This is a genomic window from Paraburkholderia sp. GAS333, from assembly GCF_050435665.1.
Classification (GTDB): domain Bacteria; phylum Pseudomonadota; class Gammaproteobacteria; order Burkholderiales; family Burkholderiaceae; genus Paraburkholderia; species Paraburkholderia fungorum_A.
In genome coordinates, this window is the sequence record NZ_JBNDKS010000008.1 from 57,672 (window position 1) to 115,342 (window position 57,671).

Here is a 57,671-nt window from a genome sequence, read left to right on the forward strand (position 1 = left end):
TGCTGTTCGCATCCGGCAGCGCGGCGTTGATCTATCAGGTGCTGTGGGTGCGGCTGCTGACGCTCGTGGTGGGCATCGAAGTACAAGCGGTCACCACCGGCATCAGCGCGTTCTTTGCGGGCCTCGCACTCGGCGGGTGGATCTTCGGCAGGCTCGCGGACCGGAGCGCGCGTCCACTGCTGCTTTACGCGGCGCTCGAATTCGGCGTGCTGGTGCTCGGAATCGGCGCGACTCACGCGCTGGGGCATTCGGCATGGGTGTTCGCCAGATTGCAGAACAGTGTCGGCGCATTCGCGTGGCTGTTGCCCTTCGCGCTGGTCGGCGTGCCCGCGATTGCGATGGGCGGAACCCTGCCTGTGCTGTTGCGCGCCCTCGGACCATCGCAGCGGGAACTCGGCGGCGCAGGTGGACGACTCTACGCGGCCAACACGGCTGGCGCGATCATCGGCGCGCTGCTTCCCGCGTTCCTGCTGATCCCGCTCGTCGGCGTTAAGGCCAGCGCATATACCGCAGCGGGTCTCAACGCGCTTGCGGCGCTCGGCGCGATATGGCTGGCGCGTCGCGCTTATGCATCGTCGACGGCATCGGTGCCGTCCGTCGCGCGTGATGAACCCGCTGCGCGCACCCTCGCCGACATTGGACGCGCGCGCGTCGCCATCGCGCTGTATGCCGTCGCGGGCGGCATCGCGCTCGGCTATGAAGTGATCTGGTCGCAGGCGATCGGGCAGTTCATCAGCACGCGCAGCTTCGCATTTTCCATCGTGCTCGCGACTTACCTGCTGGGGCTGGCGCTCGGCAGTGCTGTCGCGGCGCGTTATGTGAGTCGTGTGCGCGATCCGTCCAGCGTGTTCGGCGTGCTGATCGCACTCGCCGGACTCACGGCGTTCGCGGGCCTCGCGTGCGCAGGCGACTCGCTGATGCTCGCGCAGCGCCACACCGCCGACTTCGTTCTGAGCCTGACCGGCAACCTGCTCGCTTCGATGTGCGCGGGCTTCGCGGTCGCCGCGTGCGCGATCGTGCTCGTGCCGACGCTTCTGCTCGGCGCGGCGTTTCCGTTGGCGCTCGCAATGATGACCGGCGGCGACCGGCAAAAACCGGCGCCCGCATTGGCAACCCATGTGGGACGGCTCGTCGCGATGAATACCGTAGGCGGTATCGCCGGAACATTGTTCGCGGGCTTCGTGCTGATACCGTCGCTCGGGCTGATCCGGTCGATCGGCGTGCTGGCGATCGCGGCGAGTCTGATCGGTTTGTCGGCGACATTGAGCGCGCAGATCGTGCAGAAAGCCGCCGTGGCCGCAGGCGTCTGCATTGCCGCGCTGGCGGTCGTGGCCGTCGTCGCCGTGCCGTCGAACCGGCTCGGCCTCCTGCTCGCCGATGCGCATCGCGGCGATCTCGTCTATTACGAGGAAAGCACGGGCGGAACGGTCGCGGTACTCGAACAGGGTCCCGCAGCGCAACGCTTCCGGCGCCTCTATATTCAAGGCGTTTCGAATTCCGGCGACGCGATGACTTCGCTGCGATACATGCGTCTGCAGGCACTGCTGCCGCTGATCGTCCACGACGGCACGCCGCACTCCGCGCTCGTCATCGGACTGGGCACCGGAATTACCGGCGGCGCGCTGCTCGCGTGGCCGGATCTCCAGAAGCGCGTGATCGCGGAACTGCTGCCTGCGGTCGTGCGTGCTTCGCCGGCTTTCGCAGGCAATCTGAATGTGAGCGCCGATCCGCGTGCCGACATCCGTATCGCAGACGGGCGGCGTGAGTTGCTTTCGCGCACCGATCGCTACGATCTCGTGACGCTGGAGCCGCCGCCGCCATCGGCAGCGGGCGTCGTGAATCTGTACTCGACCGACTTCTACCGGCTCGCTGCAACGCGCTTGGATCAGCGCGGAATCGTCGCGCAATGGCTGCCACTCGCGACGCAAAATGAACAGGAGACGCGCTCGCTGATTCAGAGCTTCCTGCAGGTGTTTCCGTATGCGGCGCTATGGACCACGGAGTTCCACGAAATGATGCTGGTCGGCTCGCTACAACCGTTGACGCTCGACGTGCCGCGCATCCGCGCGCGGTTTGCGCAACCCGAGGTGGCCCGCGCGCTGAACGAAGTCGGCATTGCTTCGCCTGAAGCACTTTTGTCGACGTGGATCGCGGACCGTCCGGCGCTCGCCTACTACGCCGCCGACGCCCGCCCCGTCACCGACGATGATCCGCGAATCGAATACGCGCCGTGGGTGAATCCCGCCGAGTTTCCTTCGACCCTCGCGCGACTTCTCGCCTTGCAGATGGAGCCGCCGCTCTTGAACGCGGACACCGCGTTCACGTCCGCGTTGCGCCATGAACGGGACACGTTGCATGCGTTCTACCGCGCGGGGCTTGACGCGTATCGCGGCGACCGTAATGCGTGGGCGCAGGAAATCCGCACGGTGTTAGGTGCCGATGATTCGAACCCGTATTACCGGTCGGTTTTCGGTTCGGCAAACTGATCGATCCGGTTTCTAAGGCCGGATCTGAAGAACGCCGCTTACCTCAATGGACTTTGGGAAATCCGTGCCGCTCTGCGAGTAGTGCAAGAATGCGCGCACTGTCGGTGACAAAATACTTGTCCCCCAGTTTTTGCGCATCGTCCGGTGCAGGATGCTCGTCGCCGAGAATCAGAACCGGCAGTCCCTGATGCGCGTCGTCGAGTGCTTCGATAACGTCGGCACGCGGACGCAAAAACGCTACCCGGTGAATGTCGAGTCTGTCGTTACGCGCGGGATCGCTCGCGAGCAATCCTTCAATCGGCGCGCCGTGCGGGCAGATAAATCGCTCACCGGGATGAGCGGGATCGGTAAAGCCTGGTTCCAGCAGAAAGAGAATATCGCGGCTCATAAATGGCACTCGCAGGTTGATGTCGACCGGCCGATGGCCGATCCGAAAAAATCATACGGGCAAAACGAAACTCGATGCATGCAGCTTCTAGCGCCTATCGGCAGACGGCTTCGAATTCACACGTCGCAGCAATCAGAATGTCGGCAGTCCGGGTGGATTCGTTTCCGACTGACTGACGGCTTCTCTTTGCAGACCCCAACGTGCCAGCGCCTGTGCATACTTACCGTCTTTAATGAGGTCGTTGGTGGCAATGGTCAATGCGTCGGCGAGGCCGCTGTCCTTTCTCGTCGCGATGGCGACATCCGCTTTGAGCGGCCATCCCGCATTGACGGTCCCCACCAAACGGATTTGCCCGGTCCGCGCCGCTTCGAATGCGAGCGGCGCGTTGGGATCGAAGTGAACATCGGCATGGCCGGACAATAGCGCAATGCGCGCAGCAGCGTCGTCGTCGAAGTACTGGATTTGCACGGGCTTCAATCCATGCGCGACGTCTTCCTTGCTCCACTCCAGAACGATCTTCTCCTGAATCGTTCCCGATCCCGTAATCACGCGCAGGCCCGCAATATCTTTGGGCTCTTTGATTTCCTTGATCGGACTGGATGTTTTCACGTAGAACCCGTGAAGACCCAGCCGGTAAGTCGTAAAATCGAACCTCTGCTTGCGCTGTTCAGTGACGCCGACATTGGAGATAACCGCGTCGTATTTCCCCGACGTCAACCCCAACGGCCAATCCGCCCAGGCTATCGGCACGATGTTCAGTTTGAGACCGAGTTCGTCGGCAATCAATTGAGCGTAGTCGGCGTCGGAGCCCACCACGGTTTTCGCGTCGGTGGCATAGCTGGCAATGGGCGGCCCATAGGGTGCGATCGCCACTGTCAGAAAGCCCTCTTTCGCAAACCTGAAATTCTTCCTGATGGCGTTGACAGCGAGCGGGTCTTTTTCCGCGCGAATGCGGCCGGTTTGCTGGGGACCGAAGTCGAATTTCTCGACGGGCTCGGCTGCAACGGACGATAACCCGATCGCGCTCAGCGAAAATACGGTGAGCGCAAGCAACTTGCGGTGAAGGTTCATCATCGGCTTTAGCTCCGCGTCACAACACTTTTGACAAAAACTCACGCGTACGCGAATGGTCCGGCGCATTGAACACTTTGTCAGGGCTGCCGGTCTCCAGAATGCGTCCCTGCTCCATAAAAACAATGGTGTCGGCGACTTCGCGCGCGAACCCGATTTCATGCGTGACGACGATCAGCGTGGTTCCTGATTGCGCCAACTCCTTGATCACATCGAGCACCTCATTGACAAGCTCGGGGTCGAGCGCCGAAGTCGGCTCATCGAACAGGAGAACTTTGGGCTTCAACGCAAGCGCGCGCGCAATCGCCACGCGTTGTTGCTGGCCACCAGATAACTGCCGCGGATAGACGTCTTCCTTGCCGGCGAGCCCAACGCGCGCCAACAACTCGCGCGCCAGTTTTTCAGCCTCCGGCCTGCCGATTTCACTCAGCGCCAGCGGCGCTTCGATAATGTTCTCCAGCACGGTCAGATGCGCGAACAGGTTGAAGTTCTGGAACACCATCCCGACATCGATCCGACGCCGCAAGATCTCGCGTTCCTTCAATTCGTAGAGCGTGTTGCCGTCGCGCCGGTAGCCAATCAGTTCGCCGTCGATATCGATGAATCCGTCGTCGACACGCTCAAGATGATTGATCGTCCGCAGCAGTGTCGATTTACCCGATCCCGAGCGCCCGAGAATGACCGTGACGCTGCCGGCGCGCACGGTGAGCGATACGTTGTCGAGAACCTTCAACGTTCCAAAACTCTTCGAGACGCCGTGAATCGCTACTTCGCCGCCCCGGCTCTCACTACGCTTCCATCCGCAGATCGTTGCCGCACCCGTAGCAGCATTAGCGACGCTGGAAACATTTTCCGCCGCGCCAGATTGCTCACGCCGACGCCAGCGCGTCAGCAACGACATAACGAACGACGGCTTCGGATTACGCAAAGCACCGCGCGAGTAGTAGCGTTCGATATGCACCTGGATGGCGGACAGAACGGTCAGGATAATCAGATACCAGACCGTCGCGACCATCAGCAGCGGAATGACTTCGAGATTGCGCCGGTAGATCACCTGGATCGTATAGAACAGTTCCGGCATGGCCAGGACATATACGACCGAGGTTCCCTGAGCAAGACCGATCAGGTTGTTGAACGCGGTCGGCAGGATGGAACGCATGGCTTGCGGCAACACGATTCGCCACGCCTGATGGATTCGTGGCAATCCGAGCGCAGCAGCGGCCTCGAGTTGCCCCTGATCGACCGACAGAATGCCGCCGCGGATTGCCTCGGATGCATACGCGGCATGATTGAGCGTGAGCCCCAGTACTGCCGCAAAGAACGGGCTGATCAGTTCGGTAGTTTGAAGATTGGCAAAAGTGATGCTGGTAAAGGGCACGCCAATCCAGATCGTTTCGTACAGGTAGCCGAGGTTGTTCAGCAGCAATAGCAGAACCAGCAACGGGACAGAGCGAAAAACCCACACGAAAGCCCAGGCGCTGGCGGCGAGCAACGGGGAGCGCGACACTCTCGCGAGTGCGATCGGCGTTCCGAGCATAAATCCGAATAACGCACCCAATGCGGTCAGCAGCAGGGTCTTCCCCAAGCCCGCGAGAACCGGCCCGGAAAAGAACCACTCGGCGAATACGCTCCATTCCCAATGCTGATTGCCCAGAACCGAGTTCAGCAACAAAACGATCAGCACGACAGCGAGAATGGTCCCTGCTGTCCGGGCCCGGTAGCGAGCCGGAACGATGCGCAAGCGCGAATAGTCGGTCGGCGTCGTGGCGAGACCAGGAGAAAGTGCCTGGCTCATGAGCTCGGTGGACTTGTTCATGATTCTCTGTCCTTTATTGCATGGGGGATGCCATGGCGGCCCGGACGCACCCGCGCATCTGACGCGGCTGGCGAATCCGCGACCGCCTATTTTTTAGACTGCTTCGGCCAGCGCGTAGCGACTTTCCTTACGCGGCAAACCGAGATGGTCACGCAAGGTTTTGCCTTGCAGCGTGCGTTGATAACGACCGCGTGCTTCGAGAACCGGAATCACGTACTGGATAAAATCGTCGAGGCCTTGCGCCTGAACCGCGAAACCAAGAATAAAGCCGTCGGCCGCGCCTGCATCGATCCAGCGAATGATCTCGTCCGCGACCTGTTCGCCGGTGCCGATGAATTGCGGCTTTGGCGTAGCGGTTTCCAGCGCGACCTGGCGCAACGTGAGACCCTTCCGGCGAGCCTCCGACTTGATGCGGTCGGTGGTCGAACGAAAACTGTTCCTGCCGATATCGCCGAGTTCGGGAAACGGTTCGTCGAGCGGATAAGCGCTGAAGTCATGGTGATCGAAGTAGCGGCCGAGATAGGCGAGCGCTTCGTCGATACTCAGCAGGTCTCGTATCGCGCGATACTTCGCTTCCGCCTCTTCGGCCGTCGCGCCCACAACCGGACCGATGCCGGGGTAGATCTTCACATCGTCGCGACTGCGCCCATGTTCTACCGCACTATTCTTGACCTGCTCCGAAAAGACCCGCGTTTCTTCGAGCGAAGGCGAATGGGTGAACACGGCATCGGCGTATTTACCGGCGAGCGCAACGCCCGGCTCAGACGACCCCGCCTGAAAAATGACCGGCTGCCCTTGCGGAGATCGGCCAATATTCAGAGGTCCTGCGACCTGAAAGAACTTGCCTTTGTGGTCCAGCGTATGCAGCTTGTCCTTGTCGAAAAAGACGCCTGTTTCGCGGTCGCGGATAACTGCATCGTCATCCCAACTATCCCACAACCCTTGCGTTACGCTCAGGTACTCATCGGCAATCTGATAGCGTAAAGCGTGCTCGGGATGAGTCGCGCTGTAGTTCTTCGCGGTGCCTTCGAGCGGTGTGGTCACGACATTCCATCCGGCACGCCCGCCACTGATCAGATCGAGCGATGCAAACTGCCTCGCCACCGTGAACGGCTCGCTATACGAAGTCGAAATCGTTCCGGCGAGTCCAATCTTCGAAGTCACCGAGGCCAGCGCGGAAAGAATCGAAATCGGCTCAAAGCGGTTGAGAAAATGAGGAATCGATTTCTCGTTGATATACAACCCGTCCGCGACAAAAGCGAAGGCAATGCCGTTGTCTTCAGCCTTTTTTGTCGTGCGAATAATGAAGTCGAGATTGACACTGGCATCGGCTGGCCCCGCCGGATGTTTCCATGAATTCATGTGGCCGCCGGCTCCGTGCAACATGATGCCGAAATTGATGTTTCGCGTTGTCATGGTGATTGTCGCTATTCAGAATGTTGGGAACAGGATCAAACGCTGGCGACTTCGCAAGCTGCGGCGAGAAGCTCGACCGATGCAAGGCGCTCGGCGTAACTGGAGACCGGCGAATCGATCACGAACTCCTCGATACCGAAGCGCTCGCTGAGCCGGTCGAGTTCGCGATGAACGTCTTCGGGGGTGCCCGCGATGACGTAAGGACGCTGTTCGTCGATGCGATAACCGGATGCGCCGGTCTGACGCGCAAACACTTCTGCGGCTTGTGCGCTGCCCAGATTGAAGCTCTGTCCATTCGACAGTTGCAGCTTGAAGATGCGCAGCGGACCTACCAGTTGCGCGGCCTGCTCTTTCGTCTCTGCAGCGAATGCAAACAGGGCGAGTAGCGGCGCGCGCTGGCTTGCGTCGCGATAGGTTTGAATGGAGCGTTCGATGTTCGCATCGTCGCCATTGAAATGCCCAGCGTAGCAGAACGACCACCCATAACGCGCCGCCAGCGCAGCGCTCTCGGCGCTTCCACCCAGCAGAATCCGTTCTGGCGATTCTGGCGGCACAGGCATAGCCTGCGCGCCGGCTAACGGATGATCGTCCGCAACACCAGCACCGAGGAATGCATCGAGTTCCGCGAGTTGACCCGCAAAATCGGGTTTCTTCGATTTGTCGTGAAACCACTGCAATGCACGCGTAGTCGACGGCAATCCGCCGGGCGCTTTACCGACGCCGAGATCGACGCGCCCGGGCGCAAGCGAAGCGAGCAGCCGGAAGTTCTCCGCCACTTTGAACGGGCTGTAATGCTGAAGCATCACGCCACCCGAACCAATGCGAATCTTCGAGGTATGAGCCAGCAGATGTGAAACGACAATCTCCGGCGCGGAGCTGGCGAGACCCGGCGCGCCGTGATGCTCCGCGACCCAGAAGCGATGGTAACCGAGCCGCTCCGCCGCCTGCGCCAATGCGATGGTGAATTTGAGCGCATCGGCTGCGGTTGCACCGTCGGCAATGGGACTTTTGTCGAGCAGGGAAATTGAATAGGACATGATTTGTGACGACTCGTCTCGGGCAATTGTCGTTAGCACTTGCTGGGTGCGCGTACTTTGACGTAAAGGCAAACTGCTCTGATTAATTATCACCGAACCCCACTCCAGTACTTTCACTAAATAGAGCTATCCATATGAAGGTTTCAGGGTGGAGATTCGGCTGCTAAAACAGATATTTCTCTCAGTGGTAATAGGACTCGCCGTTCACGCCGGTCTGAGATGAAGCCGTTTCATATTGAATACCGGGCAACCGGTTATCGGCGGGCAAAGTCTTCGGGTAAACGTTGAACAGATTGTTGGCGCGAACCGCCAACATGAGGGTGAGTTTCGGCAGCGGATTGAGCGCCAGTCCGAGATCGAAATTCGTGGATTTTTCAGGCTTCAGCGAAGCCGCGCCGGTCGGTTCCAGCCTGTGAATATTTTGTTCATCGATGCCCTGAATATGAATCGCTTTTTCTGGTGTTCACGCAATCTCGCGGACGTGCGCAATCACCCTGCGGTTGTGCAGGTGAGAACACCTTTGGCTAAAGAGAAGTTCTTAAACACCGAGGAGCGGTCTACATGTGCGCGGTCGCAAGCGGGCGGATAGCAATGGCCGCTTCTTGATGTTTTGCATGGCAGAAAGATCATCGCCGCCGTCATCCCGGCGTTGGCATCGACCGGGATGACGGCTTTGCTTTATCAGAGTTTTGGCAAGCCCGGCGGATTGGTCGCGGCCTTGTTGATAGCCTCGGAATCCAGATTCCATTTATCCAGAATCTGATGGTACTTCCCGTCCGCGATCAGATCGTTCAGCGACGTGGTGAGCGGATCGGCGAGACCGCTGCCCCGGCGGGTCGTGATCGCCACTTCGGCGGTACGCGGCCAGCCGCCGCTGACAGTGCCGACCTGATGCAGTTTCCCTTGCCGCGCCGCGACATAAGCCAGCATCGCATTGACACTAAAAATCGCGTCGGCGCGTCCGGCCTGCAGCGCGACTTCCCGCACCGCCTCGTCATCGTAGTATTGAATGCTGAGTGGCTTCAGACCGTGCGCCACGTTTTCCTTGTCCCATTCCAGCAGAATCTTTTCCTGATTCGTGCCGGCATCGGTGATGATTCGCAAACCCGCGACATCCTTCGGTTCCTTGATCGACGTAATCTTGCTATCCACCTTCGTATAGAAACCGAGTTGGTCCCTTCGATACGTCGAGAAATCGAATTTCTCCTTGCGCTCCTCGGTCACGGTCACGTTCGAAATCACCGCGTCGACCTTGCCCGACGCGAGCGCCAGCGGCCAGTCCGCCCATGCAACCGGAACCAGCTTCAGCTTCTTTCCAATGCTGTCGGCGACGAGTTGCGCGAGGTCCGGGTCGAAGCCGACCACCGTCTTCTCGTCGGTCGCGTAGGTGCTAAGCGGCGGCAACGCCACCGCAATGCCCACTGTCAACGAGTCGTTCTGCACAAACCTGAAGCTCGTGGGCAGGGACTTGATCGCGTCCTTGTCCTGATCCGCGCGAATGTGGATACGTTGCTCGGGCGTCAAATCCAGCGTATTGGCCGCGAAGGCTGTTGAACCGAGGCCGAACACCACAACTGCAATCGCGCTCAGCACGAGCGACTTGCGAATGTTTCCACTCGTCATGATTGGGGTTTCCTTAGGTTATCTACGAAGCGGTTTGCCAGCGCGGATTTACTTGCGCCACTCGGCGGGTACCGCGAGTTCGGCTTTTCTCAGATCGTCGAGGCTGCTGGTTCGCGCGGGCTCCAGCAGATCTTTGCCGAAGGGCAAATGAAGAATCACCTGAGGATCGAGCGAGGTATCGAATAACGGCGCGTAGCCGGAATCGACATATAAACCCCACGCTTCCGGCTGCCGGAAACCTGTCGTGAGATAAACACGGCTGTAGCCTTGCCGGATAGCGCGCGCTTCGAGTTGCTGAAGCACCTGCCTCGCCAGTCCCTGCCGGCGGAAATCACCGTGCGTCCATACGCGCTTCAATTCGGCGGTATGTTCGTCGTAACGTTTGAATGCGCCGCCGCCTATCGTCTGTCCATCGCGGAGCAGCAACACGAATGCACCATGCGGTGGCGCGAATAATTCAGCGGGATAGCGGGCAAGTTCCTGTGCAGCGGTCACGCCCTTGGCCCTGAAGTCCTGGTATCGGGTGTCGTACTCGATGGTCAGAGCGTCGATGAGGGGTTTGGCGCGCGGATCTAGCGGCGTTGTATCGAGGAAGCTGTCGCTCATTGTTGTGAAGGGCTGAGGTTATGCGTGCGCTTTGGTACGCACTGCACGGGCTATCGCCATCTTTATGACGCTGTAGCGGCTTTCAATGAAAGCCAGTACTGCATCGCTTCTTGATTGAGATGGCTACGATAGCGCTCAGACAACTTCCACCAAACCAACTAATTGGTATAAACAAATCAACGGTCGATACTTGATGAATTGCTATTTAAGAGCAATTATTCATTTCGAATTTAATTCCAATCGAGCGTATTTAATTCTGTTGAACTGGATTGAGATCGGTATGACGGAATTAATTGCGATGGCTTGCAGCCTGAGTTTTTATAGGCCGGGCCATCGCAACGGGTGCAACAGGTTCTTCGTTAGAGCAAGCGCGTTTTCAGAGCACCGCCAGCCATCCGCCGTCGACGTAAATAATCTGGCCGTTCGCATAGCTCGAAGCCTGGGTCATGCGGTTTCCTTTTGAAGTTGGCGAGACTCGCCCGCAATCGCGCCGCCATTCAAACGGATTGCGAGCGTGCCGACGCGGTCTTCGAATCTTAGCTTGAACCGCAATCAGGCAGCCGTCACCTCGGATAGAGGAGCGAGCGCACTTCAGTCAGGTCGTTCTGCAGCGTTTGCGCGAGGTCCGTCATACCGAAGAACTTCAGGTATTCGGGAATCTGTTGCACCAGCATTTCGAATCCGGCATGAGCCGCAATGCCGCGTTGTGCGCACGCCTTCAGCAACGGCGTGGGTTCGCGGGTCATGATGATGTCCACCACCGACGCGCCCTCGTCCACCCGAGGCACGTCGACCGGCAGTGGATCGTCCGCCTTCAGTCCTTGCGACGTGCAATTGACGATCAGGTCATAGCCCGCCGGATCGGCGCTTTCAGCGACCGACACGATGTTGCCGAACACCGGCGCCAAACGCGCGACCAGTTCGGCAGCACGCGCCGCCGTGCGGTTGTAGATAGCCAGATGGCCCACGCCTCGCTGTGCCAGCGCGGCGGCCACGGCCTGGCCGCCTCCGCCCGCACCGACCACGAGCACACGTCGGCCGGCAAGCGGAATGCCGAAATAATCCAGCCCGTTGACGAAGCCAAGACCGTCGAACAGCGCGCCTTCAATCGCGCCGTCGTCGCCGCGTCGCACGGCATTCACCGCGCCCGCGATCTGTGCAAGCGGATCGCATCGATCCATCAGGTTCTGCATCGCGGCCTTGTGCGGAATCGTCACCCACATGCCGCCGACATTCCCCGCTGCCATCGTATGACGCACGAAACCGGCGAGGCTCGCGGGGGGCACTTTCATGGGCACCAGCACGGCGTCCACGTTGTGCCGCTGGAAAAGATGGTTGTAGATCTCGGGGGCGCGCACTTGAGCGACAGGGTCGCCGACGATCATGAATACTTGGGTATTGCCGGTAATGGTCATCAAAATCGAGGTCTGAGGTGGTAACCGAAACATGCCTGCAAGAGGGTCAGCTTCAAAAGCCGAACAGGCTGCGCGGAGTGTCCCACAAGACGCGCCGGCGTGCGTTGGAGTCGGGAATCAGGCGCTGGATCAGCGTCAACAGCGGCGCGTAATCCATCCGTACCGGCGAGCGCAGGAACGGCCAGTCCGAACCCCACACACAACGATCCGGCCCGAACGTGCGAAGCAGTTGCAACGCGAACGGCTGCGCATCTTCGTACGGGTAATCGAGTTGCGAAATCTTTTGCAGCCCCGACAGCTTGACCACGGTTCGGCCTGCGTCGGCGAGACGAAGCAGTGCCTGAAAGCCCGGCTGGTTCAAACCCGCAGCCGCTTCGGGACGGCCGCAATGGTCGATCAGCACTCGCGTCGACGTGCGCGCGATCAACGGTTCCAATGCAATCAGCTGATCGCCGGTGACCTGTATTTGCGCGAACATATCGAGGTCGGCAAGCGTGTCGAAGAGAGAGTCGGCATCGCTCATCGCTTCGACACCTTCCATCGCTGGGTTGAACGCGACGCCCACGACGCCCGCACGCTTCATCTCCACGAGCGTCGCGCGGCTCACGTCGTTGTCCACCACGGCGATACCCTTGAAGCGATTGCCGCCCTGCTCGATCGCGTCAAGCATGCAGTGGTTGTCGGTGCGATAGCCGCTCGTTGGGCCGACCAGCAGCGCGTGCTGTACGCCGCACGCGTCCATTACGCGAGCGAATTGCGCAGCGGTGCCGATCTCCTGCATCGACGGACGATACGCGGTGTCGTCGCGATACGGAAAGCGCACCGGATCGAAAATATGGTTATGACAGTCGATTTTTTCTTCGTCGAAAATGGTCATTGACGAGATGCTCCAGACAGTTCGTAACGGTAGTGCGAAGACGCCAGCATATCGCGCGTGCTGCGATAGGCGAGTTCGAGCCGCTCATCGGCGGGTAGTGAAGGCAATGGCATTTCGACGCCGAGCGTCGTTCCCGCAGGCAAAGCGTTCAGCAATTCGCCCAAAGGCAACGCACCTTGCCCTGGTGGCAAGCGGCCGGCGCGAGCTTCGAGAATCGTCGCGTCGTCGCCGACCGGGTCGATGGACGATGCATCGCAAAGCTGCACCGCACGCACCATGTGCTCGGGCAGCGCGCGGACATCGGCGGGAGATCCGCCCGAGCGCGTGAGATGCAATGCATCGACGAGAATCGCGAGGTTGGCGCTGCCCGCGCGTTCGACCATCGCGCGCGCCTCGCGCAGCGTGCCGACATGACGCCAGCGCATGAATTCCAGATCGACGCGTAAGCCGGACCGCGCCGCGAGTTCGCACAGCGCGGCAAGGCTGGCCGCGAGTCGCGCGGCATCCGGGTCGTCGCCGGAAACCGTCACGCAACGCGCGCCGAGATCGGCGGCGGCATCGAACATCGGCGCAAACGAGGCGACGTCGATGTCGGGCATGACCGGAATGAACTCGACGTCATGCACCGAGACGCCTTCGTCTGCGAGAACACGCCGCAATTCGCGATGCGCGCTGCTTCCCACGAGAGAGGGATACGCAACCGCGCCAGCGGCGGTCGGGTTCAGCCTCAGCCCGACCGCGCCGAAGCCCGCGCGCGCGGCGTGCCGCACCAGTTCGCATGGCGTCAGTTCCAGCGCGGTGAGATGCGCGACCGCCAGCTTCGGCGCTACGCTCAGCGGGTTCAATAGGTGGCCCTCCCGCCGGTCAGATCGAACGTGAAGCCGCTGGTAAAGCTGCATTCGGGACTTGCGATCCAGCTCACCATCGCGCCGACTTCGTCGATCTGAAGGAAGCGGCCCATCGGGATTTTCGCCTTGCTCGCTTCGATGTGCGCGTCGGACATCTCGCTGAACAGTTCGGTCTCGACCATCGCGGGCGCGACGCAGTTGATCAGCACGTTGTCTTTCGCCAACTCTTTCGCGGCCGCTTTCGTGAACGCGATCACACCCGCCTTCGCCGCCGAGTACCCTGAAATGAACTGCACGCCCTCCTTGCCCGCAATCGACGCCACATTGACGATGCGGCCGCCGCCCCGCGCGCGCATGTGCGGAATCGCAACGCGGCAGCAGTAAAACACGCTGTTCAGATCGACGGCGATCACGCGTTGCCATGCATCGACCGGATACTCCCAGCACGGCGCGACCGGCCCGTTGATGCCCGCGTTATTGACGAGGATATCGACATGCCGCACTTTATCGAGCGTGACCGCAAAAGCCTGTTCAACCGATTCGATCGATGCAACGTCCACCTGCTGCACATGATCCGGCTCGAAGCCCAACTGCTCCGCGCCGCACTCGCCGACATTCAGATCCCACACCACGACACGTGCGCCGTCTGCTTTCAGTTTCTTCGCGATGCCCAGACCGATGCCGCGCGCGGCGCCCGTGACGATGGCCACTTTTCCTTCGTGATAGCGAGTCATATCCAGCTTGTTCCTTTAAATGAGGTTGTTCGGTAGTTCGATGCGCTTGATATCGCCGACCACGAAAATGTACGAAAGCGCGCCAACCAGCGTGACCGCCGAGATAAAAGCCAGCGCATAGACGAACGATCCGGTCGCATTGACGATCAGGCCGATGACCAGCGGCGTGACGATTCCCGCCGCGTTGGCGAACAGATTGAAGAGACCGCCGCTCAAGCCGAGCAAACCCTTCGGCGCGATGTCGGAGACGATCATCCATGCAAGCGCCGACATGCCTTGCGCAAAGTACGCGACGCACAGAATCGCGATCACCATCGGCGTGGATTCGACATAGTTGGCGAGAACGATGCTCGACGCGGCCAGCAGTCCCGCGATCACCGGCAGCTTGCGCGACCAGTTCAGCGAGATGCCCCGGCGCAGCATCGCGTCGGAAATCCAGCCACCGGCGAGCGTGCCGACCGACGCAGCGATAAACGGCAGCACCGCGATCAGCCCGACTCTCAGCCACGGCATATGACGCTCGGTTACGAGGTAAGTCGGGAACCACGTCAGGAAAAACACGTTGGTCGAATTGCACGCGAACTGGCCGATGCAGATGCCGAGCATGCTGCGGCGTTTCAACAGTGCGCCGATATCGGACCAGCGGAAGTGCGTCGCCTTCTGGCTTCCGTCGACCACACCGCCGCCGTTCGCGATGTAGTCGAGTTCCGCGCGATTCGCGCTTTTCGATTGATGCGGCTCGTGAAAACGCATCAGCCAGATACCGCCGAACACGACACCGACCGTACCGACAATGCCGAACAGCGTGCGCCATCCATAGCGCTGTTCGAGCCAGAACAGCAGCGGACTCAGAAAGGCGAGCCCGACGTATTCGGCGAAGGTATAGATGCCGGTTGCGCGAGCGCGCTCGCTCTGCGGAAACCAGATCGCCACCACGCGGCTATTGGTCGGAAAACACGGCGCCTCGGCGATGCCGATCAGCAGACGCATGATCAGCAGCGACACGAAGCCGGTTGCGAGTCCTTGTAATCCGGTGAAGAGCGACCACAGCGTGAGCGCGAAGAAATAGGTCCAGCGGGTGCCGACGCGGTCCAGCATCACGCCGCCGGGAATCTGCGAGGCGGTGTAGGTCCACGAGAACGCGGAGAAGATCACGCCCATCAGCGCGGGATTGAGGCCGAGTTCGTGGCTCATGCTCGGCGCGGCAATGCCGGCGACGCTGCGATCGAGATAGTTGATCATCGTGCCGACCGCCAGCAGCGCGAGGATGCCGAAGCGGGCGCGGGTGCGCCGCGCGGTTGTCGCCATGTCGAGTGACGCGACGCCGGACTGGGTTGCGTGATTCATCGTGTCTCCTTCCTGTCTGCTTTTTTAGCGCGTCCCGCGAGCCGGTCCGCGGATCGTTCGGGCCGCCGCTTTCACCGGTGCAGCGCCACTTTCGCGGTGCCGGGGACGCCATGCGGAAGCCGGGGCTTCCGTTGAGCAGATACTAGATAGTTGTCGTCAGCTTGTCGTATGCCGAGATTCAGCTACCCTATAACTTTTGGTTAAGATCCCCGGATTACATGTTCTGGAGGACGCATGCGGTTCAAGCTCAGGCAGATGGAAGTGTTTCGCGCGGTCATGCTGACGGGGTCGATCAACGCGGCGGCGAAGATGCTGTACGTGTCGCAACCCGCCGTCAGCAAGCTCGTTTCGCATACGGAGACCACCCTGGGCCTGCGGCTGTTCGAACGCACAAAGGGTCGGCTGATTCCTACGGCGGAAGCGCAGGCGCTATTCCGTGAGGTCGAGCAGGTCTATCAGGCGGCGTTGAGTGTCGATGAATTTGCGCGCGCGCTGTCGCTGGGACCGGCTAGTTTGCTGCGGGTGTCGTGCAGCCCGTCACTGGCGACGTCGATCGTCGCGCCCGCGATTGTCGAGTTGAAACGGCAATTGCCCGGCTTGAGCGTCGACTGGCATACCACGCTGATGGCCGATATGCCGATGGAAGTGCTGAGCAAAGCCGTCGATGTCGCCATCACGTCGATGCCGATCGAACACGAGCATCTCGACGTCGTGCCGTTCATGCGCGGCAGGATGGTGTGTGTCGTGCCGTCCGGCCATCGCCTCGCGGCGACCGGGCCGATTGCGCTCGCCGATCTGATCGGCGAGCCGATGATCCTGTTCCGGCGCGACATTCCGTTCGGCACGATGATCGCGCGCGCGTGCCAGCAGGCTAATGTCGATCTGCAATCGGTGGTGGACGTCACGCGCGCGGACCAGGCGCTGGCGCTGGTCAAGGGCGGCCTCGGGCTCGCTATCGTCGACGAATTCGCTGCGGACGGCCAGGGCTTCCTCATCCGTCCGCTGGTGGAAGAACTCGAACTCGTGTCGACCTTCGTCTATTCGAAGTTCTCGCCGCCATCGCGCAATACGGCTCTGTTGATGCACGAGGTCTACAGGCAGGCGCAGCGGATCAACCGGCAGATTCCCGGCGCGTCGCTGCCGGTTTGATTGTACGGCTGGAAAGGCAAACCGTAAGGCTCGATGGAAATGGAAATAATCGAACAGACACGCTAAAGTCTGAACAGGCTAACCGGCTGACCCGGCGCAGTCCATACCGTGACTGCACAGCCCAGCCCACGCAATGCGCAAAACCGGTTGATGAGCTTCAGCGACATTCACCCTGGCACGGTCCAGTCGTCGCGTTAGAAACGAATTCAATAACACCGCATTCCCAAGGGGCTCACGATGACGCCGTCTGACTCGCTCGAGGAACGCCGCGCAATCGGCCGGAGCGCACGCAAGAACACGCCGCGCAGCGCACACACGAAGATCGGCAACACCGACCGCGATCCGGTCCAGCTACTGCGCGAAAACAGCCAGGGCCGCGTCGAAGCTCTCATCCCGTTGCGCTATGGACGCATGCTTGCGTCGCCGTTCACGTTCTATCGCGGCAGCGCGATCATCCAGGCGCACGATCTCGCGACCACGGCCAATAGCGGCTTCCACTTCCAGATTTGCGGCGATTGCCATTTGATGAACTTCGGTGGCTTCGCAACGCCGGAGCGCGCACTGGCATTCGACATCAACGATTTCGACGAAACCGCCGTCGGTCCGTGGGAGTGGGATCTAAAACGGCTCGCGGCAAGTCTTTACATTGCAGTGCGGCATCTCGGCCACGGCGACAAACTGGCCGACGAAGTCGTCTCGATCGTCGCACAAAGCTATCAGCGGTGGACCTCGACCTATTCGGCGCTGAGCCCGCTCGAACTCTGGTACGAACTCATCACGTTCGATCGCCTCGAACAGACTTCGACTTCGGAAGATGCGCGCGTTCATATCCGCAGCGGCATCGAAAGAGCGTCGCGCCGCACGCACGAGACGATGCTGCCGAAGCTTGCCAGTCACCGGAACGGGGTTTGGCAGATTCGCGATACGCCACCAGGCGTGTTTCACGTCCACGGAAAAAACACCCTCTTCACGCACGACGACGACTGGCTGGGTCTCGGCGAATGGCCCAAGCTGATGGCGCCAATCTACCGTCATTATCTGAAGTCACTCGGACCGGTGCGCGGCAATCTGCTCGCGCATTTCTCGATGCAGGACGTTGCGTTCAAGGTTGTCGGCGTCGGCAGCGTGGGAACGCGTTGCCTGATCCTGTTGATGGTCGATCCTCATGAGAAGCCATTGTTCATCCAGTTCAAGGAAGCGTCGACCTCAGTCGTATCACGGTATTTCGAAGCGCCTGTGTCGAAACATCAGGGCCAGCGTGTGGTGCATGGCCAGCGTCTGATGCAGGGCGCGAGCGATCCGTTCCTCGGCTGGACTACCGGTCCGTTCGGACGGCACATTTACGGGCGTCAACTGCGCGACATGAAAGTCTCGGCCACGCTCGAACTCTTTTCAAAAGAGACGTTCCGCGAATATGCGGGCCTGTGCGGCTGGGTACTCGCGCGGGCGCACGCCAAAGCAGGCGGACAGGCCACCGAGGTGGCCGCCTATCTCGGCAACGGCGACCAGATGACGGAAGCGCTGGTCGGCTATTCGCGCGCGTACGCCGACCAGGTGGAGCGGGACTACGAGGTATTCCGCGACGCCTGCCGTAGCGGACGACTCGAAGCGCGCACCGACGCCGACATGGCCGCCGATTTCGTCGCATAACCGCGTGTAGTACGGAGTGTTGCCATGACAAAGTTTCGCGCCGCGTTCGCGGTCCTGCTGGTGGCCCTGTTGTCGGCTTGCGCGAGCCTGCCGCCGCAGGCAGGGCGAACCGAAACCCACGCCGTCGCGCCGTCGGAAAGCACGCGTCTCGGTGCGGCCTTCACGCCGCAGGAGCGCAAGCATCCGGATCAGACCGCGTTTTACCTGCTGCCCGATGGCGTCGACGCCTTGCTCGGCCGAATCGCACTCACCGACGCCGCGGATCGCACGCTCGATCTCCAGTACTACATCTGGCATGACGACCTGACGGGCCGGCACCTGGCGAACGCGGTGCTGCGCGCGGCGGATCGCGGCGTGAGAGTACGCGTGCTGCTCGACGACCTCGGCACCAACGGAGACGACCAGGTGCTGCTGGCACTCGCGTCGCATCCAAACATTCAGTTGCGGCTGTTCAATCCGGTCGCGAGCCGAAGCTTCAAGAAAGTGGGCGCGGCATTGGAGTTCAGCCGCGTGAACCGGCGCATGCACAACAAGTCGATCATCGCCGACAACGAAGCGGCCATCGTCGGCGGCCGCAATATCGGCGACGAGTATTTCGGCGCGTCCAACGACGTGTCGTTCGGCGATCTCGACGTGCTGACGCATGGCGCCGTGGTCAGCAAAATCTCCGTCGCGTTTGACGAGTTCTGGAATTCCGACGCGGCGTATCCGATCGAAAACCTGACGGGTCATCCGGCGGAACCTGGCGCGCTCGACGCTTATCGCAAGCGTCTGGATGCGTTCGTTGCATCACAACGCGATACACCCTACGTCGCCCGGGCCACGCAGCGCTATGCGGATCTGATGCAGATGCGCGACATCGATTTTGCGTGGGGCAAAGCGACCCTGCTCTATGACGACCCCGCAAAAATCACGCGTTCCCCGGATGATTCCACCGGCCATCTGCTGACGCAGTTCAATTCGTTGAGCGTCGAACCCAGTCAGCAGATGCTGATCGTTTCGCCCTACTTCGTGCCCGGCAAAAAGGGCGTCGAATGGCTGAGCAAAGAAACCGCGCGCGGTGTTCGCGTCACCATTCTCACCAACTCGCTCGCAGCCACCGACGTGGCGGCCGTGCATGCCGGATATCAGCGCTATCGCAAGGATCTGCTCGATGCGGGCGTTCATCTGTACGAGTTGAAACCGGCGGCTTCTTCCGGCGATTCGAAGGAGAAGAAGTCGCTGCTGGGTTCGTCGAAGGCGTCGCTGCATGCGAAGACTTACGTGTTCGACAAGTCCAGCATCTTCATCGGCTCGATGAATCTCGATCCTCGTTCGATCACGCTGAATACGGAAATCGGCGTGTATTGCGAAAGCGGTGCGCTCGCGGCACAGGTCGTCGACGGCCTGGAGCCGAAACTGGATCAGATAGCGTGGCGACTCGAAGAACGGACCGACGCGAACGGTACAAAGCGGATCGTCTGGATCGACACCGACGCCAATGGAAAAGAAACGGAACTCGACGAGCCGGACGTGTCGGGACTCAAGCGCGTCGGAATCTGGTTCCTCAGCCTGCTGCCGATCGAATCGGAGCTATGACCGCGCGTCGCTTCCCAATCGCAGCGGAAAAATGAACCGTGAAGCCGCGAGGCCGAGCGCGCCGCCGAGCAGCGTCTCCCAGGCGCGCGCGGCGAGCAGCGGCACCGAATGGACGCCGCCGATCGCCAGCGTCACGATCAGCGTGAAGGCGAACGCTCCGCAGGCGATGTCGTAGCGGTTGGGCAAGGCCATCGCGTAGACGATCATCGCCATCGCCGCCGCGGCCCAGGCCAGCAGCGGCGCGTGAACGACCAGCGGCAGGCACACAAGACCCAGCGGCACGCCCACCAGCGTGCCGATAATCCGCCGCCGTACACGCTCCGCCGTGCCGCTCGCGGACCCCGCGACGACATACGTGCACGCCGTGATCGCCCACGCCGATTCCTTGAGCCCGACCGCCTCGTTCAACGCGACGACGACGAGTGCGCCGCTGGCCGCCTGCAAGCCCATGATGAGTTCGGGAGAAAGCGTCCACCTGTCGGGTATATCGACCGGAGAAAGCAGCGTCGTGGCGGGATGTTCGGCGGGGCCGCTGAGCATGCGCGGCACGATCGACGCAAGCATCGCGATCAGGCTGGCGACGGCGACCGCAGGCAACTCCACCATCGTGAGATGAGCGCCGTATGCGAGCCAACTGCCCGATATAGATTTGCGAGCCCGTGCCACCGCCGAGAATGCCGAAGCGCTTCAGATAGCCGACCAGAAATGCGCCGGTCACGAGCGTCAGTTCCGGGCCTGCCGTGGCGATTGCCCGCAATGGCAGCGAGAGAACGATGAAGATCGCCGCGCCGAAAGCGGCGGCGGCGCACAGCACCACCAGGTCCCGGCTGGATTCCGTCCGTTCGATACGCGCTTCCGACACGCTTGCCCAAAGCGCGAAGCTCGCGGCCAGCGAACCGACCGAGGTCGCGCCGGGCAGGTTGTGCATGATGTCCTGCAACGTGCCCAACGCGGCGGCGATGCCATAGGCGGTGACGAGCCGCAGTCCCTTGATTCGCCGATGCGTGCCGGGATCGACCCGCTCCAGCCATGCAACCGCCGACCCGATGACGCCACGTGCGCCATCGCCATTGGGTTCAGGTCGAATGAGAACCTGGGCAGCCGGCTTTTGTCCGCCGGCGCCGAAGTTCTCGTTGCTGTCCTTGGGGATCATCTTTCGCAGCACGGCTCGCGGCGCGTGCAGGAAACGGGGTACATCCCAGTCTAGGCGATAACGAAGCTTGCCTGGAAATGCAGTCTTTGCAAGCCGCTATCGGGCCATGAGAAGACTGCGCCTACCGACGCGTCGACGCCGCCTGCGCGCGTTGCAGCCACTCCCGGTTATGTTCCTTCGCGTGACGCGGCCAGTGTCTCGCATCCTGAACGATTTCCGCGTACAGGCTGTCGGCGCGACGGCGGTCGGCATCGTCCGGTTGCTTTGCCAGCCAGTCGGCGAACAGGCAGCGCGGCGCGACATCGCCGGCGCACGTCAACGCCTGCTCGAACGCCGCACGCGTGCCGGGCGCTCCGAGCGCGGCGAGGACGCGCGCGTATAGCAGCGCCGGCTCGCCCTGATTACGGGCTTGCGGATTCGCGTCGAACAGACGCAACAGGGTTGCGTCGGCGGCTGTGGGGTTGTTCACGGCAAACTGCGCTTTGGCGAGGCCGAGCAGCAACGCGGGATCATTCGCAAAGGGGCCGTTTGCGGCCGCCTGAAAATGCTCCAGTGCTTCGCCTGCGTTACCGGCAGCCAACAATGCATCACCGAGACGAAGCCGATGCTGAACCGTCGGCGAGCGGTCGAAATCGGCGCGTGCCTCGCGCACCGCGCGATTCGGATCGACGAATTGCGTGATTGCCTGGGTGGCCGCGCGCGCGCCGCGCGATTGACGCAGGCTCGGCAGGTAGACGGCGAACAGATAGACCACGCTTCCCAGCATCGGGAATACGAAGAGAATGAAAAGCCAGTAGATGCTCTGCTGATTCCGCACGGCATGCACCGCAAAATAAATCGCGATGATGACGTGAAGACCGATTCCGAAAAAATATGGCATGTGCGTTTAACTCTCGACCTAGGGAAGCGCCCGCCGGTGACGGTCGCGCTGACTTGAAGCTAACAATTTTATTACAGCAGGTGCCTTGCGCCGAGGTTCTGCACGCCCCGCACGGTGTTTTAACCTGACTACACGCTGCCGTTTTCAACCACCCGCCCTTCGGCTCGCCAGCGCAGCATGCCGCCCGCGAGATTGGCCACCGCGTCAAATCCAGCCTGCCGGAGTATGACCGTGGCGTGCGCCGAACGTCCTCCCGCGCGGCAAACTGTCACGATTGGCTGCGCTTTCTCAAGCTCGCCGGTGCGGTTAGCGAGATCGCCGAGTGAAACCAGTTGTGCGTTGGGGATACGCCCGAGCGGTCCGTCGAATTCGTCGGGTTCGCGCACGTCGACGATCTGCACCGAATGCAGATTTTCCTCCAGCCATTCAGGATTGATTTCCCAGATGCCCGCAAACGTGTAGGTCAATGGCGCCCAAACAGGTTGACCCAGTTGCGTCGGGTCGTTTGCCGCGACGCCGCATTTCAGATTCGCGGGCACGGCCACGTCGATCTGTTTGGGATGCGGCAAGCGCAGATTCGACATATACCCCGCGAAATCGTCTTCGCACAACTCTCCGCCGAGCCGTGGATTGAATCGCCGCTCCTCGCCGACGCTCGTCACCGTCAATCCACGGTAATCGTGAGCGGGATATAGCAGGCACGTGGCAGGCAGAGAAAAGATCTTGCCGTGGACTGCCTCGAACATCGCGCGCGCGTCGCCATTCTGGAAATCCGTGCGACCTGTACCCCGGATCAGCAGACAGTCGCCGGTAAAAGCCATGCTCCGGTCGTCGAGTACCAGGCTGATGCAGCCGCTCGTATGACCCGGCGTAGCGCGAACCAGCAGATGCCGTGAACCGAATTCGACCCGCTCGCCCTCACTCAGATAGCGGTCGCCGCCTTCGGCCCCGCTCGCGGCGGAGATCGCAATCTGGCTACCTGTACCGCGTTTTAGCAACCACGCACCTGTGACGTGATCGGCATGGACGTGCGTGTCGATCGTATAAAGAAGACGCAAGCCAAGTTCTTCGATCAATGCCGTATCGCGGCGTGCCTGCTCGAATACCGGATCGATCAACACAGCTTCTGCCGTCGAGCTATCGGCAAGCAGATACGTGTAGGTCGACGATTGCTGATCGAAGAGTTGCCGGAAGATCAACACAATTTGGCTCCTTACAAAGTACCTTAAAAAAAGCGCCGAAAAGCATCCCGCTCGAACGGCGACCGCTCTAAAAACGAAATATCGTCTACCGCAAGTTCTTCCTTTCGCGGTATGCGCGCAAGCGCACAGAGCCGTTCCGGTTGGGGCCATACTCTGCTGGACGGCGCAAGGACATCCTGGTCCGATGTCCAGAGGCGGCAATTCTGCATATCCTTCATTTGCTCCGCTTCGCGAGCAGTCTCACGAACTTCAATTACAACACGACGCCGACCTCGGGGATGTCCCGCTACCGCAAAGCGTAGCGTAGCGTTTACACCATCAGGTGCCAGCGATGCGTCTCCCGCCCTTCGAATGCGTACTGATCCTGATCTGCGGATGCGTGGCCAGCGTCAATGCCGTCGCCGATGACGCGGCCGGCGTCGTTAAAACCGTCAAGGGCAACGTGCAGATCGAGCATGCCGGAGCGAGCCTGGGCGCCGCCATCGGCAGCGATGTTTATAGCAGCGATCGCGTCGTGACCGGCCCCGAGTCGTCGGTCGGCATCACGTTGCGCGATACGACCCAACTCTCTGCTGGTGCCAATACGATTCTCGAACTCAACAAGTTCGCGTTCGATGCCACGACTCACGACGGCGTGCTCGACGCCACCGTCAAACATGGCTCGCTAGCGGTGATTTCCGGAAAACTGGCCAAGGCGAGACCCGACGCCGTTCGTTTCAGTACGCCGACCACCACCCTCGGCGTACGCGGCACCGAGTTCATTATCGAAGTCGGTGATAGCAAGGAGAGTGCGCGATGAGAGGCAAGCTTCGACGTGTCCCGCCGATCACCGCTGCGGCATTCGCCGCGCTCGCGTTACTGGGCGGATGCAGCACGCCGCCGGACAGAATCATCCTGCTGCCCGACCCGGAAGGCAAGGTCGGCGCCGTCGTTGTCCACAGCGCCAACGGCGAGCAAACAATCGACAAGGCGTACGCGGGCGTCGATGTCGCCAGCAACGGCTCGATGGAAAAGACCATGGATAGCTCGTCGAACGTGCAGGCCCGATACAGCGCGCTACTCGCTGCACGCCCGCCTCGCCCGATGACCTTCACGTTATTTTTCCTGTTCGACTCCGCGACGGAACTCGCGCCCGAGTCGCCTGCCACGGTCGAAAAAATGAAGGCGGTTCTGGCGCACTGGCCCGCGCCTCAGGTTGTCGTGATCGGCCACACCGATCTGGCCGGCTCGCAGGAATTCAACGACAGGCTGTCGATGCGGCGAGCCCAGAGCGCTGCATCGTTTCTGGTGAAGGAAGGCATTCCTGTTCAGCAGATCGAGACTGCGGGACGGGGCAAGCGTGAGCCGCTGGTTCCAACGGCGGACGGCGTTCCGAACAAGATGAATCGACGGGTTGTCATCACGATTCAATGATCCGCGCCGACAAAATCTCCCGTTGATGAAACGCGTCTACGACCCATGGTTTCCGCGGATCAGGCGTTGGCTGAAGATGATCCAGGGGCGTCCCGTCGCGCTCATCATGCTGCTCGCGCTGAGCCTGCTCAACCTGTCGAGCGAATGGCCGAGCAACCTTCCGCGTCCCGCTTTTGTGAACACGCTCGACGAAACTTTGCCGGACTCGTTCAAAACCGCGCGGCAATTGCTATTCGACCAGTTTCAACGTCACTATCCGCGAATTCCGACGACTCAGCCGGTTACCATCGTCGAGATCGATGAAGAGACACTCGCGAGTGTCGGCCAGTGGCCGTGGCCGCGCAACCGGCTCGCCGGGCTGATCGACGCGATTGCGGCACAAAAACCGCTGGCTATCGGGCTCGATATTTACATGCCGGAGCCGGACCAGACCTCGCCCGACAAGGTGGCCGACAATCTGCCGAAATCGGCGGCATCGCTCGCCGCCGAATTGCGCGCGCTTCCGAGCCACGACGCGATCCTCGCGCGATCGCTGCGGGCCGCGCCAACCATTCTCGGTGCAGCCGCACTCGATCACGCCGCCTTCACGACACGCACCGATTTGCGCAGCGCGCCGATTCTCGTGCACGGCACCGACCCGCTGAACAGCGTGCCGCGCTACGAATTCGTGCTCGCCAGTTTGCCGGAGTTGCAGGCTGCCGCTCACGGCCAGGCCATGTTAAGCGTCGCGCTCGAACAAGGCGTGGTCCGTCATATTCCGCTCGTCATGGGCCTCGGCGAAAAGTTGGTCCCCAGTCTGCCGATGGAAATGCTCCGCGTTGCCACTGACTCGCCAGCAGTAGAAGTGTTTGCAAACTCATCGGGCGTGCAGGTAATGGGCGTCGCGGATGTGCTGGTGCCCACGCAACCCGGCGGCGACATCTGGCTGCACTTCGCATCAATTCGCTCGACGCTGAGCCGGTACGTCTCAGCGCGCGACGTCTTGCAAGGAAAGGTCGATCCCGAGCGCATCCGCAACAAGCTGGTGCTGATCGGACTCACCGGTGCCGGTGTGACGGACATGCGCACTACACCGCTCGGAGAACTGGTGCCTGGCATCGAGATTCAGGCGCAGGTCATCGAGACGATTTTCGAGGGACGCTTTTTGCGTCGCCCCACATGGCTGAAGTGGGCCGAAAGCGCATTTATCATGATCTTCGGCTTGTTGATCGTCTGGTACGTGCCGCGCAAGGATTCACGATTTGCTGCGTTCATCAGGGCGGTGCCGAAGGGAACCGCTTTTGTCGGCCTACTGCTGCATTTTGCGAATCTTCTTTGTTGCTACTACATCTTCATTCGATTCGGTTTGCTGGTCGATGCCGCTGCTATTTTTATTATTCTGTCTGCGGTTATGGGATGTTTCTTTTCATCTTCGCTGCTTCACGCGCAGGAACAGGTGAAGGCCGAAGCAGCGCAAGCAGCGGAACGTGAAGCTGATTCGGACAGGAAGCATGGCAGAGGTAACGCACCGCTGCCATGACGGATCGACATCGATAAAGTGGCTTTAATAAAGGCTTATTTTGTTTGCGCCGCCCTGTTCATGTGCACGATTTATTGCACCTGATAGGTGCCTTATCCCTACGCCGTGCACTGCAATTCGCGTTGCCTGGTCTTTCCTCATTCGAGTTCATTGACTCACGCCGAGCAACAACGTTCATTAACGTTCAATACGAATTAACAGCTGTTTTTCCCACTTGAACGCTACTGCGTCTCATCACATTCAGCGCTCGACTCGCTTATGTGTGCTATCGCACACATGCCTTCCGGTTAAGGCTTTTTACATCTTCCCGACAGCCTATTGTCGTCTAGGAAGATCAACGTCAAACCGATTGATTGTCGAGGAGCCTCCGATGCGATTCCATCTCATCACTCTCGTCGCAGCGGCTTTTGTTGCTGTGTCCATTGCACCGGCTCATGCACAAAGTACGACCACGTTGCGATCCTTCTCCGATTTGAGCGATACAGCCGCTGCGGTTTCCGATAACTCATCGACCGCTACGACTAGCGGACTCGCATCGATTCTTGCGCGTCTGCAATGTCTTGCCGGACTCAATCCACTGGGCAATTCAGCATCGGTGACATTGACGGCGAAGATGGGTCAGTACAGCATCTACAACCCTGACACGAATTCGTTTGATAACGTGTTGATGCGCTCGTATAACGGCTGCCCGACAGGACCGACCATCACGATCAAACCGGGTGCGACGCTCAACCTGACCTTGAATAACAATCTGCCGACCACTGATCCGCTGGACGTGTGTCCGGGCGCTCCGAACGACCATACGACGCCGCACTGTTTCAACTACACCAATATTCACACGCACGGGCTGCATGTGTCGCCGTCAGGCACATCTGACAACGTGCTGCTGTCAGTATTGCCGACCAAGTCACAACGCTACACGTACAACATTCCCGCGAATCACCCTTCCGGCACATTCTGGTATCACGCGCATCTACATGGATCGACTGCTATCGACGTGGCGAGCGGAATGGCAGGCGTACTGATCGTGCGGGGTTCGCGCGCGGCTCGCGCGGGTGTCTCGGACGGCACTGCCGATATCGACACGATCCTGCATTACAAGTTGTTCAACCTGCCGCTGCGCGAACACGTGATGCTGTTCCAGCAGATCGAATACGGCTGCTTCAGTAGCGACACATCCGACGTACCGCTCGCCGACCCCACCACGTTCGAATGGATCTGCCCAAAGGGCAGCAGTGCTGGGGCAATACGCGGCTACACGAATCAGCTTTCGTTTGTGACCGACCCGCGTCCGGGTCATGCCGGTCAATTGAATTCGACATGGGAAATCTCGGGCCGCTATACGCAGATCAACGGCGTCGTGCAACCCGTATTTCCAAACGCACTTTCGCTCGTTCCTGCCGGCGATATCCGCCGCCTGCGCATGGTTCACGGCGGCAATCGCGACACGATCAACGTGAAGATCGTGCGTGCGAATCTGTCGGCGCTGGGTCTCGCGGATTCGCAATCGCTAAGCGCCGCGCAGGTCAGTACGGCGACAACCACAGCGGCAACGAAACTGGCTAACGCGACCTCGAAAGCAACACAAGCGACCACACTCGATGCGCTGTGCAGCGGCGAAACCGTCAATCAACTGGAGTTCGCCGAAGACGGCATTACGATGCCCGCGATGGTCGAGAAAACCGTCAATTCGATGAACCCCGGTTATCGCAGCGACGTGCTGGTTGCATTTCCATCACCGGGTCTTTATTGCATTCTCGACGAAGCCGCCGACAGTTCCGCGACGATCAATTTCCGGCCCAACGCCGAGAAGGTCAAAGACCGTCGGTTGCTCTCCCTTGCCCGCGTCGGTCCTGGCGTGAACATTCCCAATACCACCGTCGGCTCGCATTCGAAGTACTGGCAGTACATTCGCGATCAACTGGTAGCCGCCAATCCCTCGCTCGCGACGCCTGCAAAGAACGATCTTGCTTCGCTGACTCTCACCGCGTTCGCGCCCGTCGCGCCGGTGGATGGTCAGATCGACAAGGTCGTGCCGGGCGCCTTCAGCATCAACGTAACGACGACGCCGGCGCAGTTCCTCATCAATGGGGATTTCTATCATCCGGACCAGATCGCCTACACGGGCACGCTCGGCCACATCGACGAGTGGGATGTGTCGGCCACTCCGCTAGCCACGCACGTCTTTCACATTCACACCAACAAGTTCAAGATCATGGACATCAAGAACGCGGCGAATGTATCGATATTCGATCCCGTCAATGGTGGATGCACCGCAGCGGAAATCGCGACGGGCGATCAGGAGTATTGCAATCTGCGTGGCGTAGTGCGCGATACGTTGTTCATCAAGGCGGGTTATACGCTTGTCATGCGCACCAAGTATGAAGACTTCACCGGCGAATTCGTCATGCACTGCCATATTCTCGATCACGAAGATCGCGGCATGATGGAGAACGTCAGCATCGTGTCGCCGACCACGGCCATGTTGCAACGGATTGCAAAGCCGGTCAGGCTCGCATCGGATAAAGCCGGAGAGTGGTACAACAGAATTACAGGCAGAACGCCCGACCCGACGCAACTGGCGCTGACAGCGTCGATGTGTTCGGCGAAATATTTCGCAGAGAAATGACATAAAGCGCGGTACGGGTTCTCGCGCCATCATCCAAGTTCAAACTGCGGCCGCACTCTTCTTCGTGAGAGTGCGGCCGTTTCATTTGCGCGCCGTCTACAGATGCGAATCGCCGCATTGCGATCCATCACGTTCAGTTAGAGAGAAGCCTCAGCGCCCCCATGCAGCCTCATCACGACCGTGTCATATGACATTGGGATGATCGCGGCACCAACGGGCCCACAGCGTCATGCGGCCTCTCAGGGTAGAAAAAATACGACATCAGCAAGATCACCCACACGACTGAGCCACCACAAACATGAGAATACGTGCATCGAGACTCGCCTGCCTGGGCGCCATACTTTCGCTCGCCGCCTGCGGCCACGACGACATCACCTCGCCGAACGCCAGCATCGACGCAACCGGGGTTGTGGCGGCAGGCGCGCCGATTGTCGGCGTGAGCATCACAGTGACCGACAGCAACGGCAAGAGCACGCAATCGGGCGTCACCGATTCGACCGGCAAATTCACCGTGTCGATGACCGGCCAGCCGCCATTCATCCTCACCGCGCCGTTCAACGATATCGACGGCACGCCCGCCACGCTCTCGGCCGTGATCGATCCCGCGCCCACATCGCCGAACAATCCCGCGGCTGTGACAGCCAATCTGAATCCGTTCACGTCGCTGATCACGCAACGCGTACTCGGCATCGTGCCGGGCGGCGCACCGACCAGCGCGCAAATCACGTCCGCGAAAATTTCGACGAAGACCATCGCGCAAGCGGACGCCGATGTCGCCGCCGCATTGCAGCCGTTGTTCTCAGCGTTCAACGTGCCGGCCGCCACGGTTGCCGATCCGATCGGCTCGACGTATCAGGCGAATTCGGCCAACGCGCTCGATAACCTGTTCGACATCGCGCACTTCAACGTGCATGCCGGCACGGTTGCCGCCGGTACCGACACGAGCCGCGCACAGGTTTCGATTCCGGCGACCGGCGCGGTTTCCGGCGTAATGCCGGCCACCGCCGCGACCTCCGCACTGGCACTGAGCAACGGCCCGACCACGACGCCGATCCAGCACGTGATCGTGATCGTCGGCGAGAACCAGACGTTCGACGGACTGTTCGGCGGCTACGTTGCGCCGACTGGTCAGACGGTGAAGAACCTGCTCTCCGAAGGAATCATCAACGCGGATGGCACGCCCGGTCCGAACTTCTCGCAAGCCGCGCAGAACCAGGGCGCGACGCAGACGGCCTATACGATCGACCCGGCGCGCTCGTCCGCATTTGCGACGCTGCCGCAGCCGGAACAGATCGGCATCGAGAACCTGCAGACGTTCACGACCGGCGGCGGCACGCCTGATACGCGCTTCCCGGCCACGTTGCCGAACGGCCCGTTCCAGATCACCAAGTACGTGCCGTACGCGCAGCAGGTCACCGCCGTCGCGCCGTTGCTGACGCTGTACGCGATGACCGGCGACCCGGTTCACCGCTTCTTCCAGATGTGGCAGCAAACCGGCGGCGACAACAGCAAGCACGACATGTTCACGTGGGTCGCGACCACGGTCGGCCAGGGCGGCGACACGACCGGCATCACGCCGGCGAATCCGTCGCAGGGCGGCGAGTTGATGGGCTTCATGAACATGTCCACGGGTGACGCGCCGTACTTCCAGTCGCTCGCGCAAACCTACGCGGTGAGCGACAACTACCACCAGTCGGTCATGGGCGGCACGGGCGCGAACTTCTTCTCGATCGCCACCGCCGACTCGCCGTACTTCAACACGGCGGGCGCAGTCGCCACGCCGCCGGCCAACCAGGTCGAGAACCCGAATCCGATGACGGGTACGCCGAACTTCTACACGCAGGACGGCTATGAAGGCGGTTCGTACGTGAACTGTTCGGACACGAGCCAGCCGGGTGTCAGCGCGATTCTCAACTTCCTCGCGACGAAGAAAGTCGCGAGCAATTGCGATGCGGGCAAGTACTACCTCGTCAACAACTACAACCCCGGCTATGACCTGAACGGCAACGTGCAGCCGATCGGCGCGAACAATTACAACTATCCGCCGCAGACGGTGCCGACTATCGCGGAAGCGCTGGCGGCCAAGGGCGTGTCGTGGAAGTGGTATACGGGCGGACGCACCACCGCCGACCTCACCGCCGAGACCCAGCTTCTGGAACTCGCGGACAGCCTGCCCGCTGTGCAGGCGGCAGCACTCGCGCAGTCGGCGCAGTACAACAACATCGGCGATCCGCTGGTGGCGTCGAGCAACGTGATGGGCACGCCTGCGCTCAAAGCTGGCCTGACCGATCTCACGACCTTCACCAACGACATCAAGAACGGCACGCTGCCGTCGGTATCGTTCGTGGTTCCGAAGAACCTGGACAGCGGTCACCCGGGCTACTCGGCACCGGCCACTTATGAGGCGTTCCTGAAGACCGTAGTGGCGAACGTGCAGGCCAATCCGACGCTGTGGGCGCACACGGCGATCCTGATCACGACCGACGAAGGCGGCGGTCACTTCGACACCGGCGCGATCCAGAACCTCGATTTCTTTGGCGATGGTCCGCGGATTCCGATGCTGGTGGTGTCGCCATACGCTCGCACGGGCATGGTCGATCACACGTATTACGACCACGCATCGGTGCTCAAATTCATCGAGCGCAACTGGCGCATGCAGCCTCTGTCGACGCGTAGCCGCGACCGCTTGCCGAATCCGGTGACGTCGACGCAGAGCCCGTATTTGCCGGTCAATACGACGTCGATTGGCGATCTGATGTCGATGTTCAACTTCTGATCGGGCGATGTCGGGCCGTAGATGAATGCAACGGTGGAGCGCGTAGCTTCACCGTTTTCCGTTGAAAAGATGCAGGCATGCAGATGATTCGAATTGGCTTCAAACCGGCGACTCGATTGAGCGTCGCGGTAATCGCCGCTGTCATATTGATCGCGGGTGCGGGCGTCGGGCTGGCGGCGGCGCAGTCGGCAGGTACGGGTGCTGCTGCGGCTGCGAAGAATGCACCTGCTGCCGCGAAAGCCGCGCCGGCCAGCGGCAATAAAGTGTCGGTGCAAAGATGGGTGCGTTATCCGGCGAGCCCCGCCACGTTGAGTCCGCAAGCGCAGCTCGGCAAGCAGCTCTTCTTCGATGCGTCGCTGTCGGCGTCGGGAAAAATGTCGTGCGCGAGCTGCCATAGTCCCGAGCATGCCTACGGGCCGCCGAACGGTCTCGCCGTCCAACTCGGCGGACCAGACATGCGCCGGCCCGGCACGCGCTCGGTGCCGTCGCTGCGCTACCTGAATTTCACGCCGCTATTCAGCCGGCACTTCTATACACCGGCCTCCGAAGACACCGAGGACGAAGGCCCAACAGGTGGTTTCATGCGCGACGGCTCCGCCGCTTCGCTGCATGAGCAGGCGTCGATGCCGCTGCTCAATCCGAACGAGATGGCCAACCTCAATGCTGCCGATGTCGTGGCAAAACTTCAGCACGGCGCATCGGCGGAGAACTTCAGGAAGGTGTTCGGCGCGCAGATTTTTTCGCAGACAGACCAGGCATTCGTGCGCCTCGGCGAAGCGCTCGAAGCGTTCCAGACCGAGGACGCGAGCTTTCATCCGTACACCAGCAAGTTCGACGCGGCGATGTCCGGTCACGCGGATTTCACCGCGGCGGAATTGCGCGGCTATGCGCTGTTCAACAATCCCGACAAGGGCAACTGCGCGAAGTGCCATCTCGATACGCCGGGACCGGGCGGACGTCCTGCGCAATTCGCGGATTTTTCGTTTATTGCGCTTGGTGTACCGCGTAATCCTGAGATTCCGGTCAATCGCGACCCGAAGTATTTCGACCTCGGTTTGTGCGGTCCTTATCGCCGCGATCTGGCGAAGGAAACGGATTTTTGCGGCATGTTCAAGTCGCCGACGCTACGCAATAGCGCGACGCGTTCGGTGTTCTTCCACAATGGCCGCTTTCATAATCTCGAGGACGTGATGCACTTTTACGTCGAACGGGATACGAATCCGGGCAAGTGGTATCCGAAGCGCGCCAACGGCAAGGTCGACAAATTCGACGATCTTCCGCCGCGCGATCGCGACAACGTCGACTTTGCAGACGCACCAATGGATCGCAAACTCGGCGGCAAACCCGCGTTGAACGAGACCGAGATTCGCGACGTGATCGCGTTCCTGCAGACGTTGAACGACGGTTACTCGGCAACGGCAGGTGGATCGAAAGTGCAAGCTCGATAACAGCAGAGGGGGTGAGTCCGCGTAGCCTTCGGCGGACTCACCGATCCAAAGCACTCTAACGCGCGATGCTGCTCGGAATCGCCCGCTTCACGTGCGCGCCGCGATCCCGGCATTCCGCGCACAGACCGAACACGACGAGTTGTCGTCCCGACACGGAGAAGTCGAGGTCTTCCGCCACCGCTTGCTGTCGCGCCTCGATCTCAGGATCGAAAAATTCGCGGATGCTGCCGCACACCGTGCACACGATATGGTCGTGCCGGGCACCGTCATTCAACTCATAAGCCATGTGGCCGCCTCCGAACACGAGGCCGGACAGCAGCTTCGCATCGGTGAGTTCATTGAGCACACGGTAGACGGTGGACAAACTCACATTACGGATTTCTTCGTTCAGAAGGCTGTAAACCCGATCGGCGCTAAGGTGGTCATGAGCATGCTGTTGAAAGAATTCCAGCACCAGCACGCGCGCGCGCGTGGAGCGCAAACCGGCGCGCTTAAGGGTTCGGTGAATGTTCATGAACTTGGTGGAGGGAGCGTCAGAAAGCCGACGTCCTGCGTCAGTCGGGCGAATTGCAAGTTGCCGAACTATGTAGGGAGGCTGCTTAAGGCAACCTTAAGGACGGCCGGATCACCGGCTGCGGTCAGCCGGGAATAGATAGTGCGGGCTCTGCGGCACAGCATTGCGCGATGCCGATCAGGCCTTGAACGTTTGCTCGGTGTTGCCCTGCGTATCCGCTGCGTCATTTTTCGGGCCTTGCAGGGACAGCAGCTGATCGATAAACGCGTGAGCGCGGCCCTCACCATAGGCGATCGCGTCGAATTCGGAAATGAAGATGGGCTCCTCCGCGAAGCTCACCACGTCATCGTTCGGAGCACCCGGCGGCGACACCCTCCAGCGAAGCGCGTAACCGGCTAGGTTGGCGCCCAGCGTCCCCGATTCATCAGGGCTCACGTGGACCTCGATTCCGTATCCGCGATACGGGGCGCAGGAGTGGCTGGCCATGGCCTTCCCTTTTTAATCACGCATCGCGCAAAGACCGGTCTGCTTTGCGCTGCGCGGACCTTCGCAGACTACCGCCCGCTGCAATGCATCATCCGTCTGATAGTAGGATTAATAAGCCATGTGCAACATGCGCGTCCCGCCGTCAAACGTTGCAAATCAAGCACACTTCCCTTTCAGCGCGTTGCGGAAATATGCCGATTGAGTTATAAATGAGAATGGTTCTTATTCCAATCGATGCAAGAGGATTGTGCGATGTCTTCCGTTCCACTCGACACGCAGCAGGGGGTGCGCGCGCTGTACCGTGATCATCACGGGTGGTTGCAATCCTGGCTGCATCGCAAATTGGGCAACGCGTTTGACGCCGCCGATCTGGCGCACGACACGTTTCTGCGCATCCTCTGCGCGCGTGACAGGCAGAACGCGCTCGATCCCGACCTCGATCTGCGCGAACCGCGTGCGTACCTGACCACGGTCGCCGGACGGCTCGTGCTCAACCATTACCGGCGGCTTTCGCTGGAGCGCGCTTACCTCGACGCGCTCGCCACGCTGCCGGAATCGCTGGTGCCGTCGCCGGAAGATCAGGCGGTGATTCTCGAAACGCTGCACGAGATCGACGCGATGCTCGACCGTCTCAGTGCCAAGGCCCGCACGACGTTCCTGCTCGCGCAACTCGAAGGGCTGACCTACGCCGAGATCGCCGAACGGCTTCAGGTAAATATCCGCACGGTGAAACGCTACATGGCCGCGGCCTACGAAGAATGCATCCTGCTGACGACCTGAAGTCCGCGCGAGCCGCGACCGACGATTCCGACAATTCCAACGATTCGCGTCCGCTCGAACGCGCGGTTGCGCGCGCCGCCGCTGGCTGGCTCGTGCGTCTGCACGACGACGCGACGCCGGAGAATCTCGCGGCCTGCGCACGCTGGCGCGCGGCCGATCCCGAGCATGAGCGGGCATGGCAACGGGCACAGAAAATCGACCGGAAATTCAGCATGCTTCAGCCCGGCGTGGGACTGCCTGCGCTCGGGCGCGAAAACCGTATCGACCGGCGCGCGGCGATCAAGACGCTGAGCGCGTTGCTCTTCGCGGGGTCGGCGGGTTATATGGCGTATCGGGTGGCACCTTGGCGCGAGTGGACCTCGGACGAACGCACCGCCACCGGCGAGCGCCGCACCGTCGTGCTCGCGGACGGAACGCGCGTCGATCTGAACACGTCCACCGCTTTCGATATCGCGTTCAGCGACACCGAACGCCGGGTCGTGCTTCACACCGGCGAGATTCTGGTCGAGACCGGTCCGGACGCGAATCGCGTATCCGGTAGTTACCGGCCGTTTATCGTGCAGACCTCGCAGGGTGACATTCGCGCGCTCGGCACGCGTTTCGACGTGCGCCGCGAACCGGACGACGCGACGCGCGTCGCCGTCCTGCACGGAGCGGTGGAGATCACACCGGTTTCGATGCCAGCGTTGAAACGCGTGATCGCGGCGGGCGAGCAGACCCGCTTCACCGCCACATCGATCGACCCCGCTTCCGCTGTGGATCGCCATATCGCCGACTGGTCGCGCGGCGTGCTGTTCGCCGACTGCGTGCGCCTCGACGACTTCGCCGCGGAACTCAGCCGCTATCGGCCAGGCGTATTGCGCTGCGACCCGGCGGTGGCGAATCTGCGGATCACGGGTGCTTTCCAGATCGGCAATACCGACAACATCCTCGCCGCGCTGCCAGACACCTTGCCGGTGCGGGTCATCTATCGAACCCGCTACTGGGTGACGATCGCCGCCGGTCATCAAGCGGCTGAGATCTGAACGCGTCTGCCTGATCGTCGCCGCTGTTCGCCGCTCAATCCCCCGCTGCCGTCACGTCCGGAAAAATTTCGCGTTTGCATGTCCCCTTTCCCGATCTCGCGTGTCATCGATATAGGAGCAACAAACAGCAACCGCCTGACCAGGAACATTCATGTCCGCACGCCGTCTTCGTAAAACCGCAGTGTCTTCCCGCCGAACCGTTTCCCGCAGTCGTGCCGCTTCACTTTCCCGCCAAGCGATGGTGATCGCGTTGCGCGGCGTCCCCGCCGCGCTCGCGTTGTCGAGCATCGCGGTGGCCCCCGCCAGCCGCGCGGCCGATGCCACGTCCGTCGCCCCTGCGGTCTCTGCTAAATCCGCGCAACAGGCGTTCACCGTCTCGGCGGGACCGCTCGGTGCGGCGTTGGCCGACTTCGGCAGTCAGGCCGGCGTGACCGTGCAACTGGACTCGCGTCTGGTCGACGGCTTGAGCACGAAGGGCATCAGCGGCAATTTCACGGTCAGCGGCGGCCTCGCGGCGCTGCTCGCGGGTACGAAGCTTGAAGCAGCGGAAACCAGCCCCGGCGTGTTCACGGTCAAGTCGCGTCCCGCCAATACAAGCGACGCAACCGACGGCGAAACGCTTCCCGCCGTCAAGGTCTCCGGGCAGAGCGTGCAGGACAGTTCCTATGGACCGACCGTCGGTTATGTCGCGTCGACGACCAACTCCGCGACCAAAACCGGCACGTCGCTGCTGGAAGCACCGCAATCGGTCTCCGTCATCACGCGCGATCAGATGACCCAGCAGAACGCGCAGACGCTGAACGCGGCCGTGCGCTACACATCCGGCGTCACTGCGGAAACGCGCGGCGGCGTCGCGACGCGTTACGACATGCTGACCGTACGCGGCTTCGACGCGGACACTTACTGGAACGGACTCAAGCTGCTTGGCAACGGCATGTACTCGGTGCCGCAGCTCGATCCGTTCATGATGGACCGCATCGAGGTGCTGAAGGGTCCGGTGTCGGTGCTGTACGGCCAGGCATCGGCGGGCGGTGTGCTGGATCAGGAAAGCAAGCTGCCGACGCGCACGCCGCTTCATGAAGTGGGCGTCGAGTTCGGCAACTACGCGCACAAGCAGGCGACCTTCGATTTCTCCGGCCCGCTCGACGCGGACGGCCACTACCTGTACCGCCTCACCGCCATCGCGCGCGACGAGGAAGGCCAGGTGAACACCACACGCAACGAACGCATCGCGATTGCACCGTCGTTCACATGGCGTCCCGACGACAAGACCACGCTGACCCTGCTGGCGCTTTATCAACGCGATCCGCGCAGCACGTCGTATGGCAGCGTGCCGCCGCAAGGCTCGGTTCTGTCGAGCCCTTACGGCCAATTGCCGTCCGACTTCTACGACGGCGACGCGGGCTTCGAGCGATTCAGCCGCACGCAGGCATCGGTCGGCTATAAGTTCGAGCACAAGTTCGATCCGAACTGGACGGTGCGCGCGAACGGCCGCTACTACCATTTGAGCCAGGACTACGCGAGCGTGTACGGCAGCGGACTGGAAGCGGACAACCGCACCCTCGACCGCTATTCGATTGCATCGACGGATCAGATGAACACCGTCGCGCTCGATAACCAGCTCGAAGGCAAGTTCTCGACCGGTCCGATTCATCACACGGTGCTGACCGGCTTCGACTATCAGCACGTGGGCAGCTCCTATCTGATCGGCTACGGCTCCGCGCCTTCGCTCGACATTCTCGCGCCCGACTACTATCAGTCGGTCGCCGATCCCGACCGCACGCTGTACCAGGTCCGCAACAATCAGTTCGGCGTCTATGCGCAGGATCAGATGCGCTGGGATCATGTCGTGTTCACGATCAGCGGACGCCAGGACTGGTCGAATTCGTCGACCCGTGATGTCACCGACAACACCAACACCACGCAATCCGCTCGCGCGTTCACGAAGCGTGCCGGTCTGACCTACGTGTTCGACAACGGCATTGCGCCATATGTGAGCTACACCGAATCGTTCGCGCCTCAATCCGGCTTCGACGTGAACGGCAAGCCGTTCGACCCCGAGCGTGCGCGTCAGTATGAGATCGGCGTCAAGTATCAGCCCAACGACTGGGACGCGATGTTCACGGTCGCGCTGTTCGACCTGACCCGCAAGAACCTGCTGACCACCGACGCCAGCAATCCGGCCTTCCAGAGCGAAGCCGGTGAAGCGCGTTCGCGCGGTGTCGAAGTCGAAGGCAAGATGAGCCTGACGGATTCGCTGAATGTGACCGCGAGCTATACGTTCCTCGATACGAAGTACACGAAGGACAACAGCGGTCTGCAAGGGCAATTCCTGCCTTCGGTGCCTCAGCATCAGGCTTCGGCGTGGGCGTATTACACGCTGCATCGCGGTCCGCTGGCCGGACTTTCCGGTGGCGCGGGCGTGCGTTTTACAGGCACCACTTACGCTTATGAGGACGCGTATAAGGTCAGCAGCTTTCTGCTCGTCGACGCGACGCTGCGTTACGACCTCGGGCGTCTTTCGTCGCGTATGAAGGGTTCGGAGTTGTACGTCAACGCGCAGAATCTGCTGAACAAGCGTTATGTGGCGTCGTGCAACTTCACGACTGCATGTTTCTTCGGGTATGGGCGTCAGGTGTTCGCCGGCGCGAACTATCGCTGGTAACGAGCGCGCTTGAGCTTTACGACTGCGTGACGAAGGCCGCGAGTGTGTGCGTGGTCGTCGTCATGCAGTCGGTGAAGAATGGCGGAGCGAACCGTTTCACATCCGCCGCAAGCGTTTGCGCCATTCAATGTAGCCGCTAACGACGCCGTAAAGTATCAACGTGCCGAGCAATGCCGCTTTTACGTCGGGCAGTGTAATGACGTGGTGCCATGCAAATATGACGGCAAGATAAATGATCGTAGCGGGAACACCGAACTTCAGAATGCCGTGAATGAAGATGAAACGCAGCATAGAGTTTTTTCTAACGTTGATTGGATGTGGTCTGGGTGATTTTAGCGGTGAGCGTGGCCGATCGGTCACGTACTCAATGCCCTAAAGCAAACCCGCAAAATGCGCGCCGACAAACACGGCCGCGCCGCCTGCAATCAGAAGCAGTGGATTGATGCGGGTCGTCATCACGAGCACGGTTGCAATTGCCGCTGTGACCCACGCAATCCAGCCGCCGTCGAGTTCTTTTACCAGTACGTACACGGCTGCGAGAATAAGCCCCGCAGCGACAGGCCGCAGCCCCGCCTGCAAAGCATTCAGCCAGCGCGCGCCTTCATGGCGGTTCCACACATGCGCGACGCCGTACATCAGGAACGCGGTCGGTCCGAACAATGCCAGAGTCGCCACCACGGCTCCGCCAAAACCACCGACCTGCCAGCCGATCAAGGTCGCCAGCAACGACCCGGGACCTGGAGCGAGACGTGCAATTGCGAAGTCGCTGAGGAATTGGGCGTGCGTCATCCAGTGATGAACATCGACGACTTGCCGTTGCACCTCGGGAATAATCCCCTGGCCGCCGCCGACCGTCACGATCGACAGAGGCGCGAATAGCGAAAGGAGTGCGATAAGGGATCGGGACACTTCGTCTGACTCTCCTGAACTTGATCGACGGACTTAACGTTGCTGCGATGAACGGGCTGAACGGGCGTATTCGTAGCCGACGCTCAGCACCCCGGCTATCAGCACGGTCCACACGAGCGACACCCTGAATAACGCGACGGCTGTGAAGGTCGAGATCAACACGAGATAAGGGAAAAAGCGTCGCGGCAGTCTGCGCGCGGCAGTTATCGCCATCGATAGCGACAGCCCGATTGCACCGGCGGCGGCGCCGGCTAAAGCGATATGCGTGAGCGGGAAGTAGGCGATTGCCGAGAAGAACACGCCGAGCAATACGATAAAGATCGCCGGCGGAAAGATAATGCCGCAAAAGCCCGCAAGCGCGCCGCGCCAGCCGAGCAGACGATAGCCAATCCAGATTGCCAGGTTCTTGATATTGACGCCCGGCAGCGCTTGCGACAAGGCGAGTCCGTTAAGGAATTCTTCTTCTGAGAGCCAATGCCGGTCGTGCACGAACTCACGCATGAACCAGCCGCTCAAGCCGCCGCCGAAACTCGTGAGGCCGATGCGCGCGAAGATCAGGAATAGCCCTGTTGCGGTGACTTTTCCTGCAAGGCTTCCGCTGTCCCCTTGTGGGTTATCGCGGGCCGATGGAGAGTTTTCGAACTCTCGCTCGCCGGTATCTTTTGCCAATGCGCCTCCTCACGAACTCGATGACCTGGCCAGAGGTCACGGGTGTCTTTCAGAGAGCCTTCAGCACCGCGGACCGCGACAAGCACAGAATGATATCTGCAACCTGTCAGCGAGTCTCCTGCTTCGCGCAGCGGCGACGTTACACCAGCAGATCTTCGTAGAATGCGCCGAAAGGCCGTGTCGGATGTGCCAGTTGAATCTCGAGAATCCACACGCCCGGATTCAGCGACGCGTCGAAATCGCCGAGATTGCCGGCTTTATAAATTGCATGCGGAAAATCGCTGACGCGATGACCTTTAATGTCGAGATTCAATCGCCAGCCAAGTGCGGTAGCACGTTGCTCCGCGTACTCGTATAACGCCTTGCCGCCCGCGCCCGTTGTGCGCCAGTGCTGCTCGACTTCGTCGAACACGGTTTTGGCGGCGTCTGCGCAGGCTTGCATTTCTTCATCGCCGCCGACCACGAACGTCGCGCCCGCATCTCCCTCGTGCCCGTCCCACACTACCCCGAGATCGACAAAGAAAATGTCGCGCTCCTGCAAACGCGGGTCGCCTTGCGAGCGTTGCTTGAATGTCTTCAACGTATTTTCGCCGAACCGGATCAGCACCGGATGCCAGATGCGGTCCATGCCCATCTCTTTCATCACGGTCATGCACTGCGCGTTTGCTTCAGATTCAAGCATGCCCGGTTGAATAATCGATGCCATACGCTCGACGACTTCCCACGTCCTGTCGCGAGCGACAAGCATCGACTCCAATGAGAATTTGCTGCCTACTGCCTGCTTCATATCGACTTCCATCTGCCACTCCTGCATCGCTATATCCTTATGAATATAGCGATGGAAGCCGCAGACGTCTAGCGAAGATGATCCAGCGTAAGGATCAGAGCGCGAGAACGATTCGTGAAGTCGTCGATCTGGAGCAGCAGATTGCAATCTGCGTATGCGCGTCCCGTTCATCGCCGGACAACACTTCGTCGCGATGATCGGCGCGGCCTGAGACGATTCCCGTCAGGCACGCGCCGCAAATACCCTGCTCGCACGACAACGAAACCGCGACATCTCCCGCTTGCAACACACTCGCAATCGTTTCGCCGGGCGGCACGACGAACACCTGTCCAGTCGATTCGATTTCCACTTCAAACGCAGCGTCGCCGTGTTGCGCAACAACGGGCTGCGCGTCGAACGCTTCGCTCTTTATCTGCGACGGCGACCAGCCACGTTCCAACGCACCGCCGCGCAAACACTCCATGAAACCCGACGGTCCGCACAAATAGATCATCGAGTCGGCAAGCGGCGCGTCGAGTTCGGCCGGCATCGCGTGACGCAAGCTGTCGCCGGTCTCGCTGAAATGCAGCGTCACCGTGCCCGTTTCGAATCCTGCGCGCAGTTCCTTCAGATAAGGCGTGTCGCTCTCGCTACCGCCGTAGTAGTGCAGCGCGAACGGAATCCGCTGCGCCGACAAATTCTGCGCCATCGCCAGCAGCGGCGTAATGCCGATCCCGCCCGCAACCAGCACATAACGCGCGGCGCTTTCGAGCGCGAAGCAGTTACGCGGTCCGGAGATATCGAGCACGTCGCCGGGCGACAGCACATCGTGCAGATAAGCCGACGCCCCACGCGACTGCGCATCGCGCCGCACGCAGATCTCATAGCCGTCGCGATACCACGGCGCGTTGACCAGCGAGTATTGGCGAACCATGCCGCCCGGCAACTTCACGTCGATGTGCGCGCCCGCATCGAACGCGGGCAGCGGCGAGCCGTCGGCGGGAACGAGACAGATACGCCGGTTCCCTGTGCCTTGCGCGTCGATCGACGCCACCGTCACGCGTAACGAGTTCATGAATGCTCCCTGGTCAAATGCGCGTTGGCGTGAACGCTCACGCGGCAAAAATCGGGCTGAGCCCAAGCTTGCGGAGCCCCTTGCGATACGCAATCGAGCTTCGATCTGCAGGGATGTGCGCTTCGAGCGACGGGTCGAGCGGCAGGCATTCCGGCTTCTGCGTTTCGACCACGATGCGGTCCTCCTCGAACACACGCAGATTGAATTCATGCACGGCTTCGACAGGCTGGTCCTTGTCGAAATTACGCGCAATCGGCGCAAACAGGCGCGTTTTGCGTGCGGACACCGGCGACGCCGCGTTCATGATCACGAGCCGGCCATCGTTCGGAAAATGAATCGTCAACGTTGCCGTGAACGGCAGATGCACCTCGAAATGACGCAGCCATTCAAAGCCTTCCTGACCGCGTTGAATCGCGCCGATCGGATAGTTGCCGACATTGCTGCGATAGTCCGCGAAGAAGCCCACCGGTGTTTCGACCGGCGTATAGGCGGGCACCTCGGTGTTGTCGGGATCGCCGAAAGTGTCGGTATGTACCCAGCCAAAATGCGCGACATCGAGAAAGCCTTCCATCTGACGACCCGCAAATCCGCCGATATCGACGGTCGGGCAAACGATCTGCTGGAAATTCGCGTCGTCCCAGAACGGCATTGCGGGAATCACCGGCTCCACGGCCTCAGCGCCAATCGGTTCGCCGATGCAGGTCCACACGAGACCATAGCGTTCGACGGCCGGATACGTGCGCAAATGCAGCTTGGCCGGAATCGGGATAGTCGGGCTGGCGGGAATACGGTTGCAACGACCGCCCTCACCAAAACGCAAACCGTGATAGCGGCATACCACGCCTTCTCCATCATGTTTGCCGATGCTCAACGGCACGCCGCGATGCGGACACACATCACGCGCGACCACCAGCTTGCCGTCCACGCGATACACCACGAGCGGTTCGTCGAGCAGCATCGCGGCGACGGGCGCGTCGCGCACGCTGTCGCTCAAGGCTATCGGATACCAGTGCATCGCGAGACGCTGCCAGTCTTCGGAGTCGAACGTGCAATTGGGCGGGGGCGAGACGATGGCCTTGGTCGGTGTCATGGGGGCGTCCTTTTAATGTGGGCGAGGCCCGCATTCCGCAGCAATGCGGTTTGCGAAATTTGATGACTTGATTTTTACGGACGCGGCCGTTCCAATAAACAAGCAAATTGTCGTCACCCCGTTGCAAAAAACTCAACACCCTCATGATTACGTTCTCACGCTTCACGAATTACTTCAGCGCTATCGTCGAACACGGCAGCATTCGCAAGGCAGCGGAAGCGCTGCATGTGTCGGCTTCCGCGATCGACCGCCAGGTGCTTCAGGCGGAGAAGGAAATTGGCGCGCCGCTGTTCGAGCGCGTACCCGGCGGCTTGCGTCTGACCGCCGCAGGCGAAGTGTTCGTCAATCTCGTGCGCGGCTGGCAGCGCGACTATCGCCGTGCGCTGACGCAGATCGACGAGCTACAGGGATTGAAGCGCGGCCACATCGAAGTCGCGATCATCGACGCGCTAACGGAAGGCTTCGTCGCGGAAGTCATCGCGAAGCTCGCGGTGGATCATCCGGGTTTGACGGTCGGCGTGCAGGTGCTGGATAACGACGAGGTGGCGCGAAAAATCGTCGCCGGTGACGTGGATTTCGGCTTGCTGCTGGCGTCGGAATCGACCAAAGATTTGCAGATCCGCGCGTCCGCGAATGCGCCGCTGGGCGTGGCGTTCCAACCTGGCCACTCGTTGCGTGATAACGCCGATGTGCGAGTGAGCCATACGCTCGATCACAAGCCGATTCTTCCCGCGCCGCCGCTGGTGATCAGCGAACGCGTGACGTCGTTATTCGATCGGCACGATGTCGACGCGCAGCGCTTCATGGCATGCAACAACACGCAGATGATGCGCTCGCTGGTGCGCCAGGGCGTGGGCGTCGCGGTGCTGTGCTGGCTCGATGTGGCGGTCGATGTTGCAGCTGGTCAGATGGAATTCCGGCCGCTCAAAGACACGCATCTGAAGCCGCTGCAGTTGCATCTCTGCGTGGCCGCGCGGCGGCAGTTGTCGCACGGCGCGCGCGAGGTGATCCGCTATTTCGAAACGGGCATGGCAGGTATCGGGCTAACGTGAGATCGCCGGTCCGATTGCGATTCGGCGACACGCTCCGCTCAACTCGACGAGATGGGTCTTCGCATCGACGATGCCGCCATCGGCCGTTCAACGCCTCGCCATTCGTGGCTGCCGTCTACGCGTCAGCAGAAACAGCAGTATCAACACGATCACGGCCGCCACCACCAGCCCCGCACGCGCAATCAACACCAGCGGCGATGCCTCGCCACCCGCGCGCAAAGTCTTCACCTGCTCGGCCGTCACGTGCGCTTGCGGATTGCCATACTGTGCCAGCAGATAATTGCCGAGCGTCGTTATCTGCTGGTCGGAAAGCAGGTTGCCGAACGCGGGCATCAGCACATCCGGTGCACTGGCTTGCCGGTGCACGCCTTCGAGCATCACCATCACGAGATTGTTGGTGTTCGCGTGACCGAGCGCCGTGTTGTGAAACAACGAAGGCAGTCCCGGACCGTCGATACCCTGACCCGCCCCCTCTCCTTTCGCCTGATGACAACTCGCGCAATACGCGTCGTAGAGTTGCGGACCGCTCATCTGGTTGGCGTCGGCAGGCAACGCTACGCCGCGAATCTCGTCGAAGCTGCCTTTCGGACCACCCCACGTATGCGCGGCCTGCACGTCGCCGGCATTGCGGATTGGCGGCGTCGACTTGAGGTAAGTCGCCATCGCGCTCAGATCGCCGGAGTTCAGATGACTCAGGCTGTTATCCACCGCTTCGGCCATCGGGCCGGCCGCCTGGGCTCGGTCGATCACATGACCCGTGCGCAGATAGTCCGCAATCTGCGCTTCGCTCCAGGAGCCGATGCCGCTGACCGGATCGGAAGACACGTTCGGTGCGTACCATGTGCCGACCACGCTGCCAGCGAGACCCATCGCACCGTTTTCGGCCATCAGCACATTGCGCGGTGTATGGCACGTGCTGCAATGGGCGAGGCCGCGCACCAGATAAGCGCCGCGATTCCATTCAACACCTTTCGACGAATCCGGCACGAACGGCCCATGATCGAGGAACAGCAGATTCCACACAGCCATAGAAAGACGCACGTTGAACGGGAACGGCAACGCAGTGGCCTGCGGCGATTCATCGACCGGTGTCACGCCCTGCATGAAGTACGCGTAGAGCGCTTTCACGTCGTCGTCGGTCACTTGCGTGTACGACGTGTAGGGCATCGCCGGATAGAGATGCTGGCCATCCGCGCGAATCCCGCGTCGCAAGGCCGCGCCGAATTGTTCGAGCGTGTAGTTGCCGATACCGTGCGTTTTCGAAGGCGTAATGTTGGTCGACACGATATTGCCAAGCGGCGTGGATAGCGACAAACCGCCGGCAAACGGCTTGCCTTGCGGCGCGGTATGACACGCCACGCAATCGCCGGCTTTCGCGAGATATTCGCCCTGTTTGACGAGATCGTCGTCCGCTGCGTGCACTGCCAGCGAAAACCCGGCCGACACGAGCAGCGCCGTGCCGACACGGCGTATCGATCTGATGGTCTGTGAATGAGTCATCGTCAGGCGTTCGCGTGAATGTGTTCGGCCGACCGCAGCGCGAGCGCGACGCCCGTCAGGGTCGAGTTCACCGTGGCGGCGGTGGGCATCACGCCGGTACTCGCGATATACAGATTCTCGTGATCGTGTGCGCGTCCGAATGCGTCGACGACAGAGTCTTTCGGGTCGCTGCCCATCGCCATCGTGCCGGTGATGTGCTGATTGTTGCCGTACACGCCGTCCGGGCTATAACGCAGATTAGTGCCGCCCATCAATCCGGCGATCTGGGTGTACGCCTCGCGCGCCGCCGCCATGCCTTTATCGACGTAATCGTTCATCGCGTAGTGCATTTGCGGAGTGGGAATGCCGAGCGCGTCTTTTTTGTCGCTGAGCGTCACGCGATTATTCGGATCGGGCAGGATTTCCAGCACGTTCTTCAGGCTGCACTGCCGCGCCGCGTGATAGCGGATCTGCTCTTCCAGTTCCGCGCCGTACACGCCCTTCGCGATCAACGCCTGCGTCACCGATTGCACCTGCGACGAATTCGAAATGTCGATGCGGAACGCCGCGTGCTCAGAGCGGAATGCGCCGTCGCGAAGCGAGTTGATCGAACTCGGACTCATCGGGCCACGGCCAGGCCAGAGTTCTTCTTCGGCGTCGAATACGAGGCCGTTGCTCGGGTGATCCATCAGAAAGCGGCCCACCGTATCGGAGCTGTTCGCGAGCCCGTTTCTGTATTTATCGCTCGCGGACAGCAACAACAGCTTCGGACTTTCAATACCGTTCGCGGCCAGAATGAACGTCTTTCCCGTCACACGATGTGTGGTCTTGTCCGGGTCGTAGTAATGGACCGCTGCGATGAGGCCGCGCTCGTCGTGTTCGATGCGGTACACCACCGCATTCGCGATCAGTTTTGCTCCCGCTTTTTCTGCTGCATCGACAGCGAGACCGCCGTGATATTGCGCGTCGATCGGACAGATCGGCATGCAGTTGTTGTTGCCGCAGCAGGCCGGGCGGCTGTCGTAGGTGCGGCTGTTGCGCGCGGTGGTATTGGTGACGACTTCGAAGCCGCCCGGCGCGAGCCGTTCGCGAAAACGCTGTTCGAGATACGACTCCGCGACCGGCTCCATCGGGAACGGCTGCGTGCGCGGCGAGCCGGTATTCGGCGCGCCCGAGACGCCCATCTTCACTTCCGCTTCCTGATAGAACGGATCGAGATCGTCGTACGAGATCGGCCAGTCCCGGCCTACACCGTAAAGCGTCTTGATGCGCAAATCGTTCGGCAGGATCCGCCACGCCTGCGCGGCCCAATGCCAGGTCGTGCCGCCCACTATGCGGATGTACTCCGGCTTGTACGGATACGGGCCGGCCTGCACGAGGTAACCATTGTCTTCAGGCTGATAGACCGGATGCGGCGCCCACGACGAAAACGGATACGGCGACATGAAATCGCTCTTGCGCGGCGAATTGCGGAAATTCGCGACGATGCGTCCGCGATCCAGTCGTGGTCCCGCTTCGAGAATCAGCACCGAAGCGCCCTGCAACGCAAGCCGTTGGGCCGCGAGTGCGCCGCAAATACCCGAACCGATCACGACGATGTCCGCTGATTGCTGATCAGGCATGTTGGATTCCCTGGATTGGCTGCACGAACTTCAGGCGGCCAGGGGATTGCGCCCCCAGCTTCCGTACGGACCATACGCATAGCTCGGCGGCTTCAGGCGGTCCGCGACCACGATGTTCATCAAGCTCGACTCGTAGGTGACGCAGCGCGCCGCCGCGCCCGAGCCGACCACGCCGATGTACCAGGCGGTGGCGATCTGCGCGGGCAGTTTGGCGAATGGCGCATTGGCCGCATCGAGCGATGTTTGCAGATCGTGGGCGGCGGGTTTGTTGCTGGCAACAAATGCTGCCAACGCGCTCAACTGTTCCGCGAATGACGGCATCGTCGCAACGAGGCCGTCATGCAGACGCTTTGCTTGCGCCGCGTCGAGCGTCGCATGGCCGGTGATGAGTTGCGACACGCTCAGGAAGTCGTCGAGCACGTTCGCGGATGCCGGCGCCGACGCAGGCGTCTGCGCCCCGGCAAGCGTCCATGGAATGAACGAGCTGGCATAGCTCGCCAGAATGCTGGTCAGCAGAAGGCGTCGCGTGGAATTGGGCGCGGGTGGGCGCGCGCCGGAGTCGAGCGGAGTCGTCATGATCTATCCTGATCTTCCAATGCCGATGAACAGTCAACGGCCAGGCACCGCAATCCCATTCGCGCGATGGGTTTCCGCCCGACAGTTCCACGCAATAAAGTTCGCCCTCAACCCTCTCTGACGACACCCGGCGAGCCGCTACACATAACGCCCTGCAAAATCACGACTAGTGATGCGGATACTCCGAGCGCGGCGTTGGAGTCGCCTTCACCCTGGTGTACTCGAATACGGGGAGTGCCTTGATCGCGGCCTTGGTCGCGCCGGCCAGGATCAGCTTGCCGTCCTGGTAGTCGAGCTGTTCGACCGGAATGGCGACGTCGTGATGAGACACGCCAAGGAACTGATTGGCCGCGACGATCGCGAACGAAACCGAATGATCGGGCGCAACGATGATGTCGTGGATAACGCCCACTTTCTCGCCGTTTTCGTTGTACACGGCCTTATTCAGGATCGACTTCTTGACGCTCCAGCCGAGAATCAGATCGGTAGATTGCGTGACGGTTACACCAAGCGGCTGAGCGCCCGCGACTTGCGCAAAAGAAGGGGACGACAGCATACCCAGCGAGGCAGACATAATCACGAGTGCGGCGACTTTTGATTTCATGACTTCCTCTGGAGGTATCGTTCTTCGGGGGAGGGCGATGCGGGACGCTCTCATTAAAGGCTACAGAAAAGAAAAAGTAAATAATTCGATCCTTGAAAACATCTATCGAATTTCCGTCGAATTTTTTCTATTCGATGCGCGAGGCGAGAAGAAGAACAGATTTTCTTTTAATAAAGAACGCCACGAAAAATATAAAAGCGTCAATCCGTTTCGGCGGTGTTGCGCCAACGGCGCGAATAGACATGTTCGCGCAGCGATGACGTGAAAGCAGTCCGTAAAGACGAAATTAATTCACGCGAATACGCACACTTTGCTTAACACGATAAAAAGAAACGTTGCCATCCGGCCGAATAAAATATTTGCACAGCGAGTTGCTCCTCGGGAGAAGCGAAGGCCGCGCAAATCGGCATAAGTAGTCATTCCGCAGCGACAACGGCTGGCTTCTCGTTCTCTGGATTCTTCATCGTGGCAAGCCGTTTGGTACACCACTGCACAAACATCGCGACGAATGCGGCCTCTGCAAAAGCGGGCAATGGATGCTGGTGAGGCAACACGAATACCAGTACCAGACAGAACGCTGCAAACGAGAACCTGCCGAGCACCATGCCCCGCAGCAGCGAGATCACGAACGCCGGCCCGTGCGCGCGATGAGACGACACCGACAGCACGGAGCCAAGCAGCGGAAATACGGCAAGCAAACCGCTCCACGTCGCACCGGCCCATCCAGATAACGATGTGACGACGATCGTGAGCGCTGCACCGGCCACCATCCGGCCGACGAGATCGGCGCGCGAAAGCGGCGCACCTGCAGCAACCGCGGAACTGCGGGGCAGGAAAGACTGGCCGAAACATACGGCGGACAAAGCGGCGATTGCGGCCCATATCGGCGAGGTCGGCAACATGGACAAAGCGAAGGCCGCGATCAACCAGGTGGCGAGTCCCGCAAGCAACGCAATCGGCCACGAACGTGAACGGCAGGTCCACGCATAGGCGAAATTGAATGCTTCGGACGCGAGGATCGCAGAGAGGGAAAGCGTGGCGGCACGCGCGCCGAACTCCGGGCCATGCGCGAGTACCAGCAGATACAGAATCGGACCGGCTACGACCGGCAAACCCGCCAGCCACCCCGCGATGGATGGCCCCCACCATTTGCCCGACATCGAAACGATCAGCAGGAACAATGGGACAAGCGTGAGTTTGAGCGCGAGCATGCCGGGGGCGAGCGGATTTAAAGCGAAATCATACCCTCGTCGCCGGAAAGGAAGGCTCGTCACGCGAGCCCTCCACAACCGACCAGCAAACAATTACCCGCCGCTTAACTCGCCTCTTCGGCAATGCGCACCGTCTGATCAGACAACGAGCGCCGACGATAACCGACGAAATAAATAACGCTCAGCACCGTCAGGAAAGGCACGCCGAAAATCAGCGTCATGCGGAACTCGGGGGTGAACAATGTCGTGACGGTCACCGCGAGCGTCAGGCCCGCGCCAAGCAACGTCAGCACCGGGAAGCCCCGCATCCTGAAGCGCAGCGTCGGCCGACCGCTTGCCACCCAATGTCGGCGGAAAAAATAGTGCGTGACGAAAATCATGGTCCACGTGAACAGCGCGCCGAACATCGAAATCGCCATCATGATCGTGAACGATGCATCCGGATACACGACGCTCAGAATGGTCGCCAGCGCAATGCCGCTCGTGGACAGCAACAGCGCGCCCATCGGCACACCGCGCCGGTTCACTTCGCCCAGACGGCGCGGCGCATGTCCGGCGCGCGACAGGCTGAACATCATCCGCGTGGTGATGTAGAGCTGGCTGTTCATCGCCGACAATGCCGCGACCAGCACCACGAAATTGATGACGCCCGCAGCGCCCGGAATGTGCATGGCTTCCATCACCTTGACGAACGGGCTCTGGTCCTTGCCTGCCGCAGTCCAAGGGACGATGGCGAGCATCAGTGCCAGCGTCACCAGATAGAACAACACGAGGCGGACGATCGTGGAGCGGAACGCTTTGGTCACCGCGCGCTCCGGGTCCTGCGCTTCGCCTGCGGCAACCGCGATCATCTCAATGCTGAGATAGCTGAAGATAGCCACGATCACCGCGACCCATGTTCCCCACGCGCCTTTGGGGAAGAAACCGCCATCCGCGAAATAGTGATGGAAGCCGGCAGCCGAAGCTTCCTGCCCCGGCTGCGCGACCGCGACCAGCGACGGATTGATGAACACCACGTAGGCACCCAGCACGATGAATGCCGCGATAGCCGAAATCTTGATGAGCGAGAACCAGTACTCGACCGAGCCGAACACGTCGACACTGCGCGCGTTGACGATCACGAGCACGCTCGAAAAGCCGACGATCCACAACCATCCCGGCACTGTCGGGAACCAGTACTTCATGTACAGCGCAATGGCCGTCACTTCAGTACCGACCGCGAGTACGATGCATGCCCAATACGCGTAGCGAACCAGAAAACCCATCCACGGACTGACGTAATGCTCGGCATAGGCGCCGAACGACCCGGAGGTGGGATGCGCGACGGTCATCTCCGCAAGACAGCCCATCAGCAGCAACGAAATCAGTGCGCCGATCGCGTAGCTGATCAGCACGCTCGGGCCCGCGAAGCTGATGGCGAATCCGCTGCCGAGGAACAGACCCGTGCCGATCGCGCCGCCAATCGCGATCATCGACATTTGTGTGGCGCTCAGGCCGCGACGCAAACCGCTTTCCCGCTCGACGATTTTCTGGAACTGATCTTCGTGTCTCATCAATACCCTCCGTGATGCATTTAACCCGCGTGACTGGATTCTGAATGGCCGGATCTACGCGGACCCGCGCTGTCCGGCCTACTGTTCAATCAAGCTCTTATCGCACGCGGCAATCAGAAAATGTGACGAAGCCCCACCGCGACGCCCGTCTGATTGCTGTTGCCAGGCAATTCGGTTTGTGCGCCGCCCGAGACCTTGTTGTAGTCGACCGTACCGTACACCTGCGTGGCTTTCGACAACGCGTATTCTGCCTCGACCACGCCGGTATAGCGCTTGCCGCTGTTGCCGCTTATCCCGTTCACGTTCTTGATGCTGTCGTAGTAGAACGCGCTCGTCAGCGAAACGGCCGGATTGATCTGCCAGGTGAAGCCGGTATAGCCGATCGTGTCCTTGCGCGGGTTATCCGCAAACGAGCCGTACGTGACGGTCCGGCTGCTGTCGTTGAGGTAGTCCTCGTCGATCATTCCAGTGGCGTCATTACCGCCGATATAGCCGAGAAACAGCGTGGCGGTGCCGATCGCGTAGCGGCCGGCTGCGCCCCACATCTGCTGCGATTTGCCTGCGGCGTCGCGGGTGTTCTGGTAGACGGCGCCGACCATCAGCGGGCCATGTGCATACGACGAGCGCACTCCCCAGTACGAATCGGCGCTAATGCTGCCCGGCTGACCGCCAAAGCCATAACTTGCGCCGACGCTCACGCCCGCTGCGGAACCCGCATAGCTGACGGTATTGCTCACGCGTCCTTGCGTCAGGAAATACGGCCACATGTTGGCGGTATAGTTGCCGATAGTCAGCGGATCGAGATCGCCGAACAGATTGAAGCCCTCGGTCGCCTGACGGCCGAGTTTCAGCGTGCCGTAGCCGCTTTCGAGACCGACATACGCATAGCGGCCGAACAGCAGGTTCTGATCCATCTTGCCGTTCTGCGGTTCGAAGCCGTTTTCCAACTGGAAGATTGCCTTCAGATCGCCGCCGAGCGATTCCGATCCTTTCATGCCCCAGCGGCTATTGGTGATCGCGCCGTTTGTCATCTGCACGCTGCTGTTGTTCGCGGCGTCCGCGTTCGTCGTGAAGCGCACGCTCTGATCGAGAATGCCGTACAGCGTCACCGAGCTTTGTGCGAAGACACTACTTGACGCCGCGATTCCGATAATAGTTGGCAATGCCAATCTTATTGATTTCTTCATTGGACTTCCCCTTTGTGGTTATGGTTAATCTCACGACGTGTCTGCCGGACGTTTTGCGTTTCGCTGACACCTGCCGTCAACGTCCGACAGCAGGTGTTTCGTTCCAGCTCGATTAAGGCGACGGCGTACCCGATGGCAGCGCCACATACGCCACCAGTTCGATCAACATGTCTGGATGCGCGAAGCCCGCCACCGCAACACTCGTGCGATTCGGATAAGGCGCCGCGAAAAACTTGCGGTACTCGGCGTCGATGGCCGGCATGTCTTTCGCGTTCGCCATGTAGATCAGCACCTGCGCGACATCCAGCATTTGCGCGCCTGCCGCCATCACTGCCTGAGCGAGATTCTGCAAAGTCAGACGCGTCTGTTCGGCGATGCCGTCACCGGCAATTTCGCCGTGTGCATCGACGGGACCGTGCGCGGTGAACATCAGGCCGCTCGCGTGCGTGGCCCATGAAAACGGCTGACGGGGTTCGGGAAGACCCGTTGAAATAAGGTTTGGCATGGCTGATACCCGAAGTCAGGAAAGAGACGCACACGCGTTGCTACGCGCGTTCAGCACGGTGCCGATTGCGTCAGCGACCAGATCGAGATTCGCGTCGTTCAACCCCGCGACGCACAGACGCCCCGAACGCAGCAGATAAACGCTGTAGCGTTCGCGCAGCACATCGACTTCGGCCGGGAGAATTCCCGTGTAGCTGAACATTCCGCGCTGCGTCGTCAGGTAATCGAACGACATGCCGGGCACCGCCGCTTCGAGACGCTCACGCAACGCCGCACGCATCCGCTTGATGCGGCTGCGCATACCGGCCACTTCAGCATCCCATTGAGCGGTCAGTTCGACATCGTTCAGCACCGTGGAAATCAACTGTGTGCCATGCAGCGGCGGACTCGAATACATCCGGCGCACGCCCGCCTGCACCTGACTCAGCACGCTCGCGGCTTCACGCTCGCTCGCGCAGACGAACGACAAACCGCCGCACCGCTCGCCATACAGCGAGAAATTCTTCGAGAACGAATTGCTGACGAGAAACGCGAGTCCCGCATCGCATAGCGCGCGGATCGGCCACGCGTCTTCGGCGAGGCCGTCGCCAAAACCTTGATAGGCCATGTCGATGAACGGGATCAGCTGGCGCTGCGTCAGGCGGGCGATCACCGCCTGCCATTGCTCGCGCGTCATGTCGATGCCCGTGGGGTTATGGCAGCACGGCTGCAATAGCACCACGCTGCGGGCGGGCAACGTGTCCAGCGTCGCGAGCATGTCGTCGAAACGGATGCCGTTGGTCTCGCGGTCGTAGTACGGGTACGAATGAACGTCCAGCCCCGCACCGACGAACAGCACGCGATGGTTGTCCCACGTCGGGTCGCTCAGCCAGATCGCGCTATCCGGGAAATAACGCTTGATGAATTCGGCGCCCAGCCGCAGTGCGCCGGAGCCGCCGAGCGTCTGGATCGTCGCCACGCGTTTTTCGCGGACCGCCGCGCAGTCTTCTCCGAATACGAGGCGCTGCACCGCTGCGCGAAACGCCGGCGTGCCCTCCATCGGTAGATAGGTATGCGGCGCGCCCGTTTCGGCGACGCGCGCGGCGGCGCTGCGAACGCTCGACAGCACTGGAATCGCGCCCTTCTCGTCGTAGTAAAGACCGATGCTCAGATTGACCTTGCGCGGCGCGGCGTCCTTCTGGAAGTCCTGAAACAGCGAGAGGATGGGATCGCCGGGATAAGGCGTGACGTGCTCAAACATGTGCGCTCCGTAAAAAATGTTGCGTGCATGTTATCGAGGAAAAAATAGAATTGGCTTCGGTATTCGTGTGCCGGTAAAGCCGTGCGTGATAGAGTCTGTGAATTCCAACCTGAAAATTGAATGATCCTTCGACATGGACCTCGACCGAACCGATATGCGTATCCTGCGCGTCCTCGAAAAAGACGGGCGCATCAGCAATCAGGACCTGGCCGACGCGGTCAAGCTATCGCCGTCCGCGTGTCTGCGGCGCGTGAAGATACTGGAGGAGCAAGGCGTGATCGCAGGCTATCGCTGCGTGATTGCGCCGAAAAAGATCGGCGTCGAATTCGAAGCGCTGGTCCACGTGTGCATGCGGCCGGAAATCGACCAGTGGCACGAACGCTTTATCGAGGCCATCAACGAATGGCCCGAAGTGATTTCCGCGCGAATCGTGACCGGCACATCGAACTACGTGCTCGTCGTGCGCGCGCGCAACCTCGACCACTATTCGGACTTCGTGATCAACCGGTTGCACCGAATGCCGGGCGTGCTATCGACCAATTCGAACATCGTTCTGTCGACGCTCAAGCCGGAAGGCTCGATTCTCGATCTGGCCGACAAGGTGTCCTGAGTCAGTCGCGCTCGCGGCGGTTCACGCCGATACACCGCGAGCCACGTTTGCCCGCGACCGGCTCGCAATCAGCATGATCGACGCACCGGCAAAACCACTCGCGATATGTTTGAGCGCATGGCCCGCGAACAGGTGATCGGTGAGCGCCCAGATCTGCCAGTCGAGCGTTTCGAATACCTTGGCCAGTGCATAGAAACCGATCACCATGCCCCAACCGAGCGGCGCGTCGACCTTGCGAATGAGGGTCATCACGACGATCACCGCGAGGCCGCCAAACTGCAGTTCGGCATATGGCCAAAGGCTGTCGAATGCGAGCCAGTAGCCGATGGTGCCCACCGAAACGATCACGAGTATCGCGATCGGCACCCAGCCCACCCGCTGTCCGGTGACCGACGTCCACAGCATCGCCAGAATGCCGGCGAAGACGATCGTCATGGGAAGCCGGTCCCACACGAGCGTCGCGTCCGACGGTGCAAAGTGATAGTAAGCCGAGCCATAAGCGGTGAGGATCAGCCCGATGGCCACGACCAGCATGCCCGGAAACTGCGCTGGCTGGTGCCTCGCGTGACGCGCGACCCATCGGAGATTGATCAGGCCCGCGACCAGAATCACGATATTCGACAACACGTCCGCTGCGTTGGGCAACATGCCGAGCGAGCGCTCGTCGGCGAAGTGATGGTAGGACGCAGGTTGCGGTAACGGCCAGATGAATTGCAGCGCCGTGCCAACTGCGAAGATCAGGACGCTGGCAACCAGCAAACGGGCAATGTTCACGTGCTCGACTCCGGTAAGACGAAACGCTAGTAGACCTGGCTCCGTCGATGCACGGTCGGGACGGGCCAGGGTTGGTCCTCGTTCGAATTTGCCCGGGCCGCCGCTACCATCGGGCGAGCCGGTCGCTGTAATGAAATACCGGTTTGCGATTAACGGCCATCCTCCGGCCATAGTATTCTGGGCAAGCCGCGCAATTCAGGAAGCCATTCGGCGGCGGCAAAACGTCGTTGCGATATTGCCATGTTTGCCGTCCCAAGGGTCATCTTCCAGGCCGGTTCACGTGACGTCTCCATTGTAAAACCGGGCGGCCGATTCCGAGCCCCGAGGATATCTTGGACCGAATGCAAGCGTTGAAAGCTCATCCGTTTTCGTTGCGCGTGATGCGTCGTTCGGTCGGCAGGGCGTCGGCGTGGCTGCTTTGCGCGAGCGTGCTGTCGGGCTGCGCGCTGCCGTCGCTGGAGAATCGCACGGAGTCGGTGTCGCTGAGTCCTGCGGACGCCGCATCCACGAAACTCGGCCGCGCGGTCGCCCCCGAACTGGCGACGCACGCGGGCCTCGCGGGTATCTATCCGCTGTCGGACGCGCACATGGCGTTTGCCGCGCGCATGGACCTGATCCGTTCTGCGCAACGCACGCTGGACATCCAGTACTACATCTGGCGCAACGATCTGACCGGCACTCTGCTGCTTGAGGAAATTCACGAGGCCGCCGATCGCGGTGTGCGTGTGCGCCTGCTGCTGGACGACCTCGGCATTCCCTCTTCGCTCGACCCGACGCTGGCGGCACTGGATGCGCATCCGAACATCGAAGTTCGGCTGTTCAATCCATTCACGGTCCGTCGACCCAAATTCATCGGCTTCCTGACCGACTTCTCGCGCGCCAACCGGCGCATGCACAACAAGTCGATGACCGCCGACAGCACCGCGACGATTCTCGGCGGCCGCAACATCGGCGACGAATACTTCGACGCCACCGACGGCATCGTCTTCGCGGATCTCGACGTGCTCGCGGTCGGTCCTGCCGCCGCCGATGTCGCCCGGGACTTCGACCGCTATTGGGCGAGCGCGTCGTCCTATCCCGTCGACCGGATCGTGCCGCACGTGAGCGCGGCGCAACTCGACGAACTGGCGCAAAGGGCGCAGGCAATCGAGCGGGACCCGGCCGCCGAAGCCTATATGGATGCACTGCGCGGTCCGCATATCGTGCAGAACATGCTCGACGTGACGTTGCCGCTCGAATGGGCGAAGACGGAGATGATCAGCGACGACCCGGCGAAGGGTTTGAACAATGCGCCGCCGGAAGCGCTGATTTCTCATCAGTTGAGAGAGGTGTTGGGCGACCCTGAACACGAGATCGATCTGGTTTCGCCGTACTTCGTGCCCGCCACTTCGGGCACGCAATATCTGACTGGCCTGGCGGCTCACGGCGTGGAAGTTCGCGTGCTGACCAACGCGCTCGAAGCCACCGATGTCGCCGCCGTTCACTCCGGCTACATGAAGCGGCGGGTCGAATTGCTCAAGAGCGGCGTCCATCTTTACGAGTTGCGGCGTGATCCTGCCGTGGCTCAAAAGAAGGAGCAGTCGCCGGGCCCCTTCGGCAGTTCGGGGTCGAGTCTGCACGCCAAAACTTTCGTGGTGGACCAGCAGCGGGTTTTCGTCGGCTCGTTCAATTTCGATCCGCGCTCGGCGCATCTGAATACGGAGTTGGGTCTCGTGATCGACAGCCCGGAACTGGCGACGCAGATCGAGACCAAGTTCCTCGCGTTGCTGCCGAAGGTCGCGTACGTCGTGCAGCTTGACGAGAATGGCAAGCTCTACTGGATCGAGCGAAACGGCGACCAGGAAATCCGCCACAACACGGAGCCTAATACGACGTGGTACGGGCGGATGGGCGTCTGGATGCTGTCGATTCTTCCTATTGAATCTCTTTTGTAGCATTTGAATGCGTCGGGTTGATAGGCCAAGAGTTCGTGGAGAAAGATGGCTTGTAAATCGACGGCACCGCAGCAGCATTCTCCGCAGAGAAAGAACGCTTTCGATTCGTTAAGAGAAGATCCGAAAATGGCGCTCAACGCGAGTAGGCTCGCCCTCCGCTTTCTGTAAGCCAGCAGTAGCGAGAACATAAAACTTGCTGCCGCGCGTTTTCAATTTATGGTCGCTAAACGGCGCGGACGGTTAGTTGCGTTATATTGACCGAATCGTTGAAGCGAACTCAAAGGC

General features: G+C 60.7%; 50 protein-coding genes and 1 pseudogene (1 of these 51 only partly in view). 18 read left to right on the forward strand and 33 right to left on the reverse strand.

Going from position 1 to position 57,671, the window contains the following annotated elements; all coding sequences use genetic code 11:
- Positions 1–2,486, forward strand: the 3' portion of a protein-coding gene (locus ABH945_RS31065; RefSeq protein ID WP_429253212.1) for a fused MFS/spermidine synthase. The gene continues 115 nt to the left of window position 1, outside the view; 2,486 of the gene's 2,601 nt are visible here — the last part of the coding sequence; its start codon lies off the left edge, out of view; the stop codon is at positions 2,484–2,486.
- 43 nt (positions 2,487–2,529) lie between these two features.
- On the opposite strand, the gene ABH945_RS31070 is transcribed toward ABH945_RS31065, so the two are convergent.
- From ABH945_RS31070 to ABH945_RS31090, 5 genes are all read right to left on the reverse strand, one after another.
- A complete protein-coding gene (locus ABH945_RS31070) occupies positions 2,530–2,874 on the reverse strand; it encodes a DUF3088 domain-containing protein (protein WP_429253213.1) in 345 nt (114 codons plus the stop codon).
- Positions 2,875–3,006: 132 nt separating this feature from the next.
- Complete coding sequence (locus ABH945_RS31075) at positions 3,007–3,945, reverse strand: ABC transporter substrate-binding protein (RefSeq protein ID WP_429253277.1); 939 nt, start codon at positions 3,943–3,945, stop codon at positions 3,007–3,009.
- A gap of 19 nt (positions 3,946–3,964) precedes the next feature.
- Positions 3,965–5,761, reverse strand: coding sequence for an amino acid ABC transporter permease/ATP-binding protein (locus tag ABH945_RS31080; protein WP_429253214.1), 1,797 nt, complete (start codon positions 5,759–5,761; stop codon positions 3,965–3,967).
- A gap of 93 nt (positions 5,762–5,854) precedes the next feature.
- Positions 5,855–7,177, reverse strand: a complete 1,323-nt coding sequence (locus tag ABH945_RS31085) for an LLM class flavin-dependent oxidoreductase (protein WP_429253215.1) — start codon at positions 7,175–7,177, stop codon at positions 5,855–5,857.
- Between the two features lie 35 nt (positions 7,178–7,212).
- Entirely contained in the window at positions 7,213–8,214 is a 1,002-nt protein-coding gene (locus tag ABH945_RS31090) for an LLM class flavin-dependent oxidoreductase (protein WP_429253216.1), read from the reverse strand.
- 235 nt (positions 8,215–8,449) lie between these two features.
- On the opposite strand from ABH945_RS31090, the gene ABH945_RS31095 reads away from it, so the two are divergent.
- Positions 8,450–8,803, forward strand: a complete 354-nt coding sequence (locus tag ABH945_RS31095; protein ID WP_429253217.1) for a hypothetical protein — start codon at positions 8,450–8,452, stop codon at positions 8,801–8,803.
- A gap of 92 nt (positions 8,804–8,895) precedes the next feature.
- Here ABH945_RS31095 and ABH945_RS31100 read toward each other — a convergent pair whose 3' ends face one another.
- The 7 genes from ABH945_RS31100 to ABH945_RS31130 form a co-directional block, all read right to left on the reverse strand.
- Complete coding sequence (locus tag ABH945_RS31100) at positions 8,896–9,837, reverse strand: ABC transporter substrate-binding protein (RefSeq protein ID WP_429253218.1); 942 nt, start codon at positions 9,835–9,837, stop codon at positions 8,896–8,898.
- Positions 9,838–9,885: 48 nt separating this feature from the next.
- On the reverse strand, positions 9,886–10,443 hold the full coding sequence (locus ABH945_RS31105; protein ID WP_429253219.1) for a GNAT family N-acetyltransferase: 558 nt from the start codon (positions 10,441–10,443) through the stop codon (positions 9,886–9,888).
- A 563-nt stretch (positions 10,444–11,006) separates the two neighbouring features.
- A complete protein-coding gene (locus tag ABH945_RS31110; protein WP_429253220.1) occupies positions 11,007–11,858 on the reverse strand; it encodes a shikimate dehydrogenase family protein in 852 nt (283 codons plus the stop codon).
- Between the two features lie 52 nt (positions 11,859–11,910).
- Positions 11,911–12,735, reverse strand: a complete 825-nt coding sequence (locus ABH945_RS31115; RefSeq protein ID WP_429253221.1) for an amidohydrolase family protein — start codon at positions 12,733–12,735, stop codon at positions 11,911–11,913.
- Positions 12,732–13,580, reverse strand: a complete 849-nt coding sequence (locus ABH945_RS31120) for a sugar phosphate isomerase/epimerase family protein (RefSeq protein WP_429253222.1) — start codon at positions 13,578–13,580, stop codon at positions 12,732–12,734. Before ABH945_RS31120 ends, ABH945_RS31115 begins: the two co-directional genes overlap by 4 nt.
- Entirely contained in the window at positions 13,577–14,317 is a 741-nt protein-coding gene (locus ABH945_RS31125) for an SDR family NAD(P)-dependent oxidoreductase (RefSeq protein ID WP_074771829.1), read from the reverse strand. The genes ABH945_RS31120 and ABH945_RS31125 overlap by 4 nt, the downstream gene beginning before the upstream one ends.
- Before the next feature lie 15 nt (positions 14,318–14,332).
- Positions 14,333–15,664 carry an MFS transporter gene (locus tag ABH945_RS31130; RefSeq protein ID WP_074771831.1) on the reverse strand — a complete coding sequence of 444 codons (1,332 nt, stop codon included), beginning with the start codon at positions 15,662–15,664 and terminating at the stop codon, positions 14,333–14,335.
- Positions 15,665–15,898: 234 nt separating this feature from the next.
- On the opposite strand from ABH945_RS31130, the gene ABH945_RS31135 reads away from it, so the two are divergent.
- The 3 genes from ABH945_RS31135 (at position 15,899) to ABH945_RS31145 (ending at position 20,041) form a co-directional block, all read left to right on the forward strand.
- Entirely contained in the window at positions 15,899–16,813 is a 915-nt protein-coding gene (locus ABH945_RS31135) for a LysR family transcriptional regulator (protein WP_074771833.1), read from the forward strand.
- A 237-nt stretch (positions 16,814–17,050) separates the two neighbouring features.
- A complete protein-coding gene (locus ABH945_RS31140) occupies positions 17,051–18,463 on the forward strand; it encodes a DUF2252 domain-containing protein (RefSeq protein ID WP_429253223.1) in 1,413 nt (470 codons plus the stop codon).
- 24 nt (positions 18,464–18,487) lie between these two features.
- Positions 18,488–20,041, forward strand: a complete 1,554-nt coding sequence (locus tag ABH945_RS31145) for a phospholipase D family protein (protein WP_429253224.1) — start codon at positions 18,488–18,490, stop codon at positions 20,039–20,041.
- On the opposite strand, the pseudogene ABH945_RS31150 reads toward ABH945_RS31145, so the two are convergent.
- The 3 genes and pseudogenes from ABH945_RS31150 to ABH945_RS31160 form a co-directional block, all read right to left on the reverse strand.
- Positions 20,036–21,194: pseudogene (locus ABH945_RS31150) on the reverse strand (FUSC family protein). The gene ABH945_RS31145 and the pseudogene ABH945_RS31150 sit on opposite strands and share 6 nt — an antisense overlap.
- A gap of 121 nt (positions 21,195–21,315) precedes the next feature.
- Positions 21,316–22,074 carry a tetratricopeptide repeat protein gene (locus ABH945_RS31155; RefSeq protein ID WP_429253225.1) on the reverse strand — a complete coding sequence of 253 codons (759 nt, stop codon included), beginning with the start codon at positions 22,072–22,074 and terminating at the stop codon, positions 21,316–21,318.
- Positions 22,075–22,202: 128 nt separating this feature from the next.
- Complete coding sequence (locus tag ABH945_RS31160; protein ID WP_429253278.1) at positions 22,203–23,273, reverse strand: MBL fold metallo-hydrolase; 1,071 nt, start codon at positions 23,271–23,273, stop codon at positions 22,203–22,205.
- Between the two features lie 334 nt (positions 23,274–23,607).
- Between ABH945_RS31160 and ABH945_RS31165 the strand changes: the two genes are divergently transcribed.
- The 6 genes from ABH945_RS31165 (at position 23,608) to ABH945_RS31190 (ending at position 33,061) form a co-directional block, all read left to right on the forward strand.
- The gene (locus tag ABH945_RS31165; RefSeq protein WP_074771844.1) at positions 23,608–24,075 is read left to right on the forward strand and encodes a FecR family protein; all 468 of its coding nucleotides are present in this window, start codon (positions 23,608–23,610) and stop codon (positions 24,073–24,075) included.
- Complete coding sequence (locus ABH945_RS31170) at positions 24,072–24,689, forward strand: OmpA family protein (RefSeq protein WP_429253226.1); 618 nt, start codon at positions 24,072–24,074, stop codon at positions 24,687–24,689. Before ABH945_RS31165 ends, ABH945_RS31170 begins: the two co-directional genes overlap by 4 nt.
- Positions 24,690–24,765: 76 nt before the next feature.
- Positions 24,766–26,208, forward strand: coding sequence for a CHASE2 domain-containing protein (locus tag ABH945_RS31175; RefSeq protein ID WP_429253227.1), 1,443 nt, complete (start codon positions 24,766–24,768; stop codon positions 26,206–26,208).
- A gap of 370 nt (positions 26,209–26,578) precedes the next feature.
- Positions 26,579–28,837 (forward strand): multicopper oxidase family protein, encoded by a 2,259-nt coding sequence (locus ABH945_RS31180; RefSeq protein WP_429253228.1) that lies wholly within the window; start codon positions 26,579–26,581, stop codon positions 28,835–28,837.
- A 298-nt stretch (positions 28,838–29,135) separates the two neighbouring features.
- On the forward strand, positions 29,136–31,613 hold the full coding sequence (locus ABH945_RS31185; RefSeq protein ID WP_429253229.1) for an alkaline phosphatase family protein: 2,478 nt from the start codon (positions 29,136–29,138) through the stop codon (positions 31,611–31,613).
- An 83-nt stretch (positions 31,614–31,696) separates the two neighbouring features.
- Entirely contained in the window at positions 31,697–33,061 is a 1,365-nt protein-coding gene (locus tag ABH945_RS31190; protein ID WP_429253279.1) for a cytochrome-c peroxidase, read from the forward strand.
- A gap of 55 nt (positions 33,062–33,116) precedes the next feature.
- Here ABH945_RS31190 and ABH945_RS31195 read toward each other — a convergent pair whose 3' ends face one another.
- Positions 33,117–33,575 carry a Fur family transcriptional regulator gene (locus ABH945_RS31195; RefSeq protein ID WP_074771855.1) on the reverse strand — a complete coding sequence of 153 codons (459 nt, stop codon included), beginning with the start codon at positions 33,573–33,575 and terminating at the stop codon, positions 33,117–33,119.
- Positions 33,576–33,752: 177 nt separating this feature from the next.
- Positions 33,753–34,061: a hypothetical protein gene (locus ABH945_RS31200; protein ID WP_074771857.1), complete on the reverse strand. Its 309-nt coding sequence runs from the start codon at positions 34,059–34,061 to the stop codon at positions 33,753–33,755.
- Between the two features lie 252 nt (positions 34,062–34,313).
- On the opposite strand from ABH945_RS31200, the gene ABH945_RS31205 reads away from it, so the two are divergent.
- The 3 genes from ABH945_RS31205 (at position 34,314) to ABH945_RS31215 (ending at position 38,531) form a co-directional block, all read left to right on the forward strand.
- Entirely contained in the window at positions 34,314–34,841 is a 528-nt protein-coding gene (locus ABH945_RS31205; RefSeq protein WP_429253230.1) for a sigma-70 family RNA polymerase sigma factor, read from the forward strand.
- The gene (locus tag ABH945_RS31210; protein WP_429253231.1) at positions 34,820–35,866 is read left to right on the forward strand and encodes a FecR domain-containing protein; all 1,047 of its coding nucleotides are present in this window, start codon (positions 34,820–34,822) and stop codon (positions 35,864–35,866) included. The genes ABH945_RS31205 and ABH945_RS31210 overlap by 22 nt, the downstream gene beginning before the upstream one ends.
- A gap of 238 nt (positions 35,867–36,104) precedes the next feature.
- On the forward strand, positions 36,105–38,531 hold the full coding sequence (locus tag ABH945_RS31215) for a TonB-dependent siderophore receptor (RefSeq protein ID WP_429253232.1): 2,427 nt from the start codon (positions 36,105–36,107) through the stop codon (positions 38,529–38,531).
- A gap of 96 nt (positions 38,532–38,627) precedes the next feature.
- Here ABH945_RS31215 and ABH945_RS31220 read toward each other — a convergent pair whose 3' ends face one another.
- From ABH945_RS31220 to ABH945_RS31245, 6 genes are all read right to left on the reverse strand, one after another.
- Positions 38,628–38,822 carry a hypothetical protein gene (locus ABH945_RS31220; RefSeq protein WP_429253233.1) on the reverse strand — a complete coding sequence of 65 codons (195 nt, stop codon included), beginning with the start codon at positions 38,820–38,822 and terminating at the stop codon, positions 38,628–38,630.
- 81 nt (positions 38,823–38,903) lie between these two features.
- The gene (locus tag ABH945_RS31225) at positions 38,904–39,440 is read right to left on the reverse strand and encodes a chromate transporter (protein ID WP_074771867.1); all 537 of its coding nucleotides are present in this window, start codon (positions 39,438–39,440) and stop codon (positions 38,904–38,906) included.
- Positions 39,441–39,473: 33 nt separating this feature from the next.
- Positions 39,474–39,998 (reverse strand): chromate transporter, encoded by a 525-nt coding sequence (locus ABH945_RS31230; RefSeq protein ID WP_429253280.1) that lies wholly within the window; start codon positions 39,996–39,998, stop codon positions 39,474–39,476.
- A gap of 250 nt (positions 39,999–40,248) precedes the next feature.
- Positions 40,249–40,908: a M24 family metallopeptidase gene (locus tag ABH945_RS31235; protein WP_074773311.1), complete on the reverse strand. Its 660-nt coding sequence runs from the start codon at positions 40,906–40,908 to the stop codon at positions 40,249–40,251.
- A gap of 82 nt (positions 40,909–40,990) precedes the next feature.
- The gene (locus ABH945_RS31240) at positions 40,991–41,950 is read right to left on the reverse strand and encodes a PDR/VanB family oxidoreductase (protein WP_429253234.1); all 960 of its coding nucleotides are present in this window, start codon (positions 41,948–41,950) and stop codon (positions 40,991–40,993) included.
- A gap of 37 nt (positions 41,951–41,987) precedes the next feature.
- On the reverse strand, positions 41,988–43,040 hold the full coding sequence (locus tag ABH945_RS31245; protein ID WP_429253235.1) for a Rieske 2Fe-2S domain-containing protein: 1,053 nt from the start codon (positions 43,038–43,040) through the stop codon (positions 41,988–41,990).
- A gap of 143 nt (positions 43,041–43,183) precedes the next feature.
- On the opposite strand from ABH945_RS31245, the gene ABH945_RS31250 reads away from it, so the two are divergent.
- Complete coding sequence (locus ABH945_RS31250; protein WP_074771873.1) at positions 43,184–44,092, forward strand: LysR family transcriptional regulator; 909 nt, start codon at positions 43,184–43,186, stop codon at positions 44,090–44,092.
- Positions 44,093–44,179: 87 nt separating this feature from the next.
- On the opposite strand, the gene ABH945_RS31255 is transcribed toward ABH945_RS31250, so the two are convergent.
- The 4 genes from ABH945_RS31255 to ABH945_RS31270 form a co-directional block, all read right to left on the reverse strand.
- Positions 44,180–45,592 carry a c-type cytochrome gene (locus tag ABH945_RS31255; RefSeq protein WP_429253236.1) on the reverse strand — a complete coding sequence of 471 codons (1,413 nt, stop codon included), beginning with the start codon at positions 45,590–45,592 and terminating at the stop codon, positions 44,180–44,182.
- A gap of 2 nt (positions 45,593–45,594) precedes the next feature.
- Positions 45,595–47,193 (reverse strand): GMC family oxidoreductase, encoded by a 1,599-nt coding sequence (locus tag ABH945_RS31260; protein ID WP_074771875.1) that lies wholly within the window; start codon positions 47,191–47,193, stop codon positions 45,595–45,597.
- Positions 47,194–47,223: 30 nt separating this feature from the next.
- Positions 47,224–47,769: a sugar dehydrogenase complex small subunit gene (locus ABH945_RS31265; protein ID WP_074771877.1), complete on the reverse strand. Its 546-nt coding sequence runs from the start codon at positions 47,767–47,769 to the stop codon at positions 47,224–47,226.
- A 166-nt stretch (positions 47,770–47,935) separates the two neighbouring features.
- Entirely contained in the window at positions 47,936–48,373 is a 438-nt protein-coding gene (locus ABH945_RS31270; protein ID WP_429253237.1) for a PRC-barrel domain-containing protein, read from the reverse strand.
- Between ABH945_RS31270 and ABH945_RS31275 the strand changes: the two genes are divergently transcribed.
- Entirely contained in the window at positions 48,372–48,638 is a 267-nt protein-coding gene (locus tag ABH945_RS31275; protein ID WP_429253238.1) for a hypothetical protein, read from the forward strand. The genes ABH945_RS31270 and ABH945_RS31275 overlap by 2 nt on opposite strands.
- A 151-nt stretch (positions 48,639–48,789) precedes the next feature.
- On the opposite strand, the gene ABH945_RS31280 is transcribed toward ABH945_RS31275, so the two are convergent.
- The 5 genes from ABH945_RS31280 to ABH945_RS31300 all read right to left on the reverse strand — a co-directional run bounded on the left by ABH945_RS31280 (position 48,790) and on the right by ABH945_RS31300 (position 54,068).
- Positions 48,790–49,584 carry a hypothetical protein gene (locus tag ABH945_RS31280; RefSeq protein WP_429253281.1) on the reverse strand — a complete coding sequence of 265 codons (795 nt, stop codon included), beginning with the start codon at positions 49,582–49,584 and terminating at the stop codon, positions 48,790–48,792.
- Between the two features lie 104 nt (positions 49,585–49,688).
- Positions 49,689–51,137, reverse strand: coding sequence for an amino acid permease (locus ABH945_RS31285; RefSeq protein WP_429253239.1), 1,449 nt, complete (start codon positions 51,135–51,137; stop codon positions 49,689–49,691).
- Positions 51,138–51,250: 113 nt separating this feature from the next.
- Positions 51,251–52,324 carry a porin gene (locus tag ABH945_RS31290; protein ID WP_429253240.1) on the reverse strand — a complete coding sequence of 358 codons (1,074 nt, stop codon included), beginning with the start codon at positions 52,322–52,324 and terminating at the stop codon, positions 51,251–51,253.
- Between the two features lie 112 nt (positions 52,325–52,436).
- The gene (locus ABH945_RS31295) at positions 52,437–52,829 is read right to left on the reverse strand and encodes a RidA family protein (protein ID WP_429253241.1); all 393 of its coding nucleotides are present in this window, start codon (positions 52,827–52,829) and stop codon (positions 52,437–52,439) included.
- 15 nt (positions 52,830–52,844) lie between these two features.
- Positions 52,845–54,068 carry an aromatic amino acid transaminase gene (locus ABH945_RS31300; protein WP_429253242.1) on the reverse strand — a complete coding sequence of 408 codons (1,224 nt, stop codon included), beginning with the start codon at positions 54,066–54,068 and terminating at the stop codon, positions 52,845–52,847.
- A 133-nt stretch (positions 54,069–54,201) separates the two neighbouring features.
- On the opposite strand from ABH945_RS31300, the gene ABH945_RS31305 reads away from it, so the two are divergent.
- Positions 54,202–54,678, forward strand: coding sequence for an Lrp/AsnC family transcriptional regulator (locus tag ABH945_RS31305; RefSeq protein WP_074771891.1), 477 nt, complete (start codon positions 54,202–54,204; stop codon positions 54,676–54,678).
- A 21-nt stretch (positions 54,679–54,699) separates the two neighbouring features.
- On the opposite strand, the gene ABH945_RS31310 is transcribed toward ABH945_RS31305, so the two are convergent.
- A complete protein-coding gene (locus ABH945_RS31310) occupies positions 54,700–55,452 on the reverse strand; it encodes a ceramidase domain-containing protein (RefSeq protein WP_074771893.1) in 753 nt (250 codons plus the stop codon).
- A gap of 380 nt (positions 55,453–55,832) precedes the next feature.
- Here ABH945_RS31310 and ABH945_RS31315 point away from each other — a divergent pair, with 380 nt between their 5' ends.
- Positions 55,833–57,386 carry a phospholipase D family protein gene (locus ABH945_RS31315; protein ID WP_429253282.1) on the forward strand — a complete coding sequence of 518 codons (1,554 nt, stop codon included), beginning with the start codon at positions 55,833–55,835 and terminating at the stop codon, positions 57,384–57,386.
- The last annotated feature ends 285 nt before the right edge of the window (positions 57,387–57,671 follow it).

Bases quoted from the DNA above. Each gene is read 5' to 3' on its own strand.
- ABH945_RS31215 (WP_429253232.1), top strand. From the start codon at position 36,105: ATGGTGATCGCGTTGCGCGGCGTCCCCGCCGCGCTCGCGTTGTCGAGC.
- ABH945_RS31295 (WP_429253241.1), bottom strand. From the start codon at position 52,829: ATGCCAAACCTTATTTCAACGGGTCTTCCCGAACCCCGTCAGCCGTTT.
- ABH945_RS31200 (WP_074771857.1), bottom strand. From the start codon at position 34,061: ATGGCCAGCCACTCCTGCGCCCCGTATCGCGGATACGGAATCGAGGTC.
- ABH945_RS31270 (WP_429253237.1), bottom strand. From the start codon at position 48,373: ATGAAATCAAAAGTCGCCGCACTCGTGATTATGTCTGCCTCGCTGGGT.
- ABH945_RS31135 (WP_074771833.1), top strand. From the start codon at position 15,899: ATGCGGTTCAAGCTCAGGCAGATGGAAGTGTTTCGCGCGGTCATGCTG.
- ABH945_RS31240 (WP_429253234.1), bottom strand. From the start codon at position 41,950: ATGAACTCGTTACGCGTGACGGTGGCGTCGATCGACGCGCAAGGCACA.
- ABH945_RS31165 (WP_074771844.1), top strand. From the start codon at position 23,608: ATGCGTCTCCCGCCCTTCGAATGCGTACTGATCCTGATCTGCGGATGC.
- ABH945_RS31280 (WP_429253281.1), bottom strand. From the start codon at position 49,584: ATGCTCGCGCTCAAACTCACGCTTGTCCCATTGTTCCTGCTGATCGTT.
- ABH945_RS31125 (WP_074771829.1), bottom strand. From the start codon at position 14,317: ATGACTCGCTATCACGAAGGAAAAGTGGCCATCGTCACGGGCGCCGCG.
- ABH945_RS31210 (WP_429253231.1), top strand. From the start codon at position 34,820: ATGCATCCTGCTGACGACCTGAAGTCCGCGCGAGCCGCGACCGACGAT.
- ABH945_RS31085 (WP_429253215.1), bottom strand. From the start codon at position 7,177: ATGACAACGCGAAACATCAATTTCGGCATCATGTTGCACGGAGCCGGC.
- ABH945_RS31245 (WP_429253235.1), bottom strand. From the start codon at position 43,040: ATGACACCGACCAAGGCCATCGTCTCGCCCCCGCCCAATTGCACGTTC.
- ABH945_RS31155 (WP_429253225.1), bottom strand. From the start codon at position 22,074: ATGCCATATTTTTTCGGAATCGGTCTTCACGTCATCATCGCGATTTAT.
- ABH945_RS31290 (WP_429253240.1), bottom strand. From the start codon at position 52,324: ATGAAGAAATCAATAAGATTGGCATTGCCAACTATTATCGGAATCGCG.
- ABH945_RS31300 (WP_429253242.1), bottom strand. From the start codon at position 54,068: ATGTTTGAGCACGTCACGCCTTATCCCGGCGATCCCATCCTCTCGCTG.
- ABH945_RS31250 (WP_074771873.1), top strand. From the start codon at position 43,184: ATGATTACGTTCTCACGCTTCACGAATTACTTCAGCGCTATCGTCGAA.
- ABH945_RS31070 (WP_429253213.1), bottom strand. From the start codon at position 2,874: ATGAGCCGCGATATTCTCTTTCTGCTGGAACCAGGCTTTACCGATCCC.
- ABH945_RS31285 (WP_429253239.1), bottom strand. From the start codon at position 51,137: ATGAGACACGAAGATCAGTTCCAGAAAATCGTCGAGCGGGAAAGCGGT.
- ABH945_RS31220 (WP_429253233.1), bottom strand. From the start codon at position 38,822: ATGCTGCGTTTCATCTTCATTCACGGCATTCTGAAGTTCGGTGTTCCC.
- ABH945_RS31205 (WP_429253230.1), top strand. From the start codon at position 34,314: ATGTCTTCCGTTCCACTCGACACGCAGCAGGGGGTGCGCGCGCTGTAC.
- ABH945_RS31090 (WP_429253216.1), bottom strand. From the start codon at position 8,214: ATGTCCTATTCAATTTCCCTGCTCGACAAAAGTCCCATTGCCGACGGT.
- ABH945_RS31170 (WP_429253226.1), top strand. From the start codon at position 24,072: ATGAGAGGCAAGCTTCGACGTGTCCCGCCGATCACCGCTGCGGCATTC.
- ABH945_RS31110 (WP_429253220.1), bottom strand. From the start codon at position 11,858: ATGACCATTACCGGCAATACCCAAGTATTCATGATCGTCGGCGACCCT.
- ABH945_RS31195 (WP_074771855.1), bottom strand. From the start codon at position 33,575: ATGAACATTCACCGAACCCTTAAGCGCGCCGGTTTGCGCTCCACGCGC.
- ABH945_RS31255 (WP_429253236.1), bottom strand. From the start codon at position 45,592: ATGACTCATTCACAGACCATCAGATCGATACGCCGTGTCGGCACGGCG.
- ABH945_RS31315 (WP_429253282.1), top strand. From the start codon at position 55,833: ATGCGTCGTTCGGTCGGCAGGGCGTCGGCGTGGCTGCTTTGCGCGAGC.
- ABH945_RS31080 (WP_429253214.1), bottom strand. From the start codon at position 5,761: ATGAACAAGTCCACCGAGCTCATGAGCCAGGCACTTTCTCCTGGTCTC.
- ABH945_RS31130 (WP_074771831.1), bottom strand. From the start codon at position 15,664: ATGAATCACGCAACCCAGTCCGGCGTCGCGTCACTCGACATGGCGACA.
- ABH945_RS31185 (WP_429253229.1), top strand. From the start codon at position 29,136: ATGAGAATACGTGCATCGAGACTCGCCTGCCTGGGCGCCATACTTTCG.
- ABH945_RS31275 (WP_429253238.1), top strand. From the start codon at position 48,372: ATGACTTCCTCTGGAGGTATCGTTCTTCGGGGGAGGGCGATGCGGGAC.
- ABH945_RS31190 (WP_429253279.1), top strand. From the start codon at position 31,697: ATGATTCGAATTGGCTTCAAACCGGCGACTCGATTGAGCGTCGCGGTA.
- ABH945_RS31105 (WP_429253219.1), bottom strand. From the start codon at position 10,443: ATGAGCGACAGCTTCCTCGATACAACGCCGCTAGATCCGCGCGCCAAA.
- ABH945_RS31265 (WP_074771877.1), bottom strand. From the start codon at position 47,769: ATGACGACTCCGCTCGACTCCGGCGCGCGCCCACCCGCGCCCAATTCC.
- ABH945_RS31305 (WP_074771891.1), top strand. From the start codon at position 54,202: ATGGACCTCGACCGAACCGATATGCGTATCCTGCGCGTCCTCGAAAAA.
- ABH945_RS31175 (WP_429253227.1), top strand. From the start codon at position 24,766: ATGATCCAGGGGCGTCCCGTCGCGCTCATCATGCTGCTCGCGCTGAGC.
- ABH945_RS31235 (WP_074773311.1), bottom strand. From the start codon at position 40,908: ATGGAAGTCGATATGAAGCAGGCAGTAGGCAGCAAATTCTCATTGGAG.
- ABH945_RS31180 (WP_429253228.1), top strand. From the start codon at position 26,579: ATGCGATTCCATCTCATCACTCTCGTCGCAGCGGCTTTTGTTGCTGTG.
- ABH945_RS31115 (WP_429253221.1), bottom strand. From the start codon at position 12,735: ATGACCATTTTCGACGAAGAAAAAATCGACTGTCATAACCATATTTTC.
- ABH945_RS31075 (WP_429253277.1), bottom strand. From the start codon at position 3,945: ATGAACCTTCACCGCAAGTTGCTTGCGCTCACCGTATTTTCGCTGAGC.
- ABH945_RS31140 (WP_429253223.1), top strand. From the start codon at position 17,051: ATGACGCCGTCTGACTCGCTCGAGGAACGCCGCGCAATCGGCCGGAGC.
- ABH945_RS31100 (WP_429253218.1), bottom strand. From the start codon at position 9,837: ATGACGAGTGGAAACATTCGCAAGTCGCTCGTGCTGAGCGCGATTGCA.
- ABH945_RS31145 (WP_429253224.1), top strand. From the start codon at position 18,488: ATGACAAAGTTTCGCGCCGCGTTCGCGGTCCTGCTGGTGGCCCTGTTG.
- ABH945_RS31260 (WP_074771875.1), bottom strand. From the start codon at position 47,193: ATGCCTGATCAGCAATCAGCGGACATCGTCGTGATCGGTTCGGGTATT.